The 54944-nt window shown below is 69.8% G+C and carries 60 protein-coding genes (1 of these 60 only partly in view); 27 read left to right on the top strand and 33 right to left on the bottom strand.

From position 1 onward, the window contains the following. The 3 genes from TFC3_RS25415 to TFC3_RS25405 all read left to right on the top strand — a co-directional run. On the top strand, positions 1 to 320 hold the 3' portion of the coding sequence (locus TFC3_RS25415; RefSeq protein WP_067504823.1) for a DUF3710 domain-containing protein. Its footprint begins 412 nt before the window's first position; 320 of the gene's 732 nt are visible here — the last part of the coding sequence; its start codon lies beyond the left edge, outside the window; its stop codon occupies positions 318 to 320. 121 nt (positions 321 to 441) lie between these two features. Next, positions 442 to 822 (top strand): OB-fold nucleic acid binding domain-containing protein, encoded by a 381-nt coding sequence (locus TFC3_RS25410; protein WP_067504819.1) that lies wholly within the window; start codon positions 442 to 444, stop codon positions 820 to 822. Next, on the top strand, positions 819 to 1607 hold the full coding sequence (locus TFC3_RS25405) for a DUF3159 domain-containing protein (RefSeq protein ID WP_067504816.1): 789 nt from the start codon (positions 819 to 821) through the stop codon (positions 1605 to 1607). The genes TFC3_RS25410 and TFC3_RS25405 overlap by 4 nt, the downstream gene beginning before the upstream one ends. 229 nt (positions 1608 to 1836) lie before the next feature. On the opposite strand, the gene TFC3_RS25400 is transcribed toward TFC3_RS25405, so the two are convergent. Next, positions 1837 to 2511 (bottom strand): TrkA family potassium uptake protein, encoded by a 675-nt coding sequence (locus TFC3_RS25400; protein WP_067504813.1) that lies wholly within the window; start codon positions 2509 to 2511, stop codon positions 1837 to 1839. Between the two features lies 1 nt (position 2512). Next, a complete protein-coding gene (locus TFC3_RS25395; protein ID WP_067504810.1) occupies positions 2513 to 3178 on the bottom strand; it encodes a TrkA family potassium uptake protein in 666 nt (221 codons plus the stop codon). Between the two features lie 43 nt (positions 3179 to 3221). On the opposite strand from TFC3_RS25395, the gene TFC3_RS25390 reads away from it, so the two are divergent. The 7 genes from TFC3_RS25390 (at position 3222) to TFC3_RS25360 (ending at position 13474) form a co-directional block, all read left to right on the top strand. Continuing rightward, positions 3222 to 5339, top strand: a complete 2118-nt coding sequence (locus TFC3_RS25390) for an APC family permease (protein WP_067504806.1) — start codon at positions 3222 to 3224, stop codon at positions 5337 to 5339. Further along, on the top strand, positions 5336 to 6583 hold the full coding sequence (locus TFC3_RS25385; RefSeq protein ID WP_067504803.1) for a class I SAM-dependent RNA methyltransferase: 1248 nt from the start codon (positions 5336 to 5338) through the stop codon (positions 6581 to 6583). Before TFC3_RS25390 ends, TFC3_RS25385 begins: the two co-directional genes overlap by 4 nt. 82 nt (positions 6584 to 6665) lie before the next feature. Continuing rightward, a complete protein-coding gene (dxs, locus tag TFC3_RS25380; RefSeq protein WP_067504800.1) occupies positions 6666 to 8588 on the top strand; it encodes a 1-deoxy-D-xylulose-5-phosphate synthase in 1923 nt (640 codons plus the stop codon). 129 nt (positions 8589 to 8717) lie between these two features. Continuing rightward, positions 8718 to 10037 (top strand): PQQ-binding-like beta-propeller repeat protein, encoded by a 1320-nt coding sequence (locus TFC3_RS25375; RefSeq protein ID WP_236718313.1) that lies wholly within the window; start codon positions 8718 to 8720, stop codon positions 10035 to 10037. Between the two features lie 6 nt (positions 10038 to 10043). Next, positions 10044 to 11363, top strand: a complete 1320-nt coding sequence (locus TFC3_RS25370; RefSeq protein WP_067504797.1) for a PQQ-binding-like beta-propeller repeat protein — start codon at positions 10044 to 10046, stop codon at positions 11361 to 11363. A gap of 207 nt (positions 11364 to 11570) precedes the next feature. Next, positions 11571 to 12251: a response regulator transcription factor gene (locus TFC3_RS25365; RefSeq protein ID WP_067504795.1), complete on the top strand. Its 681-nt coding sequence runs from the start codon at positions 11571 to 11573 to the stop codon at positions 12249 to 12251. Continuing rightward, on the top strand, positions 12248 to 13474 hold the full coding sequence (locus tag TFC3_RS25360; protein ID WP_067504792.1) for a cell wall metabolism sensor histidine kinase WalK: 1227 nt from the start codon (positions 12248 to 12250) through the stop codon (positions 13472 to 13474). Before TFC3_RS25365 ends, TFC3_RS25360 begins: the two co-directional genes overlap by 4 nt. A gap of 2 nt (positions 13475 to 13476) precedes the next feature. Here TFC3_RS25360 and TFC3_RS39615 read toward each other — a convergent pair whose 3' ends face one another. From TFC3_RS39615 to TFC3_RS25330, 6 genes are all read right to left on the bottom strand, one after another. Next, a complete protein-coding gene (locus TFC3_RS39615; protein ID WP_236718312.1) occupies positions 13477 to 14274 on the bottom strand; it encodes a DUF2637 domain-containing protein in 798 nt (265 codons plus the stop codon). Positions 14275 to 14432: 158 nt separating this feature from the next. Beyond that, positions 14433 to 15422, bottom strand: coding sequence for a hypothetical protein (locus TFC3_RS25350; RefSeq protein WP_153040385.1), 990 nt, complete (start codon positions 15420 to 15422; stop codon positions 14433 to 14435). 157 nt (positions 15423 to 15579) lie between these two features. Beyond that, positions 15580 to 17643: a 3-hydroxyacyl-CoA dehydrogenase NAD-binding domain-containing protein gene (locus TFC3_RS25345; RefSeq protein WP_067507542.1), complete on the bottom strand. Its 2064-nt coding sequence runs from the start codon at positions 17641 to 17643 to the stop codon at positions 15580 to 15582. A 5-nt stretch (positions 17644 to 17648) separates the two neighbouring features. Further along, positions 17649 to 18845, bottom strand: a complete 1197-nt coding sequence (locus TFC3_RS25340; RefSeq protein ID WP_067504788.1) for a thiolase family protein — start codon at positions 18843 to 18845, stop codon at positions 17649 to 17651. Positions 18846 to 18985: 140 nt separating this feature from the next. After that, positions 18986 to 19927: a DUF1152 domain-containing protein gene (locus TFC3_RS25335; RefSeq protein ID WP_067504785.1), complete on the bottom strand. Its 942-nt coding sequence runs from the start codon at positions 19925 to 19927 to the stop codon at positions 18986 to 18988. Then, a complete protein-coding gene (locus TFC3_RS25330) occupies positions 19924 to 21243 on the bottom strand; it encodes a ribonuclease D (RefSeq protein WP_067507539.1) in 1320 nt (439 codons plus the stop codon). The genes TFC3_RS25335 and TFC3_RS25330 overlap by 4 nt, the downstream gene beginning before the upstream one ends. Before the next feature lie 167 nt (positions 21244 to 21410). Between TFC3_RS25330 and TFC3_RS25325 the strand changes: the two genes are divergently transcribed. Together TFC3_RS25325 and TFC3_RS25320 are read left to right on the top strand one after the other, a co-directional pair. After that, positions 21411 to 22418 carry a S1C family serine protease gene (locus TFC3_RS25325; protein ID WP_067504781.1) on the top strand — a complete coding sequence of 336 codons (1008 nt, stop codon included), beginning with the start codon at positions 21411 to 21413 and terminating at the stop codon, positions 22416 to 22418. Continuing rightward, on the top strand, positions 22399 to 23163 hold the full coding sequence (locus tag TFC3_RS25320) for a YdcF family protein (protein ID WP_067504777.1): 765 nt from the start codon (positions 22399 to 22401) through the stop codon (positions 23161 to 23163). Before TFC3_RS25325 ends, TFC3_RS25320 begins: the two co-directional genes overlap by 20 nt. On the opposite strand, the gene TFC3_RS25315 is transcribed toward TFC3_RS25320, so the two are convergent. Beyond that, positions 23135 to 23704, bottom strand: coding sequence for a DUF3000 domain-containing protein (locus TFC3_RS25315; protein WP_067504774.1), 570 nt, complete (start codon positions 23702 to 23704; stop codon positions 23135 to 23137). The genes TFC3_RS25320 and TFC3_RS25315 overlap by 29 nt on opposite strands. Positions 23705 to 23790: 86 nt before the next feature. Between TFC3_RS25315 and hemE the strand changes: the two genes are divergently transcribed. Then, complete coding sequence (gene hemE / locus TFC3_RS25310) at positions 23791 to 24819, top strand: uroporphyrinogen decarboxylase (RefSeq protein WP_369819651.1); 1029 nt, start codon at positions 23791 to 23793, stop codon at positions 24817 to 24819. Here the strand turns inward: hemE and TFC3_RS25305 are convergent. From TFC3_RS25305 to TFC3_RS25280, 6 genes are all read right to left on the bottom strand, one after another. Next, positions 24785 to 25264: a dihydrofolate reductase gene (locus TFC3_RS25305; RefSeq protein WP_236718310.1), complete on the bottom strand. Its 480-nt coding sequence runs from the start codon at positions 25262 to 25264 to the stop codon at positions 24785 to 24787. The two genes, hemE and TFC3_RS25305, sit on opposite strands and share 35 nt — an antisense overlap. An 85-nt stretch (positions 25265 to 25349) precedes the next feature. Continuing rightward, complete coding sequence (locus tag TFC3_RS25300) at positions 25350 to 26147, bottom strand: thymidylate synthase (protein WP_067507535.1); 798 nt, start codon at positions 26145 to 26147, stop codon at positions 25350 to 25352. Positions 26148 to 26183: 36 nt separating this feature from the next. After that, positions 26184 to 26432, bottom strand: a complete 249-nt coding sequence (locus TFC3_RS25295) for a hypothetical protein (RefSeq protein WP_067504765.1) — start codon at positions 26430 to 26432, stop codon at positions 26184 to 26186. Positions 26433 to 26476: 44 nt separating this feature from the next. After that, positions 26477 to 26683: a DUF397 domain-containing protein gene (locus TFC3_RS25290; RefSeq protein WP_067504761.1), complete on the bottom strand. Its 207-nt coding sequence runs from the start codon at positions 26681 to 26683 to the stop codon at positions 26477 to 26479. A 96-nt stretch (positions 26684 to 26779) separates the two neighbouring features. Further along, positions 26780 to 27385, bottom strand: coding sequence for an NAD(P)H:quinone oxidoreductase (gene wrbA, locus TFC3_RS25285; protein WP_067504759.1), 606 nt, complete (start codon positions 27383 to 27385; stop codon positions 26780 to 26782). A 71-nt stretch (positions 27386 to 27456) separates the two neighbouring features. Then, complete coding sequence (locus TFC3_RS25280; protein ID WP_067504756.1) at positions 27457 to 27732, bottom strand: isoamylase early set domain-containing protein; 276 nt, start codon at positions 27730 to 27732, stop codon at positions 27457 to 27459. 75 nt (positions 27733 to 27807) lie between these two features. On the opposite strand from TFC3_RS25280, the gene TFC3_RS25275 reads away from it, so the two are divergent. Beyond that, a complete protein-coding gene (locus TFC3_RS25275) occupies positions 27808 to 28290 on the top strand; it encodes a GNAT family N-acetyltransferase (RefSeq protein WP_067504752.1) in 483 nt (160 codons plus the stop codon). Here TFC3_RS25275 and hemQ read toward each other — a convergent pair. Together hemQ and hemG are read right to left on the bottom strand one after the other, a co-directional pair. Then, on the bottom strand, positions 28239 to 28943 hold the full coding sequence (hemQ, locus tag TFC3_RS25270; RefSeq protein WP_067504749.1) for a hydrogen peroxide-dependent heme synthase: 705 nt from the start codon (positions 28941 to 28943) through the stop codon (positions 28239 to 28241). The two genes, TFC3_RS25275 and hemQ, sit on opposite strands and share 52 nt — an antisense overlap. Then, positions 28940 to 30337: a protoporphyrinogen oxidase gene (gene hemG / locus TFC3_RS25265; RefSeq protein ID WP_067507532.1), complete on the bottom strand. Its 1398-nt coding sequence runs from the start codon at positions 30335 to 30337 to the stop codon at positions 28940 to 28942. Before hemG ends, hemQ begins: the two co-directional genes overlap by 4 nt. 104 nt (positions 30338 to 30441) lie before the next feature. Here hemG and TFC3_RS25260 point away from each other — a divergent pair, with 104 nt between their 5' ends. Further along, positions 30442 to 30621 (top strand): hypothetical protein, encoded by a 180-nt coding sequence (locus TFC3_RS25260; RefSeq protein ID WP_067504746.1) that lies wholly within the window; start codon positions 30442 to 30444, stop codon positions 30619 to 30621. Here the strand turns inward: TFC3_RS25260 and msrB are convergent. Next, a complete protein-coding gene (gene msrB, locus TFC3_RS25255; protein ID WP_067504743.1) occupies positions 30614 to 31021 on the bottom strand; it encodes a peptide-methionine (R)-S-oxide reductase MsrB in 408 nt (135 codons plus the stop codon). The two genes, TFC3_RS25260 and msrB, sit on opposite strands and share 8 nt — an antisense overlap. A 68-nt stretch (positions 31022 to 31089) precedes the next feature. On the opposite strand from msrB, the gene TFC3_RS25250 reads away from it, so the two are divergent. The 3 genes from TFC3_RS25250 to ligD all read left to right on the top strand — a co-directional run bounded on the left by TFC3_RS25250 (position 31090) and on the right by ligD (position 33259). Further along, the gene (locus TFC3_RS25250; RefSeq protein ID WP_067504739.1) at positions 31090 to 31542 is read left to right on the top strand and encodes a PH domain-containing protein; all 453 of its coding nucleotides are present in this window, start codon (positions 31090 to 31092) and stop codon (positions 31540 to 31542) included. 91 nt (positions 31543 to 31633) lie between these two features. Beyond that, on the top strand, positions 31634 to 32164 hold the full coding sequence (locus TFC3_RS25245; RefSeq protein ID WP_153040384.1) for an LPXTG cell wall anchor domain-containing protein: 531 nt from the start codon (positions 31634 to 31636) through the stop codon (positions 32162 to 32164). A gap of 75 nt (positions 32165 to 32239) precedes the next feature. Then, positions 32240 to 33259, top strand: a complete 1020-nt coding sequence (gene ligD / locus TFC3_RS25240) for a non-homologous end-joining DNA ligase (protein ID WP_067504732.1) — start codon at positions 32240 to 32242, stop codon at positions 33257 to 33259. Here ligD and TFC3_RS25235 read toward each other — a convergent pair. Further along, positions 33249 to 33710, bottom strand: coding sequence for a GNAT family N-acetyltransferase (locus TFC3_RS25235; RefSeq protein ID WP_067504728.1), 462 nt, complete (start codon positions 33708 to 33710; stop codon positions 33249 to 33251). The two genes, ligD and TFC3_RS25235, sit on opposite strands and share 11 nt — an antisense overlap. Before the next feature lie 17 nt (positions 33711 to 33727). On the opposite strand from TFC3_RS25235, the gene TFC3_RS25230 reads away from it, so the two are divergent. Further along, on the top strand, positions 33728 to 34189 hold the full coding sequence (locus TFC3_RS25230) for a potassium channel family protein (protein ID WP_067504725.1): 462 nt from the start codon (positions 33728 to 33730) through the stop codon (positions 34187 to 34189). Here TFC3_RS25230 and TFC3_RS25225 read toward each other — a convergent pair. Both TFC3_RS25225 and TFC3_RS25220 read right to left on the bottom strand, forming a co-directional pair. Then, a complete protein-coding gene (locus tag TFC3_RS25225; protein ID WP_153040491.1) occupies positions 34140 to 35690 on the bottom strand; it encodes an alpha/beta hydrolase in 1551 nt (516 codons plus the stop codon). The two genes, TFC3_RS25230 and TFC3_RS25225, sit on opposite strands and share 50 nt — an antisense overlap. Positions 35691 to 35755: 65 nt before the next feature. Continuing rightward, positions 35756 to 36823 (bottom strand): ATP-dependent DNA ligase, encoded by a 1068-nt coding sequence (locus TFC3_RS25220; protein ID WP_067504721.1) that lies wholly within the window; start codon positions 36821 to 36823, stop codon positions 35756 to 35758. A 60-nt stretch (positions 36824 to 36883) separates the two neighbouring features. Here TFC3_RS25220 and TFC3_RS25215 point away from each other — a divergent pair, with 60 nt between their 5' ends. After that, positions 36884 to 37825 carry an SDR family NAD(P)-dependent oxidoreductase gene (locus TFC3_RS25215; protein WP_067504718.1) on the top strand — a complete coding sequence of 314 codons (942 nt, stop codon included), beginning with the start codon at positions 36884 to 36886 and terminating at the stop codon, positions 37823 to 37825. A gap of 99 nt (positions 37826 to 37924) precedes the next feature. Here the strand turns inward: TFC3_RS25215 and TFC3_RS25210 are convergent, their stop codons facing one another. From TFC3_RS25210 to TFC3_RS25200, 3 genes are read right to left on the bottom strand one after another with little or no spacing between them, the layout of a single operon-like run. Continuing rightward, positions 37925 to 38611, bottom strand: a complete 687-nt coding sequence (locus TFC3_RS25210; RefSeq protein WP_067504715.1) for an ABC transporter permease — start codon at positions 38609 to 38611, stop codon at positions 37925 to 37927. Continuing rightward, positions 38608 to 39414 (bottom strand): ATP-binding cassette domain-containing protein, encoded by an 807-nt coding sequence (locus tag TFC3_RS25205; protein ID WP_067504713.1) that lies wholly within the window; start codon positions 39412 to 39414, stop codon positions 38608 to 38610. Before TFC3_RS25205 ends, TFC3_RS25210 begins: the two co-directional genes overlap by 4 nt. Continuing rightward, entirely contained in the window at positions 39411 to 39734 is a 324-nt protein-coding gene (locus TFC3_RS25200) for a PadR family transcriptional regulator (protein ID WP_067504710.1), read from the bottom strand. The genes TFC3_RS25205 and TFC3_RS25200 overlap by 4 nt, the downstream gene beginning before the upstream one ends. A gap of 120 nt (positions 39735 to 39854) precedes the next feature. Between TFC3_RS25200 and TFC3_RS25195 the strand changes: the two genes are divergently transcribed. Next, on the top strand, positions 39855 to 40694 hold the full coding sequence (locus tag TFC3_RS25195) for a MerR family transcriptional regulator (RefSeq protein WP_067504706.1): 840 nt from the start codon (positions 39855 to 39857) through the stop codon (positions 40692 to 40694). 1 nt (position 40695) lies between these two features. Then, complete coding sequence (locus tag TFC3_RS25190) at positions 40696 to 41562, top strand: transglutaminase-like domain-containing protein (protein ID WP_067504703.1); 867 nt, start codon at positions 40696 to 40698, stop codon at positions 41560 to 41562. Positions 41563 to 41625: 63 nt separating this feature from the next. On the opposite strand, the gene TFC3_RS25185 is transcribed toward TFC3_RS25190, so the two are convergent. Beyond that, the gene (locus TFC3_RS25185) at positions 41626 to 42447 is read right to left on the bottom strand and encodes a helix-turn-helix transcriptional regulator (protein WP_067504700.1); all 822 of its coding nucleotides are present in this window, start codon (positions 42445 to 42447) and stop codon (positions 41626 to 41628) included. A 100-nt stretch (positions 42448 to 42547) separates the two neighbouring features. Here TFC3_RS25185 and TFC3_RS25180 point away from each other — a divergent pair, with 100 nt between their 5' ends. After that, complete coding sequence (locus TFC3_RS25180) at positions 42548 to 43381, top strand: oxidoreductase (RefSeq protein WP_067504697.1); 834 nt, start codon at positions 42548 to 42550, stop codon at positions 43379 to 43381. Here the strand turns inward: TFC3_RS25180 and TFC3_RS25175 are convergent. Then, the gene (locus TFC3_RS25175) at positions 43378 to 43893 is read right to left on the bottom strand and encodes a TetR/AcrR family transcriptional regulator (protein ID WP_236718308.1); all 516 of its coding nucleotides are present in this window, start codon (positions 43891 to 43893) and stop codon (positions 43378 to 43380) included. The two genes, TFC3_RS25180 and TFC3_RS25175, sit on opposite strands and share 4 nt — an antisense overlap. Before the next feature lie 363 nt (positions 43894 to 44256). Between TFC3_RS25175 and TFC3_RS25170 the strand changes: the two genes are divergently transcribed. After that, a complete protein-coding gene (locus TFC3_RS25170; RefSeq protein WP_067504692.1) occupies positions 44257 to 45366 on the top strand; it encodes an NADH:flavin oxidoreductase in 1110 nt (369 codons plus the stop codon). Positions 45367 to 45394: 28 nt separating this feature from the next. Here TFC3_RS25170 and TFC3_RS25165 read toward each other — a convergent pair whose 3' ends face one another. From TFC3_RS25165 to TFC3_RS25140, 6 genes are read right to left on the bottom strand one after another with little or no spacing between them, the layout of a single operon-like run. After that, positions 45395 to 45823, bottom strand: coding sequence for a GNAT family N-acetyltransferase (locus TFC3_RS25165; protein ID WP_067504689.1), 429 nt, complete (start codon positions 45821 to 45823; stop codon positions 45395 to 45397). Between the two features lie 3 nt (positions 45824 to 45826). Continuing rightward, a complete protein-coding gene (locus TFC3_RS25160) occupies positions 45827 to 46234 on the bottom strand; it encodes a DUF3037 domain-containing protein (RefSeq protein ID WP_369819649.1) in 408 nt (135 codons plus the stop codon). Beyond that, the gene (locus tag TFC3_RS25155) at positions 46231 to 46977 is read right to left on the bottom strand and encodes a HipA family kinase (protein WP_067504683.1); all 747 of its coding nucleotides are present in this window, start codon (positions 46975 to 46977) and stop codon (positions 46231 to 46233) included. Before TFC3_RS25155 ends, TFC3_RS25160 begins: the two co-directional genes overlap by 4 nt. Positions 46978 to 46986: 9 nt before the next feature. Beyond that, positions 46987 to 47532 carry a hypothetical protein gene (locus TFC3_RS25150; protein WP_067504680.1) on the bottom strand — a complete coding sequence of 182 codons (546 nt, stop codon included), beginning with the start codon at positions 47530 to 47532 and terminating at the stop codon, positions 46987 to 46989. Positions 47533 to 47565: 33 nt separating this feature from the next. Continuing rightward, positions 47566 to 49050: a deoxyguanosinetriphosphate triphosphohydrolase family protein gene (locus tag TFC3_RS25145; RefSeq protein WP_067504676.1), complete on the bottom strand. Its 1485-nt coding sequence runs from the start codon at positions 49048 to 49050 to the stop codon at positions 47566 to 47568. Positions 49051 to 49073: 23 nt separating this feature from the next. Further along, positions 49074 to 49652: a hypothetical protein gene (locus tag TFC3_RS25140; RefSeq protein WP_067504672.1), complete on the bottom strand. Its 579-nt coding sequence runs from the start codon at positions 49650 to 49652 to the stop codon at positions 49074 to 49076. A 100-nt stretch (positions 49653 to 49752) separates the two neighbouring features. Between TFC3_RS25140 and TFC3_RS25135 the strand changes: the two genes are divergently transcribed. After that, on the top strand, positions 49753 to 50859 hold the full coding sequence (locus tag TFC3_RS25135; protein WP_067504669.1) for an MBL fold metallo-hydrolase: 1107 nt from the start codon (positions 49753 to 49755) through the stop codon (positions 50857 to 50859). 244 nt (positions 50860 to 51103) lie between these two features. Here TFC3_RS25135 and TFC3_RS25130 read toward each other — a convergent pair whose 3' ends face one another. Next, on the bottom strand, positions 51104 to 51682 hold the full coding sequence (locus TFC3_RS25130) for a GAF domain-containing protein (RefSeq protein ID WP_067504666.1): 579 nt from the start codon (positions 51680 to 51682) through the stop codon (positions 51104 to 51106). 114 nt (positions 51683 to 51796) lie between these two features. Between TFC3_RS25130 and TFC3_RS25125 the strand changes: the two genes are divergently transcribed. Beyond that, positions 51797 to 52696 (top strand): PfkB family carbohydrate kinase, encoded by a 900-nt coding sequence (locus TFC3_RS25125; protein ID WP_067504663.1) that lies wholly within the window; start codon positions 51797 to 51799, stop codon positions 52694 to 52696. Further along, on the top strand, positions 52689 to 54944 hold a 2256-nt coding region (locus TFC3_RS25120), incomplete at its 3' end, for a glycoside hydrolase family 65 protein (RefSeq protein WP_067504660.1). The genes TFC3_RS25125 and TFC3_RS25120, both read left to right, overlap by 8 nt.

Genomic DNA, 54944 nt, shown 5'->3' with positions numbered 1-54944 from the left:
CGGACGGCCCGGCCGACGTGCGCTTCGTGGGCGTGGACGGCCCGCGATGGATGCTGCGGGCCCTGTTCCAGGGTGAGGCGGCGGCCGACCCGCGCCGCGAGGGCGTGCTGGGCGAGTGCCTGCGCGGCGTCGTGGTGGTGCGCGACGACGAGGCGCGTCCGGTGCGTGAGGCGCTGCCGCTGCGGCTGCCGCGTGAGATGTCCGAGGCGGCCGAGCAGCACGCTCACGACCACCCGCACGAGCACGTGCACGACGACCCGACCCCGCCGGACGCCGCCAGCAACCAGCAGCCCCCGACGAACGGGCGCCACGCCCGCTGAGGCGCCGGTTGGACCTCGACGCCCGGGTGATGTGGATCACCCGGGCGTGCCCGGCGTACCGTGGGATCTGCACGCACGACCGCCAGCAGCACACCCACCGACCAAGAGGTGTCACGGGGTCATGACGACCGATGAGCGCACCACCGGGTTGCGCCGCTTCTTCGAACGGCTGACCGCGTCCGAGGAACAGCTCGACGCCGAAGAGCTGCAGCGCGACAGCAAGAAGTGCGGCGCGATACCGGCGACCCAGTGCCACCGCGGTCAGGTCGTCTCGGTATCCGGCCGGCTGCGCACCGTGGCGTACACTCCGCGCACCAACCTGCCCACGCTCGAAGCCGACCTGTGGGACGGCAGCGACGTGGTGACCCTGGTCTTCCTGGGCCGCCGCTCGATCGCCGGCATCGAGCCGGGCCGCCAGCTTGTGGCCCGCGGCCGGATCGCCATCCGCGACGAGCGCAAGGTCATCTACAACCCGTACTACGAGCTGGAGGCGCCCCGGTGACACCCGGCAGCGAGCCCAAACACGCCGCCGACGAGTCGGTGGGAGACCGGGTCGCCGAGGAGGTTGTCGAGGAACTCGACCTGCACAAGGCCGGCGAGCCGGAGGACCAGCCGCTGCCCTCGATGAGCGAGCAGATCGCCGAGCAACTGGGCGGCGTGCGCGGCCTCATCGAGTCGAGCATCCCGGTGCTGGCCTTCGTACTGCTCAACGTGCTGCTCGGCGACAACGTCCTGGACCTGCCGAAGAAGACGGCGCTGTACTGGGCGATCGGCGGGAGCGTCGGCTCGGCGCTGGCGATCGGCGCGTACCGGCTGAGCCGCAAACAACCGGTCCGGCACGCGGTGAACGGCATCTTCGGCATCGCGGTCGGCGCGTGGCTCGCGTGGCGCACCGGCGACGCCAAGAACTTCTATCTCCCGGGCATTCTGCTCACCCTGGGCCAGGTGGTCGCCCTGATCATCTCGGTGGCGGTCCGAAGGCCGATCATCGGGTACGTCTGGGGCGTGCTGGCCAACGGCGGCAAGCATGACTGGTTCAGGAATCAGCGGCTGTTCCGTACGTTCCAGTGGCTCACCCTGGTCTGGGCGGTGTCGCTGTTCGTCAGGGCGGGCGTGCAGGGCTGGCTCTGGCTGGCCGACGAAGCCAACGCCATCGGCATCGTGCGCATCCTGATCAGCTGGCCGATCTACGCGGCGACGTTCGCGTACACCGCCTGGGCCGTGCACCGGGTGACGAGCGCCCAAGCCGCCGAGGCCGGCACCACCGCCGAGCCCGAGCGAGCCTGACGCCAGCCGTTCCAACGACGAGGGCGCAAAGTCGCACGCTCTACCGCTATGGCGGTCGTAACGTCGTCATGGTGTGGACGGTGGCCGGTCCCAGGCGCGGTGGTTGACCGAAGTGGAGCCGGTCGCCTGGGAGGTCATCTCGTTTCGGTCCTGAACCGCCAGACCAACGAGATCGCTTGATCCCGGCCCGCGCCGCGGCTACCGAGCTTGCGGCTGGACGATGCGCGGGTCACCCCAGGTCAGCGGCCTTGCCGAGCACGACGGCGCGGACCTCGTCCTCGACTTCGGCCGTGCAGATGAAGATGAGCTCGTCCCCGGCCTCGAGCGGATCATCCGGGGTGGGAACCAGGACGCGCTTCCCGCGCAGGACGGCGACCAGGGCCGAGTCCCGGGGCATGGGCACGGACCGCACCGCCTGGCCGACGTACGGCGCCTGGGCCGGCAGCGTGATCTCGACCAGGTTCGCCTCACCCTGGCGGAACGTCATGATCCGCACCAGGTCGCCGACGGTCACCGCCTCCTCGACGAGCGCGGCCATCAGGCGGGGCTTCGACACGGCGACGTCGACACCCCACTGCTCGGTGAACAGCCATTCGTTCTCGGCCCGGTTCACCCGGGCCACCACCCGGTTGACCGCGAACTCGGTCTTGGCGAGCAGCGAGCACACCAGGTTGACCTTGTCGTCGCCGGTGGCTGCGATGACCACGTCACAGCCGGCCACGTCGGCTTCTTCGAGGCTGGAGACCTCGCAGGCGTCGGCGAGGATCCATTCGGCTTCGGGTACGCGTTCGGGCCTGAGCTGGCGGGGCTGGCGTTCGATCAGCATGACCTGGTGGCCGTTGCCGATCAGTTCCTGGGCGATCGACCGGCCCACGTTGCCGGCGCCCGCGATGGCGATCCGCATGTCAGAGACCCCCCACCCCGGTGCTCGCGGCCGCCGCGAGCACGTCCTCGACGATGTCATCGGTGACCACGACGAACACCTGGTCACCGTCCTGCAGCACGGTTGACGGGGTGGCCAGCGAGCCGATGCCGAAGCGCATCAGGTACGCCACCCGGGCCCCGGTGACCTCTTCGAGGCTCTTGATCGTGCGGCCCACCCAGTCGCGGTGCAGTGGCGCCTCGACGATCGAGACTGCGCTGGTCGGGTCGCGGAAGACCTCGACCGTTCCCTCCGGCACCAGGTGGCGCACCATGCGGTCGGCGGCCCAGCGGATCGTAGCCACCGTGGGGATGCCCAGCCGCTCGTAGACCTGGGCCCGTTTGGCGTCATAGATCCGGGCCACCACCCGGGCCACTCCGTAGTTCTCCCGGGCCAGGCGGGCCGAGATGATGTTGGAGTTGTCGCCGCTGGACACCGCGGCGAAGGCGTCGGCGCGTTCGATGCCGGCTTCGCGCAGCACGTCGCGGTCGAAGCCGATGCCGGTGACCGTGGTGCCGTCGAACTCGGCGCCCAGGCGCCGGAAGGCGTCAGCGTTCTGGTCGATGATCGCGACCGAATGGCCGCGGGCGTCGAGTTTCTGGGCGAGCGTGGAACCGAGCCGCCCACACCCCATGATCACCACGTGCACTGTTCGCGCCTTCCCGACGGATGCGTTCTGAGCAGAGCGTGCCATGCCCTCGCCAAACGCGGTGGCCGGGGCGCCCGGCGGCGTGGCGAGGGCAGCCGTACGCTTGGCGCTTGTGGCGAGTTCGACGTCCTTAGCGAAGCGGCTGCTGCTCGGCCGGCCTTTCCGCTCCGACAAGTTGCAGCACACCCTGTTGCCGAAGCGGATTGCGCTGCCGGTGTTCGCCTCGGACGCGCTGTCGAGCGTGGCTTATGCGCCCGACGAGATCCTGCTGACGCTGTCCATTGCGGGCGCCAGCGCGTTCGCCATCTCGCCGTGGATCACGCTGGCGGTTGCCGTCGTGATGGTGACCGTGGTGGCCAGCTACCGGCAGAACGTGCATGCGTACCCGTCCGGTGGTGGTGACTACGAGGTCGCCACCGTCAACCTGGGGCCGAAGTTCGGGGTCGCGGTGGCCAGCGCGTTGCTGGTCGACTACATCCTCACGGTGGCGGTGTCGGTCAGCTCGGGGGTGAGCAACCTCGGCTCGGTGGTGCCGTTCGTGGCCGAGCACAAGCTGGGGATCGCGCTGGTGGCGGTCACCATCCTCACCGCCCTCAACCTGCGTGGCCTGCGGGAATCGGGCACGGCGTTCGCAATTCCGACGTACGCCTTCATTTTCGTCATCCTGGCCATGATCGTCACGGGTCTGGTGCGGGTGTTCGTGCTCGGCCAGGATCTGCGCGCGCCCAGCGCCGGGCTGCACATCAGCGCCGAGGAACACCATCTGACCAGCTTCGCCTTCGTCTTCCTGCTGTTGCGCACGTTCTCCTCGGGTTGTGCGGCGCTCACCGGGGTCGAGGCCATCTCCAACGGCGTGCCCGCTTTCAAGCCACCGAAGAGCAAAAACGCGGCCACCACACTGCTGCTGCTCGGCGGGATCGCGATCGCCATGCTGGTCGGCATCGTGCTGCTGGCCCGCGTCACCCACCTGCAGTTCGTCGAGGATCCCTCGCAGATCGTCGGCGGGCCGGCGGATTACGTGCAGAAGACCGTGACCGCCCAGCTCGGCGAGACGATCTTCGGGGCCGGTTCGATCATGCTGTACGTGGTCGGCGCGGTCACCGCCCTGATCCTGTTCCTGGCCGCGAACACCGCGTTCAACGGCTTCCCGGTGCTCGGCTCGATCCTGGCCCAGGACCGCTACCTGCCGCGTCAGCTGCACACCCGCGGCGACCGGCTGGCGTTCAGTAACGGCATCATCTTCCTGGCGGTGGCCGCGATGGTGCTCATCGTCGCGTTCGACGCCGAGGTCACGCGGCTGATCCAGCTGTACATCGTGGGCGTCTTCGTGTCGTTCACGCTGTCGCAGGCCGGCATGATCAGGCACTGGAACCGGCTGCTGCGCACCCAGCGGGACCCGCTGCGGCGGCGCCAGATGATCCGCTCCCGGGCGATCAACACGTTCGGCATGGCGCTGACCGGCGCGGTGCTGATCGTCGTGCTGATCACCAAGTTCCTGCTCGGCGCGTGGATCGCCATCGCCGCGATGATCTTCATTTACGCGCTCATGCTGGGCATCCGCAAGCACTACGTGCGGGTCGCCGAGGAGCTGCAGCCCACCGAGGAACGCCCGATCCTGCCGTCGCGCAACCACGCGGTGGTGCTGGTCAGCAAGGTGCACCAGCCGACGTTGCGGGCGGTGGCCTATGCCCAGGCCACCCGGCCGGACTCGTTGACCGCGGTGACGGTGAACGTGGACGACAAGGACACCCGAAAGATTCAGGCCGAGTGGGAGCGCCGGCAGATCCCGGTCCAGCTGACCGTCGTCGACTCGCCGTACCGGGAGATCACCCGGCCGATCATCGACTTCGTGAAGAGCGTGCGACGGGGTTCGCCGCGCGATGTGGTGACCGTGTTCGTACCGGAATATGTGGTTGGTCGGTGGTGGGAGAATTTGCTCCATAATCAGAGTGCATTGCGGATCAAGGGCCGGTTGTTGTTCGAGCCGGGGGTGATGGTGACCAGCGTGCCGTGGCAGTTGCGCTCCAGCCAGGACCGCGACCTCGAGCGTTTCGACCGCGATCTGAGCCGGGGTCCGACACGTGGCCCGCGCACCCGCCTGCCTGCACCCGTGCCGCCGCCGACCGAACCTGTCGCTGCCGAGAACGAGGCTGCCCAGTGACCGGCGAGCTGGTCGAAGGGGATCGTCTAGAGCTGACCGTGGGGGCCCCGGCGCACGGCGGGCACTGCGTCGCACGGATCGGGGGAGAGCACGGCCGGGTGGTCTTCGTGCGGCACGCGCTGCCCGGCGAACGGGTCACGGCCGAGATCACCGAGCTGCACAAGGGCTGGCTGCGGGCCGACGCGGTGATCATCCACGAGGCGTCGGCGGACCGCGTCGAGCCGCCCTGCCCGTGGGCGCGTCCCGATGCCTGCGGCGGCTGCGACCTGCAGCATGTCGCGCCGCCGGCCCAGCTGGATTGGAAGACCCAGGTGGTGCACGACCTGCTCACCCGGATGGCCGGGCTGAGCGACGACAACATCAAAGCTTTGGGGGTACGGACACAGCCCCTGCCCGGTGGCCCGCTCGGCTGGCGTTCCCGGATCCGCTACGCGGTGGACGCCGCCGACCGCCCCGGCCTGCTCAAACACCGTTCGCATGAGGTCGTGCCGATCGACTTCTGCCGGATCGCCCGACCGGCGCTGCAGGAGCTCGACATCACCACCCGCACCTGGCCGGAGACGTCGGCGATCGCTGCGGTGGCGTCCAGCGGTGGCGATGTCGCGGTGCTGCCCCGGGCGTTTGGTGCGGTAGGTGAGTCCTTGCTCGATGAGCTGGATGGCGCCCCGGTGGACGCCTCGCGGGAGGTGCGCGAACAAGCCGCAGGGCGCGAGTGGCACGTACCGGCTGAAGGCTTCTGGCAGATCCACCCGGCCGCGGCGGACACCCTGATCGGGGCGGTGCTCGACCTGCTCGATCCGCAGCCGGGGGAGACCTCCTGGGACCTGTACGGCGGGGCCGGCCTGTTCGCGGCGGCCCTGAGCGCCCACACGGGAGCCCGGACCACCGTGGTCGAGTCGTCGCCGCTGGGCGTGGCGGCCGCCCGGCGCAACCTGGCCGACCTGACCGGCGTCGAGGTCGTCGCGGCAAAGGTGGACGCGGCGCTGGCCCGGCGCCGGATCTCTGGACCGGTGGACCTGGTGGTGCTGGACCCGCCGCGCGCCGGAGCCGGAGCCAAAGTCGTGCGTGCGCTCGCGGCCGCCGAGCCCCGGGCCATCGCCTACGTGGCCTGTGACCCGGCGGCGCTGGCCCGCGACCTCAAGACGTTCACCGGGCTGGGCTGGGAGGTCAAGGCGCTGCGGGCGTACGACTGCTTCCCCATGACCCAGCACGTGGAATGCGTCACACTGCTGGAGCGGGCGTGAGATGTGCAGATCCTGTGGAGGACGCCATCGTGACCGTTCGCGCCAGATGCGCACGAGCCCAGCACCGATAGACTGACACCCCATGAGCGAGCGCAGTGATCAGACGGCCGGCCTTCTCGCCAGCATCGCCGGACCCGGCGACCTCAAGCGTTTGAGCCCTGAACAGCTCACCCTGCTTGCCGCGGAGATCCGGGACTTCCTGGTGGCCAAGGTGTCACGCACCGGCGGGCACCTCGGGCCCAACCTCGGTGTCGTGGAGACCACCCTGGCGCTGCACCGGGTGTTCGACTCCCCGCGCGACCGGATCCTGTTCGACACCGGCCACCAGGCGTACGTGCACAAGATCGTGACCGGGCGCCAGGACGGGTTCGACATGCTGCGCCAGCGCGGCGGGCTGTCGGGCTACCCGAGTCAGGCCGAGAGCGAGCACGACCTGGTCGAGAACTCGCACGCCTCGACTGCGCTGTCGTACGCCGACGGCATCTCCAAGGCGTTCGCGCTGCGCGGCGAGGACCGGCACGTGGTCGCGGTCGTCGGCGACGGTGCGCTGACCGGCGGCATGTGCTGGGAGGCGCTCAACAACATCGCCGCGGCCAAGAACCGGCTGGTCATCGTGGTCAACGACAACGGCCGCTCGTATGCACCGACCATCGGCGGGCTCGCCGATCACCTGTCCACGCTGCGCCTCAACCCGGGCTACGAGCGGGTACTCGACCTGGTCAAGAACGCGCTGGGCTCCACCCCGGTGGTCGGCAAGCCGGCCTTCGAGGTGCTGCACGCGGTCAAGAAGGGCATCAAGGACGCGGTCAGTCCGCAGCCGATGTTCGAGGACCTCGGCATCAAGTACATCGGCCCGATCGACGGGCACGACACCCAGGCCATGGAGTCGGCGCTGCGCCGGGCCAAGGGCTTCAACGCGCCGGTCATCGTGCACGCGGTGACCCGCAAGGGTTTCGGCTACCGGCCCGCCGAGGACGACGAGGCGGACAACTTCCACAGCCCCGGCGCCTTCGACCTGCAGACCGGTGCTCTTACCGCCAAGCCGTCGGTCAAGTGGACCCACGTGTTCGCCGAGGAGCTGGTTGCCATCGCGGGCGAGCGGCCCGACGTGGTGGGCATCACCGCCGCCATGGCCGAGCCGACCGGCATCGCCGCACTGGCCCAGAAATACCCCGAGCGCGTGTACGACGTGGGCATCGCCGAGCAGCACGCCGCCACCTCGGCCGCCGGACTGGCCATGGGCGGGCTCCACCCGGTGGCCGCCATCTACGCCACGTTCCTCAACCGCGCGTTCGACCAGGTGCTGCTTGACGTGGCCATGCACGGGCTGCCGGTGACCTTCGTGCTGGACCGCGCCGGCATCACCGGACCGGATGGGCCCAGCCACTACGGCATCTGGGACATGAGCGTCTTCGGCGTGGTCCCGGGGCTGCGCATCGCCGCTCCCCGCGACGCCGCCACGCTGCGCGAGGAGCTGCGCGAGGCGGTGGCCGTGGACGACGGGCCGACGATCGTGCGGTTCCCGACCGGTTCGGTGGCCGAGGACCTGCCCGCGCTGCGCCGGGCCGGCCCGGTGGACGTGCTGCGCGAGGGCGAGCGCAAGGACGTGCTGCTGGTCGCCGTGGGGGCGTTCGGCAAGCTGGGCATGCAGGTCGCCGAGCGGCTCGCCGGGCACGGCTACGGCGTGACCGTGGTCGATCCGCGCTGGGTGCGCCCGGTGCCGATCGAGCTGGCCGGCCTGGCCGCCGCTCACCGCCTGGTGGTCACGGTGGAGGACGGCGTGCGAGCCGGTGGCGTCGGCGAGGCGGTGGCGAGCATGCTGCGCGATGCGGGCGTGGACGTGCCGCTGCGTGACTTCGGGGTGCCGGTGGGCTGGCACGCGCCGGGCACCCGGGCGGAGATCCTGGCGTCGCTCGGGCTGACCGCGCAGGACATCGCGCGAGCCGTGACCGAGGCGGTCTCCCGGCTCGAAGCCACCGACACCGAGCCGCAGCCGGCCCCGTAAAGAAGGTCCAGCGGTGATACAGCGCCGCAGTCAGCTCCTTGATAAGGCGCCGCGGCCGGCGCGGTAAGAGGGCCCCTCGGGGACAGCGACTGGCGGGCGGTTTCGTTATCCAGCCGTTACCTTTGGGATATGGCGGCGGAGATGGTCGACGGGCCGACGGTGTTCATCGATCTTGGTATGGAGCGTGGCGAGCCGGACGAGTACGTCAGGCCGTCGCACTCCACGCTGCCGCGGTGGGTGCCACCCGCGCTGGTCGCCGCGATCGTGTTGCTGGTCGCCGGGGCGTCCGCCGCCGCGCCACCACCGGCCCTGTCCGAGATGCTGCGGCTGTCGGTCAGCCCGGCCGACCCGTACACGATCACCGGCGACGGCACCCTGCTGGTGCAGACGCTGGGCACGCTGGCCTCGTTCGACCTCGACGACGCCGGGCTGCACTGGCAGACCGGCACCGAGGCGCCCACGTACCGGCTCGCCACCGGGGCCGGGCTGCTCCTGCTGCGCTCGCCCACGGGCAGCCTGAGCGGGGACCCGGTCACCCGGGCGATCTCGCTCGGTGACGGCACGGTCAAGTGGCGGCGCAGCGACAGCGTAATGACCGTGGCGGGTTCGCCCATCCTGCTCGCCTACACCCCGGTGCGCAGCTACTCCGGCACCGGCCGGCGGGTGCAGCGCTCGGTGGACGCGCTCGACCCGGCCACCGGCGCCACGCTGTGGTCGGTGCCCGTGCCCTCCACCGCGGTGCTGCTGGGCGTGCCCGGACCCGGTGACGACGGCGCCCGGATGCTGCTGGTGCACGACAACCGGACGGTGGCCGTGCACGACCTGCTCACCGGCAAGCGGCTGGCCGAGGGCGCGCTGCCTGCGGCGGACTACGGGCCCGACAACCCGGTGGTCTCCGGCGGGCTGATCCTGCTGCGCCACCCCACACCGGCCGGACGGGTCGTGTCCGCCTTCGACCCGCTCACCCTCCAGCAGCGCTGGACGCGCCCGGCCGGGTTCGCGTTCGGGATCACCTCGTGCGGGGTGCTGGCCTGCCTGACCGGCCCCGACGGCGTGCGGGCGATCGACCCGGCCGACGGCAGCCAGCGGTGGTTCCACCCGGAGTGGCGCAGCGTGCAGGAGCGCGACGGTGTGGTGATTGCTTTCGGTACGCCGGCCGGCGAGAACGACCCGGTCGGGATCGCCGACCCCGGCACCGGCGCGCTGCTCAGCGATCTGCGCGGCTGGCGGGTGGTCAGCGGCCGCGCCGGCGATCACCTGCTGGTGACGCGGACGTCCGACGCGGGCCGCCGTACGATGGTCGCCGTCGCCGCCCCCGGTGACGCCCAGCCGCGCCTGCTCGGCGACCTGCCCACCGGCACCGGTGACTGCCAATCGGTGCCCGACCGGCTGGTGTGCCGGGCGACCTCCGGCGATCTGGTGGTGTGGCGGTACCGGCCGAAGGGATGAGCCAGCGTGGCGCTGATCGAGCTGAGCCCCGGCAGCCCGGCTCGGCCCGTCGTGAGCGGCCCGCCCCCGGCGTACGTGTATCGGCGCCTCGGCCTGATCATGAGCGTGATTCTGCTGCTCGCGCTCGGTGGCGCGGCCCCGCAGGCGTCGCTGCTCTGGCAGCACACCGCCCACCTGGGGTTCGGCGATCAGGCTGACTTCGTGGTCGGCGACGCTCGGGTCTACGCCGTGGATTTCGCCACCGTGCCGCCGATGATCTCCGCTTGGTCCGCCGCGGATGGCCGACAGCTATGGCGCCAGCCGGGGCCGCCGGGCGGCACCGAGGGTCTTTATTCACTCAATGCGCGAACTGCCGGGCTGCTTGTCGTGAACGTGCGGCAGTCGGCCACCGTGCTCGACGCCGCCACCGGCTCGGTGCGCTGGAACTCGCCGACCCCGCTGCAGCCCCTCGACACGCACACCGGCCTGGTCACCGACGAGCAGTTCCGCCCCGGCACCGAGTACGACCCGGACTCCGGTGAACCCGGCCGGCTTTACGGCACGACCAGCGAGGTCCTGCACACCGAGCCGGCCCTGAGCACCACGCTGCGCGGCGTCGACCTGGCCACCGGCCGCGAGCTGTGGAGCGCCACTGTGCCCGGCTCGGTGTCCAGCGCCTGGACCGGCTCGGCCGTGGTGACGTTCTCGGCCGACCGGATCACATTGCGCTCGGCCACGACCGGCAAGGTGCTGCACGAGCGTGTGGTCGAGGGCGGCGGCTCCGCGACGACGTGGGGCGAGACCGCGGGTGACACGCTGCTGGTCCACTACGGCGCGTACGGCGAAAGCGGCCGGGTCGTCGCCTACTCCGCCGGCAGCCTGGCCGAGCGCTGGTCGATGGACCAGCCGGACTCCCAGGGCAGCTCGGTCACCTGCACCGGGTTGCCCTGCCGGCAGAGCCGCACCGAGGTGAGCGTGCTGGACCCGGCCACCGGGGCGGTGCTGTGGCGCTCCAAGGACGACTTGGACCTGATGCGCTTCGGCGCCGAGGAGGTCTTCGAGGCGTACTCCGGGGCCGATCCGAAGGCAGTGGTGGACCGGCGCACCGGCACGCCCCTGCTGCGGCTCGACCCGTGGACCACGTTCTCGCCGCTGCCCCGCGACAACGGCTACCTGCTGACCATGCCCGACGGCGACGCCAAGGCGGTGGCGCTGCTCCTGACCGGGTCCCGGACGCTGCAGCCGCTCGGCCGGGTGCCCGCCGGGATGGCGCCCTGCCTGGCCGGCCCGGCGTACGTGGCGTGCCGGGCTGTGACCGGTGTCGAGGTCTACCGCTACCTGAGGTGATCTCGCGGGTCGACACTGGTGGCCTGGGCGCGGCCGACGACGTCACGGGCGACTGTCAGGCCACTCACGAGGTGCTGGTCTGCCGCCGCACGGACGCCGCAGTCGCGATCTGGCCGCTGGCTCAACCCGGCCGGTAGCCTGCATTTACGGCCCCTTTACGCGGTAACGGTAAAGCTGGGCCTCTCACGCTTCGGAAGGACCTCGCGGGTGCGCGTGCTGGTGGTGGAAGACGAGCGGAACATGTGCGACGCGATCGCGCGGGGGCTGCGTCGCAAGGGCATGGCGGTCGACGTCGCGTACGACGGGCTGACCGGCCACGAGATGGCGTACGTGACGCGCTACGACGTCGTGGTGCTCGACCGCGACCTGCCCGGCATGCACGGCGACGAGATCTGCGCGGCCCTGGTCGAGTCGGGCGCACTGACCCGGGTGCTGATGCTCACCGCCAGCGGCACGGTCGCCGACCGCGTCGAGGGTCTGCAGCTGGGCGCCGACGACTACCTGCCCAAGCCGTTCGCCTTTGACGAGCTGGTGGCCCGGGTGCAGGCCCTGGGCCGGCGCGCCACCCCGGCGGCGCCCCCGGTGCTCACGGTCGGCAACCTGGTGCTCGACCAGACCCGGCGCGTGGTGACCCGCGGCGGCGCCCCGATCGACCTGACGAACAAGGAGTTCGGGGTGCTCGAGGAGCTGCTCAAGGCCCGCGGCGGCGTGGTGTCGAGCGAGGAGCTGCTGGAACGGGTGTGGGATGCCAACACCGACCCGTTCACCACCACGGTCCGGGTGACGGTGATGACGCTGCGCAAGAAGATAGGCGACCCACCGCTGATCGAGACGGTCGTGGGGGCCGGCTACCGGGTGCCTGAACCGGTGGTGGTGACCCCCTCATGACCGTGTACGACTCCAAGCGCGAGCGGCTGCAGCTACGGCCCACGTTGCGGCTGCGGCTGACGCTGCTCAACGGCATCCTGCTGGTCGGAGCCGGTGCCATCCTGGTGCTGCTGGCCTGGCTGCTGGTCGGTGACGCGCTGGCCCCCTCGGACCAGTTGCAGAAGGGCACCCAGGTGGTGCTGTCCGACGGCGAACGCCTGGACGCGCTGGTCTGGCAGACCCAACTGGTCGAGCGGGCCTCCGACGAGCTGCTGCTCAAGGGCCTGATCGCGCTCGTGGCCATCGGCATAATCGGCATCGCGGGCGCGTACGCGGTGGCCGGCCGGGCGCTGCGGCCGCTGCACAATGTGACCGCCACGGCGCAGCGCCTCGGCGAGGAAACCCTCGACGAACGCATCCGCTACTCCGGCGCCGACGACGAGGTGGCCGAGCTGGCGCGCACCTTCGACGCCATGCTCGACCGCCTGGCGGGCGCCTTCGAGTCCCAGAAACGCTTCGTCGCCAACGCCTCGCACGAGCTTCGAACACCACTGGCTGTGATGCGTACGGAAATCGACGTGACCCTGAGTGACGACGAGGCCGACGTCGCCGAGTACCGCCGCATGGCCAAGGTTGTCCGCAACGCCTCCGAACGGGCCAACGGCCTGGTCGACGCGCTGCTGGTGCTGGCCCGCAGCGAGGCCCAGTCCGGGCGCCGCCTGGTCCGCAAGGTGCCGGCCGACCTGGCGACCAGCGTGTACAACGCGCTGTCGGCGGTCAAACTGGAGGCCGAACGGCTCAAGCTCGAAGTCACCACTGACTTGCAAGCGGCAAACGTGGTCGGCGACCCCAGCCTGCTGGACCGGCTGGCGGGCAACCTGATCGAGAACGCGATCCGTTACAACCACCTGATGGGCAAGCTCTGGCTGCGCACGTCGAACGTTGACGGACAGGCCCGGCTGGTGGTGGGCAACACCGGCTTCGAGGTCGAGCCGAGGGACGTCCCGGGGCTGTTCGAGCCGTTCCGGCGGGGTGGCTGGGAACGTACAGGATCTCGCGGGTCGGGCTTGGGGCTGTCGATCGTGCGGGCTGTATGCGATGCGCACGGCGGGACGGTGTCGGCGGTGGCGCAGCCCGGGGGCGGGTTGGAAGTGACGGTGAGTTTGCCGGGGGCGGACACTACGCCTGTGGTGGCGGCCTCGGCTTCGGTGCCGCGCGCGAAAGGCTTGGTGGCGCCGAGCTGAGGTCAGGCGGCGAGGGTCATGTCGTCTGTACCGGTTTCGCGGCGGATGGTGCGCCAGCGCGAGACGCTGATACCGAGTTCCGCGGCGAGCTGAGGGTCGGTGACGTCGGGCCGCTTCGCTTTGATGCGGGCCGCCGCGGCGAGGGTCTCCGCGGGGGAGCGGCGCGGCTTGCCCGAGCGCGGCTGCGTCGCCGGCGCCGAGAAAGCGGCTGCTGCGGTCGAGGTCGTCGGCGGTACGCGCTGGGGCAGGGCGACGGCAGCCTCGGCGTAGGCATCCGCAACCGTCCGCTGCCGAGCCGTCGCGACGGGCGTGGGTTGGGCCTCAGCGGGCGTTGGGACGGCTGATCGCGCGGCCGGGACGGGGATCAGGCCGGGAACCGCATCAGGGGTTGTCCCGGCTGAGTGTTCCAGTGCCGAGATCCGCCCACCCAGCTCCACCAGGCAGATGCTCGCCACCACGATCAGCCCGTCCACCGACAACGGCAGCAGGTACGGCGATGCCCCGGTTTCCCCGTAGCGCGCCGCCACCCCGGCCATGTGCCAGTACGACACCCACGCCGCGATGCCCGCGATCGTGGCCGTGGCGGCGAACCGGGCCACCGCGAGCGAGCGGCGGTGCACCGGTACGCGGGAGATCAGCTCGACGGTCAGCAGCAGGGCGAGCGGGGGCCAGGCGGCGATGGCCTGGCTGATCGGGTTGTCCAGGGCGTGCAGGATGTTGGCGACCACGGAGGCCGCTACGCCCAGGACGAGGGTGGCTCGCACAGCCCAGCGGACGCGGCGCAAACGCGGCAAAATCACCGTACGCTCCTTCATACCAGTCAGGGGAAAATCAAAGAGCATCCTGGCTGGCTGAGGTTTCAGTACGGCATCGAACCGTAAGACGCGAAGGGCCGCGTCGTGTTCGTGTCGCAGTCGAGACGAACGAGTGACGCGGCCCTACGGTGTGCCGGTTTGACTCAGGACTTCTTTTCGAGCTGGGCGCGCAGCTTGGGGAACTCCGCCTTGGCCGAGCTCATCGACTTGAAGTACCAGATCACCCAGCCGATGCTGCCCTCGTCGGCCCAGCCGCACATGATCAGGTCGGCGCCGCCGGCTTCGCTCTTGCCGCACTTGGCCGCGCCGCCCAGGTCGCCCGGGGACGCCTCGGTGATGCCGGTGAGTTTGAGACCGCCGATGCCCGCGCCCAGGAACGTGTTGTCGAGTTCCTTCTCCGGGTCGCTGACCTTGGCCGCCGCCGCGGCGACGATCACGATGTCCTGCTTCGACGGGGTGCCGTAGAGCGCGCCTACCGTGTCGGTGGCGTCGGGTACCTGCTTGAGGCCCTGCTCCAGTTCCTCCGCGGCGCCAGCGAACTGGGGGTCGGTCAGCTTGGGGCGCCCGCCCAGCGTCTTGGGCTCGACCACTGTGATCTTCGAGGAGTTGTCCTCGGCCGGCTCGGTGGTCGTGGTGCCGCCGTCCGGGGTCGTCACGGGGCCGGTCGGGGCGGCCGATGCGATGGCGTCCGCCACGTCGTCGACGGTGTTCTTGCCGACCAGGTAGATCGCCGTGCCGCCGCCCACGCAGAGGACCAGCAGGACCGCCAGCGAGATCAGGACGATCGGCAGCACCTTGGACTTCTTCTTCGGCGGCTGCTGCTGGAAAGGCGCACCGGGCTGGCCGTAGGCACCCTGCTGCGCGTACTCCGGCTGCGGCGGGTAGCCGGGCGGCACGGAGGAGGGCACGTCGGGGTTGGGCTGGCCCTGGTAACCGCCGGGAGTGCCATAAGGCCCTGGCGCACCGTAGGGGCCACCCGAGGACGGCGGCTGCGCGCCATAAGGCTGTCCGGAAGGGGGCGGAGCACCGTAAGGGCCGCCCGAGGACGGCGGCGGGGCGCCGTAGGGCTGACCCGGGCCGGGCTGGTTGTAGGGCTCGCCCGGGTAGGGCGGCTGATTCGGCGGCTGGGACATCAACGCTCCATACGGTCGATCGGGGCCTTCGGGAGCTTAGCCTCACCGCGCGGTCCCTGGGTTCCCCTGGTCAGCGATCATGGCAGACCGAAAGGACCGCATTGCACCGGCACCCCCGGGCCTGAGCGGCGCGGGGGTGCCCGATAACGGCGGTATGTCAGGCGGGCAGACTTGCCACACCCTGTGGGAGGAAACGCTTACCGGTCACCCGTTCGGAGGTGCCGCTGCGGTCCAGGTACGGCGTCACCCCGCCGAGGTGGAACGGCCAGCCGGCGCCGAGCAGCATGCACAGGTCGATGTCCTGGGCCTCGGCGACGACACCCTCGTCCAGCATGAGCCGGGCTTCCCCAGCCAGCGCTTCGAGGGCTTTTGTCCGTACCTCTTCGGCGGTCAACGGCTTGTCACCGGCTTCGATGAGCTTGACCACCTCGGGGTTGATCTCGTCATCGGCCACCAGCGGCAGGCCGGCCTCGACGATCTTGGCGAGGTTGGGCGACGAGGCGAAGCGGTCCGGGTACGCCCGGTGCAGCGTCTCGCCCACGTGATGAGCCACCGCGGGGCCCACGAGCTGCAGCAACGCGATCGGGCGCATCGGCAGGCCGAGCGGGTCGAGGGCGCTGTCCACCGTCTCCAGCGGCGTGCCGGCGTCGATGGCGGTGAACACCTCGCTGGTGAAACGGGTCAGCAGGCGGTTGACCACGAACGCCGGGGCGTCCTTGACCAGCACGCACGACTTGCGCAGCTCCTTGCCGACCGCGAACGCCGTGGCCAGGGTCGCGTCGTCGGTGCGCTCGCCCCTGATGATCTCCAGCAGCGGCAGCACGGCCACCGGGTTGAAGAAGTGGAAGCCGACCACCCGCTCGGGGTGCTCGAGATCGGCGGCCATCTCGGTCACCGGCAGCGACGAGGTGTTGGTGGCGAGCACCGCTTCCGGGCTGACGATCTTCTCCAGCTCGGCCCAGATCTGCTTCTTCAGGTCGAGGTTCTCGAACACCGCCTCGATCACGAACTCGGCGTCTGCGAAAACCGACTTGTCCACCGATCCGGTGACCAGCCCGCGCAGCTTGGCCGCCGTACCCTCGTCCATCCGGCGCTTCTCGACGAGCTTGGCGATCTGGCCGTGCACATATTCCACACCCTTGTCGACCCGGCTCTGGTCCAGATCGGTGAGCACGACGGGCACCTGCAGCCGGCGCACGAAAAGCAACGCGAGCTGGGAAGCCATCAGGCCGGCGCCGATGATGCCGACCTTGGTGACCTTGCGGGCCAGACCCTTGTCCGGTACGCCCACAGGTCGCTTGGCCCGCCGCTGCACCAGGTCGAAGGCGTACAGGCTGGCCCGGGACTCGTCGCCCATGATGAGATCGGCCAGCGCCTGCGTTTCTGCGGCCGTACCGTCCTCGAATGTCGCCTCTTTGGCCAGCGCAAGCAATTCCAGAGCCTTGTTGGCCGACGGCACCGCACCGTGCAACCGCTCGTCGAGCTGTTGCTTGGCGAAGAAGAGCACGCCCTCCCACATGTCCTTGTCGACCTCGGGACGCTCGACAGTGACCTCGCCCTTGACCACCCCGGCGGCCCACGCGAGCGAGTCCTCCAGGAAGTCGGCCGGCTCGAACAGCGCGTCGGCGATGCCCAGCTCGCGGGCCTGCTTGGGCTTGAGCGTCTTCTGGGTCAACGGGTTCTGCAGGATGACCTGCGCCGCCCCCGGCACCCCGATCAGGTTGGGCAGCAACTGGCTGCCACCCCAGCCGGGGATCAGGCCGATCGCGACCTCGGGCAGGCCCAGCGCCGCCGCGCCGCCCGAAACCGTGCGGTAGTGGCAGTGCAGCGAGACTTCGAGGCCGCCGCCGAGCGCCGCGCCGTTGATGAACGCGAACGTCGGGATGGTGCTGTTCTTGAGCCGGGCGAAAACCCGGTGACCCAGTTCGCCCAACGCCACGGCCTGGTCCCGCTGGGTGATGAACGGCATGCCGGTGATGTCCGCGCCGACGCAGAAGATGTACGGCTTGCCGGTCAGCGCGATGAAAGCCGGCTCCGCCTCGGTGGCCTGGGTGATCGCCTCGTCCAGCGACGCCAGCCCGGCCGGTCCGAAGCTGTTCGGCTTCTTGTGGTCGAAGCCGTTGTCCAGCGTGATCAGCGCGGCCGGCTTGTCCAGCCCGGGAACCCTCACCAAGCGCAGCAGCGCCTTGGTCACGACCTCGTTGGGGTAGTCGGGAAGCACGTTGCTCACTTGTCGGCCCCTTCGAAGTGCGGGTTCTCCCAGATGACAGTGCCGCCCATGCCGATGCCGATGCACATGGCGGTGAGGCCGTAGCGGACCTCGGGGTGCTCCTCGAAGTGGCGGGCCAACTGGGTCATCAGCCGCACGCCGGAGGAGGCGAGCGGGTGTCCCATGGCGATTGCGCCGCCCCAGGGGTTCACCCGCGGGTCGTCGTCGGCGATGCCGAAGTGGTCGAGGAACGCCAGCACCTGCACCGCGAAGGCCTCGTTGAGCTCGAACAGCCCGATGTCGCCGATGGAAAGCCCGGCCAGGCGCAGCGCCTTCTCGGTGGAGGGGATCGGGCCGTAGCCCATGATCTCCGGTTCCACCCCGACAAAGCCGTACGAGACCAGCCGCATCGCCACCGGCAGCCCCAGCTCACGCGCGGTTTCCTCATCGGCCAGCAGCGCCGCGGTGGCCCCGTCGTTCAGCCCGGCCGCGTTACCCGCGGTCACCTTGCCGTGCGGGCGGAACGGGGTCTTGAGCGTGGTCAGCTTCTCCATCGAGGTTTCGCGGGGCGCCTCGTCGACGGTGGCCAGCCCCCAGCCCTGCTCGGCGCTGCGCAGCGCCACCGGCACCAGGTCCGGCTGGAACTTGCCGTTCGCGTACGCCTTCGCGGTTTTCTCCTGCGAGGCGAGCCCGAACGCGTCGGTGCGCTCCTTGGTGATGGTGGGCAGCCGGTCGTGCAGGTTCTCCGCCGTGGCCCCCATGACCAGCGCGGACGGGTCGACCAGCTTCTCGGCCAGGATGCGCGGGTTGGGGTCGACGCCCTCGCCCATCGGGTGGTGGCCCATGTGCTCGACCCCACCGGCGATGGCCACGTCGTACGCGCCCATCGCGATGCCACCGGCAACGTTGGTCACAGCGGTCATCGCCCCGGCGCACATGCGGTCGATGGCGTACCCGGGCACGGACTTGGGCAGGCCGGCCAGCAGGGCGGCGGTGCGCCCGATGGTCAGGCCCTGGTCACCGGTCTGCGTGGTGGCCGCGATGGCAACCTCGTCCACCTTCTCGGGGGGCAGCTGCGGGTTGCGGCGCATCAGCTCCCGGATGCACCGGATCACCAGATCGTCGGCGCGGGTCTCGGCGTACATGCCGCCGGCCTTGCCGAACGGTGTGCGGACGCCGTCGACAAAGACGACCTCGCGACTTACTCGGGGCACAACAAGCCTCCTCGCAGGCGTGAACCCAATGGAGATCGTTCACGACGGTGGAGACCGTCTGCACAGTGCACGGTGACCTCCGCTTCAGGTAGGTCGTGAGCAACCCCCACTCAATTCCGGCAATGTTACTCGCCGGTAAGTCAGTGTGGGTAGCTGCGTGGCGATCGAGGTGTCACTTCCGCCCGGAAGGCCTCGATGCGGCTGCTCACCTCCGCGAGGTCGTGCGTGCCGTAGAGGCGGTTCAAGTAGAGGTTACGGCTGGCCAGCGCGTCGAGGCGCACGGTGAAGTAGATCGCCATGAGCGGGTTGACGAACAGCTCACTTGCGGCCGTACGAGTGGTGAATTGCACGTTCCCGAACGCACCGGAAGTGGCCGCAGCGATCTGCCCGTGCACGATGCTCGGCCGCAGCGGGGTGGCGGCCTGGGCGTCGGCAACCGCGTCGCGATAAAGCTCAGCCTCACGTCCCTGAACCGAAAGAGCCCCGAGATAGCCTCCCGCACGGTCCAAGGCGGCGAGGTTCTCCAGCACCTGCACATGGTTGACCCCATGGAACGCATCGATGCCAAAGCCAAGGCACGTCACAAGCTTGATGGGTACGTCCAGAGCAGCCGTCGCCGCCAAGCTCGCCATGTCCTCCTCGGGCGTGCCCAATCCGCTCTCATCGCCGCGCAGGAGGATGTCGGTACCGCCGTCCACCAGCACCACCGCGTCGATGCCGAGCCGGGCGATCAGACTGCGATACGCGTCCCGCAGGGGCTCAACACCGACGCGAGGAAATGCGTAGACGGCCGAGGGCAAGTTGTTCGCAGCCAGCCAGTGGGCCAAGGTGCGCTCGGGGAAGTACTCGGCGGGACCTCGGGTGGCCGGGCCGACCTTGGCCAAGCCCGGTTCCACCCAGTCATCCAGGTCCACGGCGCTCAGGTCGGTGAACGAGTAGTTCGCCAAGTGGACCTGCACGCCGGTCTCCCGCAGAGCGAAGAACAGCGGCAGGCCCGCGTACACGTCGAAACCGCCTCCGGCGCCGGCCAGCAGCACGTTCTGCGCGCCCTCAAGTGCGGCGAACAGGGGCGGTTTGATCACTCCGCTGCTGGTGGGGCGTCCGGCAGGGCCGCGGCGACCTGGTCGGCGATCAGGCCCACCTGCCAGTTGCGGGCACCGAAGCCGCGCAGCGTGTCCGCCACGGCCTCCGGGGTGACCTCGTCCGGCGGCGACCAGGCCAGCCTGCGGATGAAGTCCGGGCTGATCAGGTTTTCCGGCGGCAGCGTGTGGGCTTCCGCGACAGCGACCACGACCGCGCGGCAGCGTTGCAGCCGGGCCGCAGCGACCGGGTCGCGCTCGGCCCAGCGATGCGGCGGGGGCGGGCCCTCGACCGGCTGGTTGACCGGCAATTCGTCATCGCCGAGCGCGCGAGCGGCGTCCAGCGCGTCGAGCCAGACGCGAGCCAGGCGGCGTACCGAGCGGCCGCCGAAGCCGGGCAGGGCGAGCAGCGAGCGCTCATCCTTGGGGTCCAGCTCGGCTGCGGCGATGATCGCAGAGTCGGGCAGCACCCGGCCGGGCGCCGAGTCGCGCCGGGCCGCCACACCGTCGCGGGCGTACCAGAGGGCGCGCACCCGCGACTGGGCCCGGGCGCCGCGGACACGGTGTATTCCGGAGGTGCGCCGCCACGGGTCCGGGCGGGTGCGCGGCGGGCGGTCGGCGCTGGCCACCAGGGCGGCGAACTCCTCGGCCGCCCAGCCGGCCTTGCCCTGGCGTTCCAGCTCGGTGGCGAGCAGGTCGCGCAGGTCGGTGAGCAGCTCCACGTCGAGGGCGGCGTAGGTCAGCCACGACTCCGGCAGCGGGCGGGTGGACCAGTCGGCGGCCGAGTGGTGCTTCTCCAGCGAGTAGCCGAGCAGTTGTTCGGTCAGGGCGGCCAGCCCTACCCGCTCGAAGCCGGCGAGCCGGGCGGCCAGCTCGGTGTCGAACAGCCGCCGGGGCTTCATGCCGATCTCGGCCAGGCAAGCCAGGTCCTGGCTGGCGGCGTGCAGCACCCATTCGGTGTCGGCGAGTGCGGCGTCGAGCGTGCCCAGATCGCTCAGCGGCATCGGGTCGATCAGCACCGTGCCCGCGCCCTGGCGGCGCAACTGCACCAGATACGCACGCTGGGTGTAGCGGTAGCCGGAGGCTCGCTCGGCGTCCACGGCAACCGGTCCGGTGCCGGTGGCCATGCGGGCCACGACGTCGGCTAGCTCGCCGGTGGACTCCACTGGGCGTGGGGTGCCTTCGCGGGGCGCGGTCAGCGGAACGGAGGTGCGGGCAGGTTCGGGACCGCCAGACGTCGGCTCGGGCGGCACATCGTGCGGTCCGTCTTGTACATGGTCCGGCGTGTCCCGACGGCGCAGGGGTGCTTCGTCGGTCACTCCGTAACCGTACGTGGACAGCCACTGATGCGTGTGCAGCCGGGTCCGGCGCGCCGAATGCTCGATCAATTTCCTCTACAGAAAAACCCTGCAACCGGCACATCCGCAGCTGGTTCGCGTCCGTACTACCCCTCGGACGCGTCCAAAAACCGGAGGGCTTGCGACGGATGACCACTGCGTACGATCCCTTCGGGGGCCCGGGTCAGCGCCGGCAACCGCAGGATCCGCTGCTGAGCCTGCCCGATCACCCGTCCGGCGAATGGGCCACCGCGGCCCGTCCCCCGGCGCCGCCGCCGCGCATCGGCCATCCCCGCCCGGCGCGCCGCGAGGGCGGTCCCTACCTCGTGTCCTCCACAGGCGGCCCGGCGTACCCGGTGGTCTCGGAACCGCTGGACCCACCACGCCGCAGTCTTCTCCTGCCGATCCTCCTGGCCCTGCTGTTGCTGGCGGGCGGCGGCTTCATGGCTTGGCGGCTGGACCGGGCGGACAGCCGGCTGAACGGCCAGCTCGCGGCGTCGCAGCAGCGGCAGACCGAGCTTGCCGACCGGGCGCAGAAGCTGGAGAAGCAGCTCGCCGGCGTGTTCGACCCCGAGGCGATCTCGTCGTCGGTGCTGCCCAGCGTGTTCCGGGTGCGGGCGGGCAACTTCACCGGTACGGCCTTCGCGGTGGGCGATTCTTCCGGCGGCGACTCTTCGTCTGGCGGCACCAAGGACAAGCAGTCCACGTTGCTGACGAACTATCACGTGGTGGAGTCGGTGTGGGAGTCCGGCAGCAAGAAGGTGTTCCTGGAACGCGGCAAGGACGAGGTCAGCGCAACTATCGTCAAGGTCAGCAAGAGCAAGGACATCGCCCAGCTGCGCGCCGACAAGGACATCGCGGGGCTGGCCGTCGCGAAGGAGACCGTGAAGCCGGGACAGCAGGTCGTGGTCGTGGGCAGCCCGCTGGGGCTGGAGGACACGGTGACCACGGGCGTGGTGAGCGCGTACCGCCCGGGCGACTCCGACGAGCCCTCGATCCAGTTCGACGCGCCGATCAACCCGGGCAACTCGGGTGGGCCGGTGGTCAACGGCGACGACCAGGTGATCGGGCTGGCCACGGCGAAGGCCCGCGACGCCGAGGGGATCGGGCTGGCGATTCCGATCAAGACCGCGTGTGATGCCTTCGACGTCTGCTGACCTCAACACGCTGGCCGCCTTTCTGGGGCGGCGCGACGAGGTGAAGCCGAGTGACGTACTGATCCTGTTCGGCGGGTGCCCGCCTGCCGGATGGGACCTGGCGGCCGGGTTCATACGGGACGGGTTGGCTGAACGGCTGCTGCTGGTGGGTGGCGAGGGGCACACGACGCCGATGCTGCGGGAGCGGGTCCCGGGGTATCGCGGCGAGACCGAGGCCGACTTGATGGCGGCTTACCTCGCTGGGGAGCACGGGATCACCGAGGTCCTGCTGGAGCGCGAGTCGACCAACTGCGGCAACAATGTGACGCTCGCGGAAGCGGTGCTGCGCGAAGCGGGCATGACGCCGGCACGGGTGATCCTGGTGCAGGATGCATCCATGCAATTGCGGATGGATGCGGTTTTCCGGCAGGTGTGGACGCTGAGTCCGGCGCCGGAGGGCGAAAGCGGGAGGCCGGGCGGCGGAGGCGCGGCGGTTGCCGCTCCCGAAGTTATCAACTATGCGGGGACGAGGCCGCGAGTGACCGAGCGCGCCGGTGAGCTGGTGTTCGTCGACGAGGCGCCGTGGGACATGGACCACTGGATCAGCCTGCTCATGGGCGAGATTCCCCGGCTTGCCCCGGACGGCTACGGCCCGCTCGGCAAGGGCTTCCTGGCGCACGTCGACATCCCGGACGACGTCGTGGCCACATACACCCGGCTGCGGCGCGAATTTGCGATCAGGGAGCCGAAGCACGCTGCCGGTTGAACGAGGTCACCCCGGGCGGTGGCAGGCCCGCGGTGGACGACAGCATCGCGCACCAGCCCTGCAGGTGAGCGCCCAGGTCGTCCGAGGTGGGCGTCCAGGAGGCGCGGATCTCGAGGTCGGCGGTGGGCGGGGGACCGGCGAGCTCGCCGAAGCGGGTCGACGCGGTCTGGGTGATGGTTCCCCCGATCGCCGTGTAGGCCGCGCTTTGCTGGTCCAGGCCGTCGGTCAGCCAGGTCCAGGCGACGGCGGGCAGCAGCGGGTCGCCGGCCAGGTCGGATTCCAGTTCGGCGGTGATCAGCGTCACCAGTCGCAGGTTGCCCTGCCAGGCGTCGTGGCCGGCCGGGTCGTGCAGCAGGATCAGCCGGCCGCTGGCGACTTCCTCGCCGTCGCGCAGCACGGTGGCGCTCAGCGCGAAGCCGTACGGGGCGAGCCGCTGCGGCGCGGCGATCTCCTCCAGGAGGATCTCCTCGCGCGGGGCGGCTGCCCGCAATCCAGCCACGGCGCGGGTGAACGCCTCGGGGGCAGCGGACGTAGGCGCCATGCAACGAAGGGTATGCCGATCACTGCCTCGTGTCGCGGCGCGGCGCGCCGCGTGGTCGCGTTCACTCACGTGGCACGATGTCGCGGGTGAGTAACTTGCCCGCAGATTCCGCTCTCGTCCGCGCGTGTCGCGGGCTGGACGTGCCCCGCACCCCGGTCTGGTTCATGCGGCAGGCCGGCCGGTCGCTGCCGGAATACCGCAAGATCCGGCAGGGCGCCGGGATGCTGGAGTCCTGCCGCCGGCCCGATCTGGTTACCGAGATCACGCTGCAGCCGGTACGCCGGCACGACGTCGATGCGGCGATCCTGTTCAGCGACATCGTGGTGCCGCTGGCAGCCGCCGGGGTGGACCTGGACATCGTGGCCGGGACCGGGCCGGTGGTGGCCGAGCCGATCCGCACGGCCGATGACGTGGCAGGGTTGCCGGTGCTGGAGCCGGAAGCTGTGGACTTCGTCGCCGAGTCGGTGCGGCTGCTGCTGCCGGAGCTGGGTGCGACGCCGCTGATCGGCTTCGCCGGGGCGCCGTTCACGCTGGCCAGCTATCTCATCGAGGGCGGGCCGTCGCGGACGTACCTGAAGACCAAGGCCATGATGTACGGCGACCCGCAGCTGTGGCACGCGCTGTGTGACCGCTTGGCCGGCATCACGGTGACGTTCCTGCAGGTGCAGATCGAGGCCGGGGTCAGCGCGGTGCAGCTGTTCGACTCGTGGGCCGGGGCGCTGTCCGAGGCCGACTACCGGCAGTACGTCCTGCCGCACTCCTCGCGGGTGCTGGGCGGGCTAGCCGAAGCAGGGGTGCCGCGCATCCACTTCGGCGTGGGCACCGGGCTGCTGCTGGAGGCCATGGGCGAGGCCGGCGCGGACGTCGTGGGCGTGGACTGGCGGACCCCGCTGGACCGGGCCGCGCAGATTGTCGGGCCGGACCATTCGGTGCAGGGCAACCTCGACCCGGCGGTGCTGTTCGCGCCCTGGGAGGTTGTCGAGCGTGAGGCCCGCCGCGTGCTGGAGCAGGGCAAGGCGGCCCGGGGTCACGTGTTCAACCTGGGTCACGGCGTCATGCCCGAGACCGACCCGGACGTGCTCACCCGGCTGGTGGAGCTGATCCACTCCGTCTGAGGTCCTCGACCACGAACTGCGGATGCTGCTGCGCGCTCTGCACAACCCAGCCGGGGTCCAACTGCGGCGCGTAGGTGTCACCCACAACATCAAGATCGATACGGGTACGAACAATGTGCCCGGCATGCGGGAGCAGGGCGGTGTAGATCTCGGCACCGCCCATCACCCAGAAGTCGTCGAGCCCGGCCAGCAGCTCGTCAACCGAACCCAGCACCTCGGCACCCTCGGCGGACCAGCCGGGCCGCCGGCTCAGCACCACGTTGCGGCGCCCGGGCAGCGGCCGGAACCGCTCGGGCAGCGAGTCCCAGGTGGCCCGGCCCATGACCACGGTGCCGCCCATCGTGCGGTCCTTGAAGATCTTCTGCTCACCCGGCACCCGCCACGGGATCCCGCCGTCGTTCCCGATCACCCGGTTACGGGCCTCAGCCCAAATGAGCCGGATCACTCTGTGCCCCCTGGGCATGCCCTCACGGCCCTCACCCCTTGCTCTCCGCGGGCCGCAACGCGCGGCGCAGTTCCGGTGCGACCGGTCATACCGCGACGGGGGCGCGCAGGGCCGCGTGGTGAAGGTAGTTCACCAGCGAGAAGTCCTCGAACTTGTAGTCGAACAGCGAAGGCGCCGGGGCGACTTCCAGCTTCGGGAACTCGTGGGCGTTGCGGGTGAGCTGTTCGCGTACCTGGTCGAAGTGGTTGTTGTAGATGTGGCAGTCACCGCCGACCCAGATGAAGTCGCCGGGGATCAGGCCGGTCTGCGCCGCGATCAGGTGGGTGAGCAGGGCGTAACTGGCGATGTTGAACGGCACGCCGAGGAACATGTCGGCGCTGCGCTGATAGAGCTGGCAGGACAGGCGGCCGTCGGCGACGTAGAACTGGAACATCGCGTGACAGGGGGCCAGGGCCATCTCGGGCAACTGCGACACGTTCCACGCCGACACGATCATGCGCCGCGAGTCCGGGTCATGTTTGAGGGTGGCGAGCAGGTCGGTGATCTGGTCCGCATGGCCGCCGTCCGGGGTGGGCCAGGAGCGCCACTGCTTGCCGTAGACCGGGCCCAGCTCGCCGTTGGCGTCGGCCCACTCGTCCCAGATGGTCACGCCCTGCTCGCGCAGCCACTGCACGTTGCTGTCGCCGCGCAGGAACCAGAGCAACTCGACGGCTACCGACTTGAAGTGCACCCGCTTGGTGGTGACCAGCGGGAAGCCCTGGGACAGGTCGTAGCGCAGCCGTTCCCCGAAGAGACTGACCGTGCCGGTGCCGGTGCGGTCAGCCTTGGGGATGCCGGTTTCCAGAACGCGGCGCAGCAGCTGTTCGTACTGGGTGTCGACCATGGCCGACACGCTACTACCGCGCCGGGCCGGCCTGCGTCAGCGGGACCAGGCGTCGCTCATTGCCGAGATCTGCTGGTTGAGCTGGGCAAGGTCGCGGTTCGGCTCCTCCTTGCGGGGCGCCTCGGCCTGGAAGCCGAGCTGCTCGCCGAGCGTCTGCCAGCGGTCGAACAGGATGGCCTCGATCAGAACGCCCTTGACGTCCTCATGAGCGGCCTGCAGCTCCTTGACGGCAGCCTCGTACCGCTCCACTTTCTTCAGCAGCTCAGAACCCTCGTATGCGCTCATGCCCCAAAGGTAACGGGAAATGAGCCTTGTTCGGGTTCAATTCGCTAAAGGTCGAATTCTCCGTCTTTGGCGCCTCCGACGAAGGCGTCCCACTCGGCGGGGGTGAAGAACAGGACGTCACCTTCGGGGGTGCGGGAGTCGCGTACCGCCACGCCGTTGTCCAGCAGTGCCACCTCGACAGCCGCGCCGTCGGACACCGCGCTGCGACGCCAGACCGCGCCGCTCAAGTTTGCTTCGAACTTCTTGACCACGGCGCACAGTGTGCCATCCAGTCGGGGGCACGAGACGACGGCGGGAGACTCGAATCGCCCGCCGTCGCCTGTTTGAGTAAGACCCGTGAGTAGCGCTCAGTCCTTGATCTTGCCGGCGATGGTCACGATGCGGGTGGCCATGTGGTCCAGCGCCGCGTACTCGGCGTCGGTCAAGGGGGCGTCGTTTGCCGCGCCGGTGACATGCGAGACGCCGTACGGGTTGCCGTCGGCGAACTTGAGCGGGTCGGTGTAGCCGGGGGCCACCACGATGCCGCCGAAGTGATGGATCGTGTTGTACAGGGCGAGCAGCGTCGACTCCTGGCCACCGTGCGCGGTCTGGCTGGCGGTGAAGCCGGCGTACGCCTTGTTGGCCAGCTGGCCCTGCGCCCACTGCGGGCCGAGCGTGTCGAGGAACTGCTTGAGCTGGCTGGCGATGTTGCCGTACCGGGTCGGGCTGCCGAACAGCACCGCGTCGGCCCACACCACGTCATCCGCGGTGGCCTTGGGCTCGTCCTTGGTCCGGTCGAAGTGCTGGCTCCAGGCCGCGTTCGAGGCGATCGCCTCCCGCGGTGCCAGCTCGGCAACCTGACGCAGGCGAACCTCCGCGCCGGCCTTCTCCCCGGCCTGCTGGAGCCGCTCGGCCATGCCGTGGATCGTGCCGGTGGACGAGTAGTAAATGATCGCCAGTTTCACGTTCGCCACGTGAGCACCTTCCGTAGTTGTTTGTAACGTCAACTAACCCGGTGCGTTCCCGTGGCGGTGCTGGTGAAACGTCAGAGAACGAGTTCGCTGCCCTGCGGGCCGATCCGGTCGGCGTGCTCGTCGTCGAGCCAGACGCCGCCCGCGGCCAGGTAGCGGAACTGGTGATGTCCGGGCGCCAGGTTCAGCGTGACCGTCCGGGTGCCGTCCTTGCGGACCTTGAGCTCGTGCGTGCCCGGCACCCAGTCGTTGAACGTGCCGACCACGCTGACCGACCCGGCCGGACTGTCCTGGGGCAGGCAGAACGTGACCCGGGTCTTGTTGCCGAACAACTTGCTCCGCTTGATCATTTGCGCTCCCAGGGAACAGGGCTCCTGTCGAGCCAACGCCTGAGGGTACGAAAAGTGACGCCGTAAAATCTTCTGATGCACCCCGAGGAGTTCCGGGTCACCTCTTTCCGTGACCTCAGCAGCACCACCCTGTACGCGATCCTGAAGCTGCGCGTCGACGTCTTCGTGGTGGAGCAGCAGTGCCCCTATCCCGAACTGGACGGCCGGGACGCCGAGCCCGGCACCCGGCACGTGTGGCTGAGCCGCGACGACAAGATCCTGGCGTATCTACGAATTCTCGACGATGGCGACACCGAGCGCATCGGGCGTGTCGTCACGGCTCGGGCGGCGCGTAAGGGTGGTTACGGCAGCCGGCTGATGGAGCACGCGCTGACCATCATCGGCAACCGCCCGAGCGTGCTGGACGCCCAGGCGCACCTGACCGGCTTCTACGCCAAGTTCGGCTTCACCGAGTCCGGGCCGCGGTACGTGGAGGACGGCATCCCCCACGTACCGATGGCTCGTCCTCAAGGGAGGTTGGCCACGAGTTCGGTGAGCGAGCGGCGGCGACCGGTGTAGAACGGCACTTCCTCGCGCACATGCCGGCGGGCCGTGGAGGCGCGCAGGTCACGCATGAGGTCGACGATGCGGTGCAGCTCGTCGGCCTCGAACGCGAGGATCCACTCGAAGTCGCCGAGCGCGAACGAGGCCACCGTGTTGGCCCGCACGTCGGGGTAGCCGCGCGCCATCTTGCCGTGCTCGGCCAGCATGGCCCGGCGCTCCTCGTCCGGCAGCAGGTACCACTCGTAGGAGCGCACGAACGGATAGACGCAGATGTACGGCCGCGGCTGCTCGTCGGCCAGGAACGCGGGCAGGTGGCTCTTGTTGAACTCGGCCGGGCGGTGCAGCGCCATCTGCGACCAGACCGGGCTCAGGTGCCGGCCCAGGGCGGTGCGGCGGAACAGCCCGTAGGCGTCCTGCAGCGCGTCGGACGAGCTGGAGTGCCACCACACCATCACGTCGGCGTCGGCGCGCAGCCCGGAGACGTCGTACGTGCCCCGGATCGTGACGTCCTTGCCGGCAAGCTGCTCGAACAGGGTGTCGACCTCGCCGCTGAGCTCGTCGCGCAGGGCCGGTAACGGCGTGGTGGCCTTGAAGACCGACCACATGGTGTAGCGGATCGTGGCGTTCAGCTCGTTGATCCGGGCAGCGTTTGACTGCTGTTCGCTCATCGCTCCTCCAGGTGTTTCAGGACGTCGTCGGCGGCCTTCTCGCCGCTGGCCACGCACGCCGGCACGCCGACGCCGTCGTACGCGGCACCGGCCAGGGCCAGCCCGGGATGCTCACCGAGGGCCGCGCGGGCCAGCGCCACCCGGTCGAGGTGGCCGGGCGCGTATTGCGGCAGCCCGCCACCCCAGCGCTGCAGCCAGGTGCCGACCGGCGCGGGCAGCTCGCGGCCCAGCAGCCGGCCCAGCTCGGCGTGTGCGGTGGCGGTCAGCACGGCGTCGTCATGCTGCAGCCGCTCCTCCTCGCCGGCCCGGCCCAGCGACACGCGTACGACCACCGGCCCCTCCGAGCCGGCCACGGCCGGCCATTTGCGGGTGAAGAAGGTGGCCGCCTTGACCAGTGTGCCCTCGCTCGGGGGCACCAGGAACCCGGACAGCTCGGGCAACTCGGTGCCCGGGGCGAACGCGAACGCGGCCAGCGCAACCGACGCGTAACTCAACACCTCGATGCCGGCTGCCGCGTTCAGGTCGACGCCGGACAGCAGGCGGGCGGCCGGGGCGGCGGGCACGGCGAGCACCACCGCGTCCACGTCATCGGTCTGCGGGGCGGGCACCGGACCGAGCAGCAGCCGCCAGCCGTGCCTGGTCCTGGTGATCTCGCGGACCGGCAGGCCGAGGCTGATCCGGGCTCCACTGGCGGCCGCCGCCGCGCCGATTAGGCTGCTCATGCCGCCGGTGAGCGCGGCGAAAACCGGCCGGCCGGGCACGCGTACGGAGGCGGCTTGCGCGGCACGGACGGCACCGGCGAGCGTGTGCTCGACCCGGGCGGTGCGAGCCAGGGCCGGCATCGTGGTGGCCAGCGACAGCCGGTCGGCGCGTCCGGCGTAGACACCGCCGAGCATCGGGTCCACCAGGCGATCGGCCACCTCGTCGCCGTAGCGCGCGCGGACCAGCTCACCCACGGCGATGTCCTCGCCCTCGGCGAGCAGCGGGCGGCCCTGGTCGCGGTCGGCGCCCGGGGCGGGGCGGGCCACGGTGCCGAGCATGCTGAGATCGCCGGGCACGCCGACGAGCGTGCCGCCCGGGATGCGCTCGAGACCGCCGGCGATGGCCAGCGCGGCCGGGATCGGGGCCGGGTGCATGATTCTGCGGTCCAGACCGAGGCGCCGCACGAAGTGGATCGCCGCGGACTCACCGCCGTCGGGGGCGCTCATCAGCATGGACTCGGCGCCCCGCTCGACCCGGGCGCCGGCCAGCTCGCCGGTGTGCAGCTTGCCGCCGAGACGGCCGCTTTGCTCGTACACGATGATCTCGGTGTTGTCCGGCGCTCGGTCCCGGATCCGGACCGCCGCGGCCAGCCCGGCAATTCCGCCGCCGATGACCGCTACCCGCTTTCGCACGCTCTCCACACTGTCAGGTCGCGCCCTTGACCCACTAGCGGGGTCCTTCTCTGTGACCGGCGAGGCAGGGTCGACGTCCGCGCGGAAACTACTACGCTGGGCGCATGGACTATCAGGTCTCCGTCACCATCGAGCAGCTCGCCGAGTGGTACGTGCGTCTTCAGGGTCTGGCGGATGCCCACCACGGGCATGCGACCGGCGATCACCTCAAGGACCTCGCCCAGGAGGTCTACGAAATGATCCCGTCCGAGTGGTGGGCCACCCAGCCCAAGCCGGTCAGCTAGCGGGATCCAGCCGGATCGACAGGCTGTTGACGCAGTGCCGCGTGTTCTTGGGCGTCATCATCTCGCCCCGGAACACGTGGCCCAGGTGGCTGTCGCAGCGTGCGCAGCGGATCTCGGTGCGCACCATGCCCAGGCTGACGTCGTCGATCTCCTTGACGGCGCCCGGGATGGCGTCGTCGAACGACGGCCACCCGCAGTGCGAATCGAACTTGGTGTCACTCGGGTAGAGCTCGGCCCCGCAGGCCCGGCACTGGTACATGCCGGCGGTCTTGGTGTCCACATACTCACCGGACCAGGGCCGCTCGGTGCCCGCCTGGCGCAGCACGCGGAACTCGTCGGGGGTGAGGCGGACCCGCCACTCGTCCTCGGTGGTGGGCAGGGTGGTCTCATCAGCAGCCATGCCCCCACGGTACGTCGCGGCGCACCCCCGGTGCGGCGTGCTCCGGGTCACTCGCCGTTGAGCACCGCATGGAAGCCGCACACTTCCGGCCCACCTGGCACCAGGCGCTCGGCCGGGCTCTGATTCTCGGCGCGCTCGGCGCTGTCGTCCTGCTGGCGACGGCGCTGGTCGTCGGGGTCGCCTGGCTGTGGCCGCTGCTCGTGTTCGGCCCGCCGGTAACCGCCGTGTTCGCCGCTGAGCTGCTGCGCCGCCGGGTCGGCACCGAGATCACCGCGGCCGGCATCCGGACCGTGACGCCGTTCGGAGCCGGTACCCAGCCGTGGAGCCAGGTCGTGGATCTGCGCGCCGAGCGCCGAGGGGCCCGCACGGTGGTCTCCGTGTACCTCAACTCCGGAACAAGTGTGCAACTGCGGGCGCCGTACAGCGGTGAATTCTTCGCCGCCGACCCGCGCTTCGAGCAGAAGGTTTCCGCCCTCGCCCATCTCTGGCGGAGTCACAGATTCGGCGGAGTTCCAACGTAAGAGACCCTGGGGCGCTTCGCGCAAAAGGGACGCAAGGCGCTAAACTCCTCCGGACCAATGGCACCAAAAGGCTACAGAACGGATTCTCCTCATGAGTTTGACGCGCCGTTTGGCTGCGGGCCTGCCCGTTGCCGGCGTCACCGCTTTCGCTGCCCTGGCTCTCACCGGAGCGCCCGCCGCGGCCACCGGTAACGACGCTGCGGCCCGCGCCATCAACCCCGCCGTCATGACGACTCCGTGCGCCAACGGCGAGCGTGACGAGGACTGCGGCGGCTACGGCAGCGAAGCGCCGAACGACAACGCCACCAGCCCGACCCGGGGCAACCCCGGCTACGGCGGCGAGAGCCCGTCCACCTCGCCGACCCCGTCGCCGAGTTCACCGAGCTCGTCGACGCCGACGCCGAGCGCCAGCGTCGACACCGTCCCGCCGGGCGGCGAGAGCCCGGAGACCTCCCCGCCGGCCTCGCCGACCCCGAGCAAGAGCACCCCGGGTGGCGGCGTGAGCGCGGGCGGCACCCTGCCGCTGACCGGCGCGCCGATGGGCACGACTCTGGCCATCGGTGCGGTCCTGCTCGCCGGTGGGGCGGGCGCGGTTGTCGCGTCGCGTCGCCGTCGCGCCTGACGCTTTTTTCCGACACGGCCGTTCACCCGGTTTCCGGGCGGGCGGCCGTGGCCGTTGCCGGATTATGGTCTTGGCATGGCCAAGCCCGCCGAAGAGATCGAGGTCGCGGGGCATCCCGTGCGCCTGACCAGCCCCGACAAGGTGTGCTTCCCCGCGAAGGGCTACACCAAGCGGGACGTTTTCGACTACTACCTGGCGGTCGGCGACGGCATCATGCGCGCCCTGCACAACCGGCCGACCACGCTGCAGCGGTTCCCCGACGGCATCGACGGCGAGATGTTCTTCCAGAAGCGCATCTCCACCCGCGGGGTGCCGGCCTGGGTGCAGAAGGCGGAGATCACTTTTCCCAGCGGGCGCACGGCCGAGGAGCTCTGCCCGGCCGACCTCGCGCACGTGGCCTGGGCCGCGCAGATGGGCACTGTCGTGTTCCACGCCTGGCCGGTGCGCGCCGCCGCCCCCGACAACCCGGATGAGCTGCGCATTGACCTCGACCCGCAGCCGGGCACCGACTTCGGCGACGTGATCAGCACCGCCCAGGTGGTCCGCGAGGTGCTGGCCGACCTCGGCTGGACCGGCTACCCGAAGACCTCCGGCGGTCGCGGGGTGCACGTCTACGCCCGGATCCGGCCCGAGTGGTCCTTCATCCAGGTGCGCCGGGCGGCGATCGCGCTGGCCCGCGAGGTGGAACGCCGCCGCCCGGACAAGATCACCACGTCCTGGTGGAAGGAGGAACGCGGCGAGCGGGTGTTCCTCGACTACAACCAGATGGCCCGCGACCGCACGATCGCCTGCGCCTACTCGCTGCGCGCCAACGAGCGGGCCACCGTGTCCACCCCGGTGACCTGGGACGAGCTGCCCGACGTGGAACCGGATGACTTCGACCTGCGAACGGTGCCCGCCCGCCTGGCCAAGATCGAGGACCCGCACCAGGGCATCGACGACATCTCGTACGACCTCGGCCCGCTCCTGGAATGGGTGGAGCGCGACGAGCAGGCCGGTCTCGGCGACATGCCCTATCCGCCCGACCACCCCAAGATGCCGGGTGAGCCCAAGCGCGTCCAGCCCTCCAAGGACCGCGACCGGCCTAAAGCTTGATCTTGAAGCCCTCGTGCGACTGCTCGAACCCGAGCGCCGCGTAGAACCGGTGCGCGTCGCCGCGGCGCTTGTCGGTGGTCAGCTGGGCCATGGCGCAACCACGTTCGCGCGCCCGATCCAGCGCCCACCGGATCAGCTTCCCGCCGAGCCCCCGGCCGCGCAGGTCGCTGCGGGTGCGCACGGCCTCGATGGTCATGCGTTCCGCGCCGCCGCGGCTCAGACCCGGGATGAAGGTCAGCTGGCAGGTGCCGGCGATCTCGCCGTCGAACTCCATGACGATCAGCTCGTTGCGCGGGTCGGCGTCGATCGCCTCGAAGGCGGCCCAGCAGGCGGCGTCGGTGGACTCGGTGGCCCGCAAACCCCGGCTGCGGGTGATGTCGTCGTCGGCCAGCAGGTCGAGAAGGATCGGTACGTCGGGCCGTTTTGCGATCCGGAAGGTGGGTTCACTCACCCCGCCAGATTGCCACGATGGATCACATGGTTCTCGCGCCGTTCCGTGCCGTGTACCGGGGGCTGGTGTGGCTCGCCAACTCGCCGAAGACGTTGATTCTGTCGTACCTGATGCTCATTGCGGTGTGCAGTGTGCTCTACCACGGCTTCGAGGACAACGCGTCCTACGGCGATGCGGTGTGGTGGGCCGTGGTGACCGCCTCGACCGTCGGGTACGGCGACATCTCACCCGAGACGTGGCAGGGCCGGCTGATGGCGGCGGTGCTCATCTCGGTCATGGTGCTGGTCGTGGTGCCGCTGATCACGGCTCACTTCGCCAGCAAGCTGATCGTCGACCACGACGCGTTCCAGCACGAGGAGCAGGAGGAGCTCAAGCACAACCTGCGCCGCGTCCGCCAGCTCCTGGAGGAACTGGCCGAACGCGAGGGCATCAGCGCGCGGGACACCTCAGGCCCTGCTGGGGCACCTGGAGATCGATGAGGTAGCGGTCCACGGCGGTCACGATGCAGCTCGTACTCGGGTACGCGGTGTGGCCCTCGCCCTCCCAGGTGAGCACGTGCCCGGTGCCGAGCATGCCGGCCAGGTGCGCGGTGTTCTCGTACGGCGTTGCGGGGTCCCCGGTGGTGCCCACGACCACGATCGGCGGCGCGCCGTTGGCCGTGCCGGTGGGGTACGGATCGCGCTTGGCCGGCCAGAAGACGCACGGCATCATGCCCACCGCCATGGACGCGCCGAACAGCGGGTACTTCTTACGCCAGTCGCTCTGCAACTGGCGGATCCGGTCGATGGTCAGCGTCTCGGCGGAGTCCGCACAGTTCACCGTGTAGTTGGCGTCGAACAGGTTGGAGTAGCTACCGTCCGGCTTGCGGTCGGCGTATTCGTCGGCAAGGTCGAAGACACCCTCCGGGTTGCCGCCTTGCAGGTCATCGATTGCACGGGCCAGGCGCACCCAGCCGGTCTCGGTGTACAACGACGAGATCACCGACAGGAACACCCAGCCCGAGGTGGCCTCGCGCCCGTCGGTGCCCTTCAACGGCGACGCCTGCGCCTTGGCCAGTGCGTCGGTCACCGCCTTGCGCGGGTCGGCGGAGATCGGGCAGCGGGTCGCGTTGGCCTTGCACCAGGTGGTGAAGTTGGTGAACGCCCGCTCGAAGCCCTTGGCCTGGGTCTCCGAGGAGGCGATGGTGTCCAGCTTCGGGTCCACCGCGCCGTCGAGCACCAGCGCGCGGACCTTGTCCGGGAACAGTTGCGCGTAGGTGGCACCGAGCAGGGTGCCGTACGAGAAACCGAGGTAGGTGGTCTTCTGATCCCCGACGGCGGTGCGGATCGCGTCCATGTCGTGCGCGGCCTGCTCGGTGCTGAAGTTGGTGAGCTGATCGCCGTACTTGCGGCCGCACTCGTTGCCGATCCGCTGGTTCAGCGCGACGGCCTGCTGGAATGCCTCCTCCGAGGCCGGGTCGGGCTCCATCGCGAACGAGGCGTCCTGGTCGGCGTTGCTGATGCACTTGACCGGGCTGGAGCGGCCCACCCCGCGCGGGTCGAAGCCGATGATGTCGAACTTGTTGGTGATCTCGGTGGGCAGCCCGCCGAGCGTCTGACCATACGAGAGGTAGATGGCCAACTCGATGCCCGAACCGCCCGGACCGCCGGGGTTGATCAGCAGCGAGCCGACCCGGTCGGTCTGGTCCTCCGAGCGGACGCGGATCATGGCGACGGTGTACGTCTTGCCGCCCTGCGGGGCGTTCCAATCCTGCGGCACCGCGACCGAGGCGCAGTCATAGGCCATGCCGGAAGCGCCCTGACCGACAAGTTTCTGCGGCACCTCCGGGCACGGCGTCCACTGGGCCTGGGTGCCGGGCACGGCCGGGGGCGCGCTGCCTGCGCTGGTGCCGGGCGCGGCGCTGTCATCCTCGGGCGCGAACGCCGGCAGCGTGCAACCAGCGGTCGCGATGACCGTCACGGCCATCGCGGCCAGAACCATGCGGGGGGTACGCGACAAGGTGCGACTCACGCCACGAGGCTACGCGCCGCCCGCTGCCCTCGTGGTCAGCGGCTCGTCAGGACATCCGCCAGCTGGAAGCGGACCGGGCGTTCGAGCTGCTCGTACGTGCACGTGCGGGGCTCGCGGTCGGGGCGCCAGCGCTCGAACTGCGCGGTGTGGCGGAAGCGTTCGCCTTCCATGTAGTCGTAACGCACCTCGACCACGCGTTCCGGGCGCAACGGGATGAACGAGAGGTCCTTGCCGGCGTTCCAGCGGCTCACCTCGTTCTTGCGCGGGGTGCGCTCACCCGACTCGTGCGCGGCCCAGTTCCACGGGTGCTGGTCGAACGTGGTGACCAGGTGCTGCATCTCGACGAACAACTCCTCGCGCACCTTCATCGGGAACGAGCCGATCACGCCGACAGAAACCAGCACGTCGCGCTCGTCGTAAAGCCCGAGGAGCAGCGAACCAATCCGGTTCTCGGCCGATTTGTGCACGCGATAACCGGCCACGACGCAGTCCGCCGTACGTTTGTGCTTGATCTTGGTCATGACCCGCTTGTCCGGCTCATAGCCCAGATCCTTGCCCTTGGCGATCAGCCCGTCGAGCCCGGCGCCCTCGAACTCGGCGAACCAGCGCCGCGCGGTGTCCAGGTCATCGGTGGCCGGGGTGACGTAGACCGGAGGCTTGGCGCCGGCCAGCGCCTCGACCAGCCGGGCCCGGCGCTCGGCGAACGGCCGCTCGCTCAGATCCTCGTCACCCAGCGCCAGCAAGTCGAAGGCGACGAACGCGGCCGGGGTGGTCTCGGAGAGCAGCTTGACCCGGCTCGCGGCGGGATGGATGCGCTGCTGCAGGGCCTCGAAGTCCAGGGTGTTGCGCTCGGTGTCGGCGACGATCACTTCGCCGTCGATGACCGCGCGTTCCGGGAAGTTGGCCAGCACAGCCTCCACGACCTCGGGGAAGTAGCGGGTCATCGGTTTCTCGTTGCGGCTGCCGATCTCCACCTCGGCCCCGTCGCGGAAGATGATCGAGCGGAAACCGTCCCACTTGGGCTCGTAGAGCTGCCCCGATGGGATGTCGGCGACCGGCTTGGCGAGCATCGGCTTGACAGGCGGATTGATCGGCAGGTCCATGCCGACAGTCTCCCTGCTCACGCCGTGTTCACGCCATCGGATCGCGGGTAGAAGGGGGCCATGAAAACGCGTGTGGTGGTGTTGACCGGGGCTTCAAGCGGAATCGGCCGGGCTGCCGCGCTCGCTTTTGCCAGGCGAGGGGACAAGGTTGTGCTCGCCGTGCGGGGGCTGGCCGGGCTCGAACGGGTTGCGGCGCAGTGCGGGGGAGCGGCGGTTGTCGTACCCACCGACATCGGCGTGCGCAGCGAAGTCGAAGAACTCGCCGAGGTGGCGGTCGAACAGTTCGGCCGCATCGACGTCTGGGCCGACTCGGCGGCGGTGATGGCGTACGGCCGTTTCGAAGACGTCCCGCCCCAGGTTTTCGACAAGGTGGTCAGCACGGACCTGTTGGGCACCGCAAACGTAGCCCGAGCCGCGCTGCGCGTGTTCCGAGCCCAGGGCCACGGAACGCTCATCCTGTCCAGTTCCCTGCTCGCACACATCACCGCGCCCTACATGTCCTCGTATGCGACCGCCAAGTGGGGTGCCCGCGGGTTGGTTCGCACGCTGCGCCAGGAAACTCGCGACAACAAGAACATCCACATCTGCCAGCTCGTGCCGGGCAGCGTGGACACGCCCATCTACACCAGTGCCGCGAACTACGCCGGCTTCGTGGGTCGCCCGCCGCCCCCGGTCGACACTGCCGAACGCATGGGCGCCGCCGTGGTGCGCCTTGCCGACAAGCCGCGTGGCGAGCTGTCGGTGGGCCTGGCCAACCGCTTCACCGAGTTCGGCTTCACGGTCCTGCCGCCGGTGTACGACGTGCTGGTCGGCCCGATGATGAGCCGGCTCGGCCTGTCCCAGAAGCGCACGCCGCCCGGTACCGGAAACGTGTACCAGCCTCAGCCGCGCGTTGAAGGGGGCCCGCTGCGGTTGGGGCGGGGCGGGTTCGCTGCCGCGGGGGCGGTTGCGGTTAGCGGTGTGGCGGCGCTGGCGTTGCGCCGGTTCGGGTTACGCCGTTGAGGTGTCTGCGCTGGGCTGAGCCGGGTTACGCCGTTGAAATGTCTGCGCTGGGCTGAACCGGGTTACGCCGTTGAGGTGTCTGCGCTGGGCTGGGCCGGGTTACGCCGTTGACAGGTGGGCCCGCCTGCGTAGGCGGATCGACGACAGCCCTCCGACCAGGATCAGGAGGACGGCGAAGGTGATCGCGGCGTGCAGGCATCCCCGGGTTACGTAGCCGGTGCCCGCGTCGTGCTCGATCGCGTACGTGCCGATCTCGCGCGAGAACCAGAACGGCAACACGTGTGCCACCGTCTTGTCCGGGTTGAGCAGTATCTGCAGGCACACCACGGACAGCAGCACGAGCATGCCCTCCAACTCGCGCGGCAGCAGCGCACTGACCGCGAGCCCGAGCGGCGCCGACACCGCCACCGTCAGCGCCATGAGCAGGACGACAGCCTCGTACCGCACGTGGTCGATGTCCAATCGGATCAGTAGGAAGAACGGCACGCACACCGTGCACCCCACCGCCCACAACGCCACCAGCCGACCGAGGTAAAGCTGTGAAGCCGAGTAGCCGGACAACCGCAAGCGCGGATCCATCGTCCGCGCACCCATGCCGGCGAACAGCGCTGCGGTGCTCAGCGTGAACCCGATGCCGAGCGTCACCATGCGCACCGACTGCCAATAGGCCTCATCGCGGCGGCTGTAGTAGAAGAGCAGCGGCAGCAGGACCAGCAGCAGGAGCACCCCGCGCCGGCGGACGATCTCGCGCAGCGCCATCTCGGCGACGACCAGAATGCGGTTCATCGTTGGTTCCTCGGGGACAGATCGAGCACGGTGTCGGCACGGTCCAATTCGGCCAACCGGTGAGTTACCACGACGATCGCCTTGCCGGCGTCGCGCCACTGCCACACCTGCTGCCAGAAGTCCAGGTAGCTGCCGTTGTCGAAGCCCTGATACGGCTCGTCGAGCAGCAGTACATCGGGATCGCCCAGCCCGGCCAGCACCAGGTTGAGCTTCTGCCGCGTGCCGCCGGACAGGTGCCGGGCTGGCTTGGCTGCGTGCCCCCGCGGCCAGTCGAGGGCTGCGGCCGCCGTCCGGCCCTGCGCTATCGAGGCTGTGCGGCGAATGCCCCGCCCCGCGCCCACCAGCACGAAGTGCTCGTCCGGGGTGAGAAAGCCGGCGGTGCCTCCGTCCTGCGGGCAGTACCCGATCGTGCCGCGGAGGCGGACCTGACCCTCGTCGGGGGAGTCCAGCCCGGCGCAGATGCGCAGGAAGGTGCTTTTGCCCGAACCGTTACCGCCGATGACGGCCACTGCCTCGCCCGCGTGGACGCTCAGGTTCACGCCGGTGAGGACGGTTGTGCGGCCGTACCGTTTGCTGATGTTGCTGGCCTGTAAGCGGGGCGCACCGCGATCGCGCGGCGGCGCAGTGCCCCGGATGCTGTCCACGACCGTGACGGCATAGGCGGTTGGCGGCCCGAAGACCTCCATCGGAGGGCGTCCGCTGTCGCGCAGGTGGGCGGCCGCCTCGGCGACCACCTCGGCCGGGTCGATCCGGCGGCGGTGCAATTCGGCCGCGAGCGCGGCGAGCCAGTCCTCGACTGTCATGGAACCTCCATGATTGCGGTGACGTTGCTGACGAACACGGCCCAGTCGGCCGACGCCTGCCGCAGCGTCGCCGTGCCCTCATTGCTGAGCCGGTAATACTTGCGCGCCGGGCCGCTCGTGCCGGCCCGCCAGTCGGAGAGCACCAACCCGAGTCGCTCCAGGCGGAGCAGCGCGGGGTAGAGAGTGCCGCCGGCGATCGGGCCGAGGCCGCTCTTCTCGAGGCGCTGACCGATCTCATAGCCATAGGACTCCCCGTGCGCGAGCGCGCCGAGCACGCACAGGTCGAGCACGCCCCTGAGCCATTGCTGCCGTCGCTCCACGCCGCACAAGGTAGCACCACTACCTAGTCACCTCGTTCCGGCCATTGCCCGCGGCCATCGATGGTGTTGTTGGTTGCTTCATGTTGAGTCCGCCCTTGGGGCAGGGTGCAAACTCACGCCATGACTCGCAGCGACCTCGGGTTGTCCATCGCGCAGTTCGGCCGCCAGGCCGGGCTCTCCATAAAGGCTCTTCGCCTCTACGACATATCCGGCCTGCTGACGCCTGCTTCCGTGCATCCCGTCAGCGGTTACCGGCGCTATGCGTCGAGCCAGCTCGAACGCGCCCGGCGCATCAGTCTGATGCGGCAGTTGAACATGCCGTTACCGATTGTCGCCGAGGTGCTGGCCGGTTCGGCGCAGGAAGCCATCGACCGCCTCGACCAGTGGTGGGCCGGGCAGGAGCAACTGGTCTCGGTGCGCCGCCAGAGCATGGGCTGGCTGCGCACGCAACTGCTGACGAGCGGCTCTGACGCACCCTCATATCCGGTACGCCGGCGGTGGGTGCCCGCCACAAACATCGCTTCGATTCGGTTCGAGACCGATCAGCAGAACCTGCTCGACGTGATCCAGCGCGGACAGTGGGAGATCCGCAACCTGCTGGAGGCAGCGGCCGCCATCACCACTCGCGAGCACTGGGTCATCTTTCACGGCTTCGTCACGCCGGAAAGCGTCGCGCCGATCGAGGTGTGCGTGCCGTTCACCGGGCCGGTCGAGCCTGCCTGGGACATGGTCATCCGCGTCGAGCAGGCCCACGACGAGGCTTACGCGACAGTCTCCCGCGACGACTGTTTCTATCCCCGCATCATGACCGCGTATGCGGCAGTGGAGTCATACATGTCCGCGGCCGCCCTGCCGGTGATCGGGCCGCCACGCGAGATCTACCTCGACAGCTGGATCAATGTGGCCGGCTCGGATCCCTTTGTGCACGTCGCCATGCCGTTTGTCTCACCGGAGGAATGAAATGGACTACACCCGCCAGACCGCCTACTCGGATCCACGCTCATACGCCCCGTTACTCACCGGGTTGCCGTCCGATCCAGCGCGGCTGGGCGCTGCAATCCGGAACCTTGTCGTCCATTATCGCGGCGCCGGCATCGAGTTTCCTGACGACCGTCTCGCTGAGATAGACAACCGCTGGGTGGATCGCATCATCGCCTGCGATCAGCAACGCTTCCCCGGCTCCCTGCTGGGACCACGGCCTGTCGAGGACCGCGTCGTGGGTTGTTGCCGCGATTTCGCCTTGCTCAGCGTCGCGGCACTCCGGCACCACGGCATACCGGCCCGCAGCCGGGTGGGCTTCGCGGATTACTTCACCCCCGATTTCCACGTCGACCACGTCATCACGCAATGGTGGGACGGCGCTGGCTGGCATGCGATGGACGTGGAGGTCGACCCGTCGTGGGCTCTGCCGGTCGACGGGCTCGATGTGCCGCTACGCGCCGGTGGCTTGGTTCCGGCGTCGCAGGTCTGGCTTGCCTATCGGCGTGGTGAGATCGACGTGGAGACGTATGGGGTTGCCACCAATCTGCCGTCCCTGCGCGGCGCCTGGTTCGTCCGCAACTATGTCTTCAACGAGATGGCCCACCGCTATGGCGACGAGCTGCTGCTGTGGGATCTCTTCGGCTTGCAGTCGACAGAGCTGGATGGCGATCTGGGCCTGATCGACGAGTTGGCGGTTCTCCTGTCGGCCGCCGACGAGGGGGACGACACCGCTGACCGCATGCTTGAGGACCGATACCGCACAGACCCTCGCTTGCATCCCGGCCGCACGGTGCAAAGTCTGTCGCCTCGTCTTTCCAAGGCTCAGGAAGTGACTCTGGCGCGATGACGGGCTCGCCGGATCTCGCAAAGCTGGATCTAGCAAAGAAAGCGTTCGCCGTAGCGGTGATGATCAGTTCATCACCTGGGTGCCGATGGCGGTCAGCAGGTCGAGCTTGCTGCGGGCATCGGTGCCGGGGCGCGGCGTGTAAACCACCAGCCGCAGGTCGGAGGCACTGATGGAAAGCACGTTGGACTCCAACGCGATGAGCCCCACCTCGGGGTGCTGGACTGTCTTCGCCGCGCTTTCGTGCACGGCCACCGTTTGGTTCGTCCAGAGCCCGTGGAAACGGGGGATCCGTTTCAGCATCGTGATCAGCGCCGCGACGTCCGGGTCGTTCGGATACCGGCCGGTCGTGGCGCGTAGGTCGGACACGAGGGAGTCCTCGAACGCGGCGCGCTCGGCCGGAGTCTGGCGGACCCGGGACGGCTCGCCGGGGAACTGCCGGATCAGCACGTTGCGATCGCCGGCCTGGGTTGTCGGGTCGCCGAAGGTTGCGGCGTGCAGGGCATTCCAGTGCAGCATCCGCCAGGTGGCGTCGTACACCGCGAGCGGGCTGCCGGTGAGCTGGTCCATGATCCGGTGCAGGCTTTCCGGGATCAGCCGCGGGACCCGCCCCGGATCGGCGGCATGGCCGGCGAGGCGTAGCAGGTGGGCGTGCTCGTCGTCCGACAACCGCAGCGCGCGGGCGAGGGCCGAGCAGACCTGCGCCGACGGTGTCGCGGCGCGGCCTTGTTCGAGCTGCACGACGTACTCGACCGAGATGCCGGCCAGCATGGCGAGTTCCCCGCGGCGCAGGCCGGGCACCTGGCGCGGCGAGTTGTGTGCCAGGCCGACCAGGGCGGGGTCAAGCCGGCCGCGCCAAGCTCGGATGGCGGCACCGAGTTCGCTCATTCCCCCATGCTGCCGCAGTCAGGGAGCTGCTGAGTGGTACCGGCTTTACCACCATGGCCTTTGGCTCCCGCTACGAGCCGCGACGACCCAGGATCGAGCCATGACAACGACACTTGCCCTCGCCGATGACCTGGTGCTGAGCCGGATGGGCTACGGCGCCATGCAACTTGCCGGGCCGAACGCCTGGGGTCCTCCCCGGAATCGCGCCGAAGCGGTTCGCGTGCTGCGTGCCGCCGTGGAGCTGGGGGTCACGCATCTGGATACCAGCGACTACTACGGCCCGGCGGTTACGAACGAGATCATTCGAGAGGCGCTGCATCCGTACCCGGATGATCTGCGCATTGTGACCAAGCTGGGCTTCCGCCGGGGAGCGGGCGGCACCTGGGAGCCCTCCCCGCACGATCTTCGCGAGCAGGTGCACGGGAACCTGAAGAATCTCGGGCTTGACGTACTCGACGCGGCCAACCTGCGCGCGGCAGGACCCGGCTCGATCGCCGAGCCTTTTGCGGAGCTGGTTGCACTGCAGGCCGAAGGTTTGATCCGGCACCTCGGCCTGTCCAACGTGACCGTCGAGCAGGTCGCTGAGGCTCGCGCCATCGCGCCCATCGTGTTCGTGCAGAACCAGTACAACCTGATCAAGCGCGATGACGACGACCTGATCGACGCGCTCGCGGCCGACGGGATCGCCTTCGTGCCGTTCTTCCCGCTGGGCGGCTGGAGCCCGCTGCAATCCGCGGTGCTCGACGAGGTGGCGGCCGAGGCCGGAGCGACGGCGCAACAGACCGCCCTGGCCTGGCTGCTGCAGCGCTCACCCACAATGCTGGTGATTCCGGGTACGTCCTCGGTGGCGCACCTGCGCGAGAACGTTGCCGCGGCTGCGCTGGAGCTACCCGCCGAAGCGGTCACCCGGCTCAACGGCTTGGCCGCGAGCTAGGGCAAGGGGGTGGGGTGGTGAGCACGCAGGCCGTCGAGGGAGATGGTGACCAGCCGGGTCCAGGATTTGTCGTCCGGTGTCACTTTGACCGTGAAGCTGAGCGATTGCAGCATCAGCAGCAGGTCCTCGCGAGTGACGCCGGGTCGCAGCAGGTTCGCGGCGCGGGCACGGGCGAGCAGTTCGTCGATGATGTCGCCGAGCACGGCGATTTCGTCGGACGGGCGCGACCAGCCGGCGACCACGCAATCCATGACGGCATGCTGGCGGGCACACCCCCGCAGCGCCTGATCGAAGAAGGCGGTGAGCCCGGTCCACGGGTCGGCGGCCGTGGCGGCGGTGCGGACCCGGGCCACCCAGGCGCTGAACTGCTCGTGGAGCACCTCGGCGAGCAGGTCCTCCTTGCAAGGGAAATGCCGGTAGAGCGTGCCCATCCCGACGCCGGCCCGCTGCGCGATGTCGCGGACGTCGGCGGCCCCGCCATGCTCGTCGCAGGCAGCGCGAGCGGCCCGCACAATCGCCGTCCGGTTTCGCGCAGCATCAGCCCGCAACGGCCGCGGGTCGGCCTCCCGGCCGGAACGCGGCGGCTTGTCGGCCTCCCGGCCGGAACGCGGCGACCTGTCGGCCTCTCGGCCGGACTGCGGCGACCTGTCGGCCTCTCGGCCGGACTGCGGCGACCTGTCGGCCTCCCGACTGGGAAGCAGTCCGCCGGCATCCTTCCGGCTGACCTGCGGCGGCCCAGCAATGCCTCCTTCGGAAGCCGGCTCAAGCCCAGCGGAGGCGGTCACGCAACGAGTTTATCGTCACTGCTGGCAAACCGGAGCGCATGTTACGTTTTTGCGGAGCAGGCGCTCCGCTTGCCCGGCCTTTTCCGGAGGATGATCGTGAACCCGTTGTTCCGCCCGTTCGACCTGGCCGGGCTTTCCCTGCCCAACCGCATCGTGATGGCGCCGATGACGCGGTCCTTCTCGCTGGGCGGGGTGCCGGGGCCGGACGTTGCGGCCTACTACGCACGCCGGGCGGCCGGCGGCACCGGGCTGATCGTCACCGAGGGCACCTACGTCGGGCACCCCACCGCAGGGACCAGCCACCGGGTGCCGCGCTTCTACGGCGAGGATGCCCTGACCGGGTGGCGGCACGTGGTCGATGCCGTGCACGCCGCCGGGGGCAGGATTGCTCCGCAGCTCTGGCACGTTGGCGCCGTGCGGCGACCGGGTGCCGGACCGGTGCCGGATGCGCCGCCGGTGGGGCCTTCGGGTCTTGACCTTGAGGGCGCGCCGCTGGCTGTTGCGGGTGCCGAGCTGACGGTGTCCGACGTGGACGCCATCGTTGCGGCCTTCGCCGAGGCCGCCAGGGCCGCCAAGGAGATTGGGTTCGACGCGGTCGAGCTGCACGGCGCGCACGGGTATCTGATTGACCAGTTCTTCTGGGAGCGCACCAACCGGCGCACGGATGCCTATGGCGGCGATCCGGTGGCTCGGGCCAAGTTCGCGGCCGAGATCGTGGCGGCCGTGCGCTCCGCGGTGGGGCCGGACTTCCCGGTGATCTTCCGGATGTCGCAGTGGAAGAGCAGCGCGTACGACGCCAAGCTCGCCGATGACCCGGAGACCCTGGAGCGCATCCTCAACCCGCTCGTGGTGGCCGGTGCCGACGCCATCCATGCGTCGACCCGGCGCTACTGGCAGGCCGAGTTCGAGGGCTCGGACCTCAACCTCGCCGGCTGGGTGAAGAAGCTGACCGGTCGCCCGGTGATCACGGTGGGCTCGGTCGGGCTGGATGTCGTGTTCACCGACTCGCTTTCCGGGCAGGGCCAGCCGTCGCGCACCGAGATCGGGCCGCTGCTCGAACGCCTGGAGCGCGACGAGTTCGACCTGGTGGCCGTGGGGCGCTCGCTGCTGGCCGATCCGGAGTGGCCGAACAAGGTGCGCGAGGGGCGCTTCGACGACGTGGTGGCGTACGAGAACAGCGTCTTGAAGCAGTTGATCTGACGCCCCCCGGGGTAGTGAACATCCCGAACTACCAGGTGATGGGCAACCCGAACGCGGTCATGTCCTGCTCGTGGTGGGGGATGAGGCCGAGTGAGCGGTAGAACGGGTGGGACGTCAGCGCCCCCGAGGTGCCGGGAGCGTCGGTCGAGAGGATGAAGAAGCGGCAGTGCTCGTACCGCTTCTTCAGTTCCTCCATGAGCAGGCGCCCCACCCCGCGCCGCTGGAAGTCCGGGTGAACCAGCAGGTCCTGCACGTAGCAGACCGTGACGCCGTCGGAGATCGTGCGAGCCAGCCCGGCCAGGCGCCCCCGCTCATCCCGCGCGGTCAGCAGCAGGTGCGAGCCGGTCAGCGCACGCACCAGCAGCTCGGGGTCCTTGGTGTAACCCTGCCAGCCCACGGCGTTGTACAACGCGCAGGCCTCATCCGCCGGCAGGCCCGGGACGGCCGTGATCTGCATGGCTCAGCGCACCAGCAAAGCCAGCAGCCGGTCCAGCTCGGCGCCGGGATCCTCGGTCAGGCCCATGTGCACCGGCCCTGCGCGCAGGATGGTGCTGCGCGGGGCCACCATCCAGCGGAACCGCTCACCCTGCTTCAGGTCGCGGGCCGCGCCTCCATCCGCGCCTCCCGCGCAGGTGATCTCCCACGACTGCAGCGACGCGCGGATGGCGTCCAGGTCGGCGTTGGCGTCCAGCGCCAGCAGCCGCCCCTCGTGCAGGTGGGTTCGCGCCGCCAGGAAATCCCGGCGCTGGCTGTACAGCACGACGCCGACGTTGATCAGTTCGCCGCGTTCGACGCGGGGCATGGCCTGGATGACGGCGTACTCGTAGGGCGCCATCATGCCGGCACCCCGCTCGTGGCGCGCCATCATGCCGGCACCCAGGCGGACGGCTCGGCCGCGCGGGCCAGCAGGTGATTGCGGTACGCCGACCGGGCCGCGTCCGCCGTTTCGAAGTCGAACGCGGCGAGCCATTCGTCGGGGGCCAGCGCGAGCACCTCGTCGAGCAGGTCACCGGTCAGCTGCGGCACCAGCTCGGCCGCGGCCGCCGGGAGGGTCGTCGCGTACGGCTTGAGCACGTGGTCGTCCCACTTGTACCGCCGGTGCACCATGGCTTCGGCGCGCGGCCAGTTGTGGTGGAAGTACAGCGTTGCCCCGTGATCGATGAGCCACAGGTCGCCGTGCCAGACAAGCAGGTTGGGGTTGCGCCAGCTACGGTCCACGTTCTCCACGAACGCGTCGAACACGAGCACCCGCGAGGCCAGCTCAGCTTCCACCGGGTGGGCCACCGGGTCGTACCCGAGCGCACCGGGCAGGTAGTCCATCCCGAGGTTGGCGCCGGCGCTGGCCTTGATCAGCTCCTGCACCTCCTCGTCGGGCTCGGCCCGGGCCACCACCGGGTCGAGCTGCACGACGACGAGTTCGGGCACCGGCAGGCCCAGCCGGCGGGCCAGCTCACCCGAGATCACCTCGGCGACCAGCGCCTTGGGTCCCTGGCCGGCGCCGCGGAACTTCACGACGTACGTGCCGAGGTTTTCCGCCTCGACGATTCCCGGCAGCGAGCCGCCTTCGCGTAACGGCGTGACGTAGCGGACGGCAGTGAGCTCAGGCAGCACCGGACCAGCTTAGAGAGGCCCCTGCCGCCGCAGATCCTCGACCTTGGTCAGCGCGTCGCGCAGGCCGGTGAGCCATTCGTCGGTGTGCTCGCCGACCAGGCGAACGCACCAGGCCAGCGCCTCCGAGCGGCTGCGGGCCACCCCGGCGTCGACAAGCGTGTCGAGCACCTGCCGTTCGGGTTGGCGCAGCCGGGTCATGACCGGCGCGGACAGGTGGGTGAACAGTTCGTTGGTGTCGCCGCAGCGCACGCCCCAGGCGACTTTGCGCTGGTAGCGGTGCTCGATCTGGCGGGCCACCCGGATCCGGTCGTCGCGGGTGTCCTCGCGGAACTGGTTGATCCGGCCTGCCTGGGCGGCGGCCTTGTCGGCGTCGGTGGCTTCGGCGCTGAGCTCGGGTGCGTTCACCCGGCCCCAGATGATGATCTCGTCGCGGTCGATGACGACCTGCGGCGGCTCGGTGAACCAGCCGTCGGACACGGCGCCGGTGATCCAGGCGGCTGCGTCGTCGGCGGGTGGGGGCTCGGTCCGGTTCCCGGACGGTTGACGGAAGCGCATGATTACATGCTTACACCGCTACAGGCACAACAGCTAGAGGACAAAAGCATCGGTCCACAACTGACGGGTACGACCGGACAGCGCATCCATCAACGCCACGGCCTGCCCATCCGTCAGCGCGGCAACAAAGTCGATCACCGCTCGACCGCGCGCCCGCGCCACGTGGTCCGGGGTGCCATCGGCCAGTTCGAGCTCCGCCAGCTCCACCAGGTCGACCAGCCGCCGGGGCAGCCGCTGCGCCTCGTCCGGGTCGGCCAGCCAGTCCAGCAGCGCGCCGACCAGCGACTCCAGCAACCGGGCCTGCCCGCGCTGATGCAGCGCGAGATCGGGGCGGGCGAGCACGAACCGGTTCTGCACGAACTTGAGGATCTGCACCTCGTGCCACTGCGCCGGGGCGAGCAGCACGTGCCCCGAGCGCACCGCCGGGGTCCGGGTGACCTCGATCGACTCGACCAGCCGCCTGGTCCAGGTCGCCGAGAACGCCGCGACCTGCGATTCAGCCTCCAACGAGCCGTCGAACGGGACGCTCAGCAGGCCATCGACGAGTTCGGCGCGTACCTGCTCGACCGCGGCGGCGAAGGCGTCGTCATCGGCCACCCAGCCGTCCTTGCGGTGCAGTTGGCGGCGCAGCGCCTCGATCGAGCTGCCCGGGCGGCGCTGATCCAGGTCCTCGTCGGCGACCGTGGCGAACGCCGTGCGCTGCCAGGCCATCAGCTCGGCGGCCACCGAGCCCTGCTGCAGTACCCCGACGCGGTGCACGTCCTCCAGATCGTGGATGGCGTACGCGATGTCGTCGGCGGTGTCCATCACCGAGGCCTCGGGGGTCTGCTGCCAGCCGGCCACCACCCCGGCGAACGGCTCCCGCGCGTCGATCATGTCGCCGATCTCGGTGGAGTAGGCACCGAACTTCAGCGAACCGCCGTCCGGGTCGTCGGCCGGCGCCGCGGCACCACGCGGCGGCGGATCCATGAACCGCGGGTGCGGGCCGGGGTGGCTGCGCCGGGTCCACGGGTACTTGAGGATGGCGGCCCGCGTCGCTGCGGTCAGGTTCAACCCGATGGTGGCCTGGCCACGGATCTCGGTGCTGGTGACGATGCGGTACGACTGGGCGTTGCCCTCGAAGCCGTCGCGCAACCGCAGCCGCTGACGGGCCAGGTTGTCCAGGACCCGTTCGCCGAGGTGGCCGAAGGGTGGGTGACCCAGATCATGGGCCAGCGCGGCTGCCTCCACCACGTCCGGGTCGCAGCCGCCGAGTTTCGCAAGCTGATCGGCGTACCGGATGAGCAGTTTCTCGGCAATCGCCCGGGCCACCGAGGCAACCTTGAGACTATGGGTGAGCCGGTTGTGCACCAGCAGCCCGGCCCCGCCCGGCGAGATCACCTGGGTGACCCCGGCCAGGCGGGCGAAGAACGGCGAGCTGACGATCCGGTCCCGGTCGACTCGGAACGGGCTGGTGGCAAGGTCGCCGGGGGCGACGAGGCCGTCTCCGAAGAGGCGCCGGGCGCGGGGATCGTCCATGCGTCCGACGGTATTACATGAGGTCAGCGCGCCTGGAGGGCGTCCAGGGCAACCGCCATCGCGGCGATCAGGCGCCGGTCGAGCTGCGGGTCGTGGATGGTCACGACGTAGCGGTCGCGCAGGCCCCACTTCTTGATCACGCTGAACGCCGGGCGGTCGCCCAGGAGGAATTCGAAGTGGTACGGCAGCCACGACAGCGAGTCGACGAAGCGGCGCAGGACCGCCACCACCATGTTGGTCTCGCGGCCGATCATCTCGCCGTAGCCGGGCTGCTCAAGGTGCCACGTCGAGCGCAGCAGCGATTCCTTCCAGTTCTTGCGGAACAGGCCGATAGGGCTCCCGGCCGCGTCCGTCACGTCGTAGGTCGCGCCCAGGTCGATGACCTGACGGGCCTTGAAGCCGAGAACGGGAGTGGTCTTGGTGTCGTCGGTGTAGAGCGTCACCTGCTCCTTGAACGCCATCCGCTTCTGCTGGGCGAAGGCGAGGATGCCGGCTTCGGAGCCATCGGGGGCGACGGCGTGGATCTCATATTGGTTGACCATCAGCCGAACGCGCTGGCGCACGTGCAACTGCTGCTGGTTCTGCAAGGTGTCGACAGTCACGGCGGGCAGTGTGACATACCTCGCGTGGTGGCGATGTACCCGATCGGCCAGACAAACTTGGGTGGACGTCTCAGATACACCGACTCGGAGGAACCGCGCTATGGCGATACGAAAAGGGGCCTGGGTGGCCCTCGCGCTGGGAGCGGCGGCGGTCTGGGCCGCCCACGACGTCCCGCTGCAGATGGGCTCCCGGCGCATCGGCAAGCGCGCCGTTGGTGACCGCGGTGAGCGCTACCGGCGGTCCCCGCAGTTCTCCGGTGGCAAGTTCCGCAACACCGAGCCCGCCTCCGACGAGATCACTGCCGCGTCCATGCCGCGCCTGCTTGCCGCCACGCTGACCGGCCGCGAGCGGCGCCATCCGGGCTCGCCGATCCCGCTGGTCAAGCCGGAAACCGGCGGCGACGGGCTCTATGTGACCTGGTACGGCCACTCGTCAGCGCTGATTGAGATCGAGGGCCGCCGGGTCCTGCTCGACCCGGTGTGGAGCGAGCGCTGCTCACCCTCGCGGTTGCAGGGCCCCAAGCGGCTGCACGAGCCCCCGGTGGCGCTGCGCGAGCTGCCGCCCATCGACGCCGTGGTGATCTCACACGACCACTACGACCACCTCGACATGGACAGTATCCGCAACCTGGTCGACCTGCAGGCCGCGCCGTTCCTGGTGCCGCTGGGCATCGGCGCGCACCTCGAGCGCTGGGGCGTGCCGGCCACCCGGATCATCGAACTCGACTGGGACGAGAAGGCCACTGTCGCCGGCCTGGAGTTCGTGGCCACCGCGGCCCGCCACTTCTCCGGCCGCGGCTTCTCCCGCGACGAGACGCTCTGGGCCTCCTGGGTGATCAACGGCCCGACCCGCAAGGCCTTCTACTCCGGGGACACGGGTTACTTCCCCGGGTTCAAGGAGATCGGCGAGCAGTACGGTCCGTTCGACGTCTCGCTGGTGCAGATCGGCGCGTACGGCGACGCGTGGCCGGACATCCACATGATCCCCGAGGACGGCGTGGCCACCCACGTGGACGTGCAGGGCGGCTTGATGATCCCGGTGCACTGGGCCACGTTCAACCTGGCCCTGCACGACTGGCCCGAGCCGGCCGACCGCGCCTGGGCCGAGGCCAAGGCGCGCAACGTCAACCTGGCGGTCCCCCGTCCTGGCGAGCGGGTTGATGTCGACAACCCGCCCGCCGTGGACGGCTGGTGGCAGCAGCTCTGAGCCGGGTTACGGGGCGGCGTTCAGCAGGTCGAGCGCCGAGTGCCGGCATGCGTGGGCCGTACGCGTCGGTGCTGTTGCAGTTGCCGGCGTACGCCGTGTCTGCCTGGAGTTTCAGGTAACCGGCGTACGCCGGCGTTCGTCGCGGCGTTGAGCACCCCGAGCCCGCGCAGGATGCCGTGGGCTGGTCCTTTGCGCGCGCAGTGAGGGGGTCCGCCCGCTGCCGAGGCGCGCAGATCCGTACCGATCAGGACACCGTCTGGCGCATTCGCTGCTCGGCGGCGGCGCTGCGGATCACCATCAGGCGCAGTTCGAGCTCGTCGGACACCATCGACGCCAGGTGTTCGAGGGCCTTGAGCTGGCGCGGGGTCGCTTCGCGGGGGCGGTTGTCGATCACGTTGACGGTGCCCAGGCGGTAGCCGTCGTGGGTGCGGATCGGCGCCGCCGCGTAGAAGCGCAGGCCCAGCTCGCCGCGGACCAGCGGGTGTTCCAGGGTGCGGGGGTCGACAGCGGCGTTGTTGATCACGTAGACGTCGTCCTGGGCGATCACCGACGCGCACAGGCCGGGTTCGCGGCCCACCGAGCGCACCCCGGTCAGGCCCTGGCACGCCGCCAGCCACACCAGGTCCTGCTCGACCAGGGAAACCGTGGCGATCGGGGTCTCAAAGATGGCGCCCGCCACGAAAGCGATCCGGTCATAGGCGTCCTCGACCGGCTGATCAACCAGCCGGTAGCGGCGGACGGCGTCGAGCCGGCGCTGCTCGTCGAGGCTGATGTTGTCCAGATATTCGTATGCACCGCCCGACACGGGACTGTTGTTGGTCATGCGTCGAGCTTAGGGAAACTTTCGGGGGGCACCGCAACCGCTGAGCCGTTAAAAATCGGCTGTGGGGTTCCTGAAAGTGCGAATGTCGCACAACCTGTCGGGTAGTAGCCATCCGTGACACCACCGATAGCCGCCGTAGTCGGACAACTCGCCCGGGACCTCGTTCTCACCGTGGAGGCCGTTCCCGAGGGCGGCGCTGCCGCAGACGCGGGCGAGCGCCGGGAACAGCTCGGTGGTAAGGGCGCCAACCAAGCGGTCGCGCTGGCGCAATTCGGGGTACGTCCCAAGCTCATCGCCGTCGCCGGGGACGACACGATCGGCGACGTCTTGCTCGGGCAGGCCCGTGCCGATGGCATCGACACCACCGGGGTGGTCCGGCGGCGCGGCTCGCTGACCGGGCTGATCGTCGAGGTGCTCGAAGCCGATGGCACCTGGCGTTACCTGCAGCATCTCCCCGAACCGGTGCTGCTGACCCGGCGGGACGTCGAAGCTGCTCGGGCGCTCATCGAGGGGGCCGGCGCTGTGGTCGTACAGCTGCAACAGCCTGCCGAAGCGACCCTGGCCGCCGCCGGGATGGGCCGTCAGGCCGGGGCTTTGATCGTGCTGGACGGGGTGCCGGAGGAGTCGCACCTGGCCACGGCCGATGTGATCCGCGCGGATGAGCAGGAAGCGGGCCTGCTGCTGGGCGGCGCTGCGACGGTCGACAAGGCCCGCGCGCTGCTGGACAAGGGGCCGAAGCTGCTCGCACTCGGCGTTGACGATGGCAACCTGTTCGTGTGGGCCGACGGGCACCTGCACCTGCCGTTGACCACCGAGAAAGTGGTCGACACGACCGGTGGTGGCGACGCTTTCACCGCGGCGCTGACTGCAGCTTTGCTGCGCGGCGAGGACTATCCGGCGGCTGCGCGGTGGGCGGTGGCCGCGTCGGGAGCCACCGTGGGACATCCGAGCGGGCGCCCGAGCCTGCGCACCGAGGAACTGGAGAAGCGCGTGCGGGAGCTGGCCGGTGAGTGAGATCGGACCGGCCGAGCAGTGGGCCGTACGGGAGACCAGCCTGGCCGGCAAGGCGCTGGGCACCGGGTCGCTGCGCCAGGCGGAATCGGTGTTCGCCCTGGCCAATGGGCATATCGGTCTGCGCGGGAACCTGGATGAGGGCTCGCCGGTGGGGATGCCGGGGACGTACCTCAATTCCCTCTATGAGGAGCGTGACCTCACCTACCCCGAGGCCGGGTACGGGTTCCCCGAGCGCACCGAGACGATCATCGACGCCCCCAACGGCAAGCTCATCCGGCTGGTCGTGGACGACGAGCCGTTCGACCTCCGGACCGGGGTGCTGCACCGCCACGAACGCTGCCTCGACCTGCGCGCCGGAACCCTGCAGCGCGACGTCGACTGGGAATCGCCGACCGGCACCCGGGTACGCATCCGCAGCACCCGGCTGGTCTCGTTCCCGCACCCCTCGGTCGCAGCCATCCGCTACGAGGTCGAAGCCGCCGACCGGGACGTTCGCGTGCGCATCGAGTCCGACCTGCTCGCCAACGAGGAGCAGACCGACCAGCGCGACGACCCGCGCGCCTCGGCCGCCGTGCAGTCCCCGCTGCGCTCGCTGGAGCACTCCGACGACGTGTTGCACCACCGCACCCGGCGCAGCGGCATCGAAGTCGCGTCGGCGGTCGCCCACACCAGCAGCATCGGCAAGCCGGACATGTCTTCGGAGGAGGACCTGATCCGGGCCGTGCTCGAGGTGAGCGTGCCCGCCGGGGAGACGCTGCGGGTGGAGAAGTTCCTGGCCTACTCGTGGGCCGAGGACGATGTCGTGGACCGGGCTCTTGAGGCCCGCGACAAGGCGGCCGAGCTGGGCTTCGACGAGCTGCTGCGATTGCAGCGCGAGTATCTCGACGACTTCTGGGCCGGCGCCGACGTGGAGCTCGACGGCGATCCGCAGGTGCAGCAGGGCGTCCGGTTCGGGCTGTTCCACGTGCTGCAGGCGGGGGCCCAGGCCGGTCCGCACCCGATCGCGGCGAAGGGGCTGACCGGCAACGGCTACGACGGCCACGTGCTGTGGGACACCGAGACGTTCGTGTTGCCGCTGTTGACGTACACCCATCCCGGTTGTGTGGGTCTGGCTCTTCGCTGGCGGCATCAGGGACTCGAGAAGGCCCGGGACCGTGCCCGTGAGCTGCGGCTTTCCGGCGCGTCCTACCCGTGGCGCACGATTTCGGGCGGGGAGAACTCCGGGTATTGGCCGGCCGGGACCGCCGCGCTGCACGTCAACGCCGACATCGCGGCCGCGGTTCTGCGTTATGTGCACGCCACCGGCGACGAGGAGTTCCTGCGCGAGGCCGGTCTGGACATCCTGGTCGAGACCGCCCGGCTCTGGCACGGCTACATCCACGTGGACGACGACGGGGTCGCGCACATCGACGGCGTCACGGGTCCGGACGAATACACGGCGCTGGCCGACGACAACGCCTTCACCAACCTCATGGCGCAGCACAATCTGCTCGGTGCCGCGACGTTCGAAGAGCAATTGCGCGAGCGCGGGATCAGTGCCGACGAGATCAGCGGGTGGCGCTCGGTGGCGCAGAAACTGACTGTTCCGTACGCCCAGAACCGCGCCGTGCACGAACAGCACCACAACTTCACCCGTCGTCAGGAGTGGGACTTCGACGCCACCAGCGACGACGACTACCCGCTCATGCTGCACTTCCCCTACCTCGACCTGTACCGCCGCCAAGTGGTCAAACAGGCCGACCTGGTGCTCGCGATGATGCTGCGCCCCGACGCGTTCACCCGTGCGGAGAAGGAACGCAACTTCGCCTACTACGAAGCCCGTACGGTCCGCGACTCATCGTTGTCGGCTCCCGCGCAGGCCGTGCTGGCCGCCGAGACCGGGCACTTGGAGCTGGCGCACGACTACGTCGCCGAGGCGGCGCTGCTCGACCTGCGCTCGGGCGGCGAGGCCAGCGGCGACGGCCTGCACATCGCCGCGTGCGCCGGGGCCTGGATCGCGCTGGTGATGGGCTTCGGTGGCATGCGCGACCACGACGGCAAGCTGTCGTTCAACCCGCGGCTGCCCGGTCACCTGCCCCGGCTGCGCTTCTGCCTGCGCTGGCGGGAGAGCCGCATCGAGGTCGTGATCACCCCGTCGCAGGTCACCTACGCGGTCACCGAAGCCGACATGACCTTCGAGCACGACGGCGCCCCCATCTCGGTACGGGCCGGCGAAACGGTCACCAAGCACCTCGACCCCGTGCCCACC

The organism is Actinoplanes sp. TFC3 (genome assembly GCF_001553785.1).
In the GTDB taxonomy this organism is placed as follows: Bacteria; Actinomycetota; Actinomycetes; order Mycobacteriales; family Micromonosporaceae; genus Actinoplanes.
This window is presented reverse-complemented; position numbering and strand designations above follow the sequence as displayed.

Bases quoted from the DNA above. Each gene is read 5' to 3' on its own strand.
- TFC3_RS25245 (WP_153040384.1), top strand. From the start codon at position 31,634: ATGAGTTTGACGCGCCGTTTGGCTGCGGGCCTGCCCGTTGCCGGCGTC.
- TFC3_RS25170 (WP_067504692.1), top strand. From the start codon at position 44,257: ATGATCGTGAACCCGTTGTTCCGCCCGTTCGACCTGGCCGGGCTTTCC.
- TFC3_RS25275 (WP_067504752.1), top strand. From the start codon at position 27,808: ATGCACCCCGAGGAGTTCCGGGTCACCTCTTTCCGTGACCTCAGCAGC.
- TFC3_RS25315 (WP_067504774.1), bottom strand. From the start codon at position 23,704: ATGGCGCCTACGTCCGCTGCCCCCGAGGCGTTCACCCGCGCCGTGGCT.
- msrB (WP_067504743.1), bottom strand. From the start codon at position 31,021: ATGGCTGCTGATGAGACCACCCTGCCCACCACCGAGGACGAGTGGCGG.
- dxs (WP_067504800.1), top strand. From the start codon at position 6,666: ATGAGCGAGCGCAGTGATCAGACGGCCGGCCTTCTCGCCAGCATCGCC.
- TFC3_RS25325 (WP_067504781.1), top strand. From the start codon at position 21,411: ATGACCACTGCGTACGATCCCTTCGGGGGCCCGGGTCAGCGCCGGCAA.
- TFC3_RS25185 (WP_067504700.1), bottom strand. From the start codon at position 42,447: ATGAGCGAACTCGGTGCCGCCATCCGAGCTTGGCGCGGCCGGCTTGAC.
- TFC3_RS25160 (WP_369819649.1), bottom strand. From the start codon at position 46,234: ATGATGGCGCGCCACGAGCGGGGTGCCGGCATGATGGCGCCCTACGAG.
- TFC3_RS25165 (WP_067504689.1), bottom strand. From the start codon at position 45,823: ATGCAGATCACGGCCGTCCCGGGCCTGCCGGCGGATGAGGCCTGCGCG.
- TFC3_RS25280 (WP_067504756.1), bottom strand. From the start codon at position 27,732: ATGATCAAGCGGAGCAAGTTGTTCGGCAACAAGACCCGGGTCACGTTC.
- TFC3_RS25130 (WP_067504666.1), bottom strand. From the start codon at position 51,682: ATGACCAACAACAGTCCCGTGTCGGGCGGTGCATACGAATATCTGGAC.
- TFC3_RS25215 (WP_067504718.1), top strand. From the start codon at position 36,884: ATGAAAACGCGTGTGGTGGTGTTGACCGGGGCTTCAAGCGGAATCGGC.
- TFC3_RS25225 (WP_153040491.1), bottom strand. From the start codon at position 35,690: ATGGTTCTGGCCGCGATGGCCGTGACGGTCATCGCGACCGCTGGTTGC.
- TFC3_RS25195 (WP_067504706.1), top strand. From the start codon at position 39,855: ATGACTCGCAGCGACCTCGGGTTGTCCATCGCGCAGTTCGGCCGCCAG.
- TFC3_RS25230 (WP_067504725.1), top strand. From the start codon at position 33,728: ATGGATCACATGGTTCTCGCGCCGTTCCGTGCCGTGTACCGGGGGCTG.
- TFC3_RS25300 (WP_067507535.1), bottom strand. From the start codon at position 26,147: ATGGTCGACACCCAGTACGAACAGCTGCTGCGCCGCGTTCTGGAAACC.
- TFC3_RS25295 (WP_067504765.1), bottom strand. From the start codon at position 26,432: ATGAGCGCATACGAGGGTTCTGAGCTGCTGAAGAAAGTGGAGCGGTAC.
- TFC3_RS25260 (WP_067504746.1), top strand. From the start codon at position 30,442: ATGGACTATCAGGTCTCCGTCACCATCGAGCAGCTCGCCGAGTGGTAC.
- TFC3_RS25210 (WP_067504715.1), bottom strand. From the start codon at position 38,611: ATGAACCGCATTCTGGTCGTCGCCGAGATGGCGCTGCGCGAGATCGTC.
- TFC3_RS25360 (WP_067504792.1), top strand. From the start codon at position 12,248: ATGACCGTGTACGACTCCAAGCGCGAGCGGCTGCAGCTACGGCCCACG.
- TFC3_RS25350 (WP_153040385.1), bottom strand. From the start codon at position 15,422: ATGTCCCAGCCGCCGAATCAGCCGCCCTACCCGGGCGAGCCCTACAAC.
- TFC3_RS25145 (WP_067504676.1), bottom strand. From the start codon at position 49,050: ATGGACGATCCCCGCGCCCGGCGCCTCTTCGGAGACGGCCTCGTCGCC.
- TFC3_RS25135 (WP_067504669.1), top strand. From the start codon at position 49,753: ATGGCGATACGAAAAGGGGCCTGGGTGGCCCTCGCGCTGGGAGCGGCG.
- TFC3_RS25180 (WP_067504697.1), top strand. From the start codon at position 42,548: ATGACAACGACACTTGCCCTCGCCGATGACCTGGTGCTGAGCCGGATG.
- TFC3_RS25220 (WP_067504721.1), bottom strand. From the start codon at position 36,823: ATGGACCTGCCGATCAATCCGCCTGTCAAGCCGATGCTCGCCAAGCCG.
- TFC3_RS25250 (WP_067504739.1), top strand. From the start codon at position 31,090: ATGGAAGCCGCACACTTCCGGCCCACCTGGCACCAGGCGCTCGGCCGG.
- TFC3_RS25390 (WP_067504806.1), top strand. From the start codon at position 3,222: ATGCCCTCGCCAAACGCGGTGGCCGGGGCGCCCGGCGGCGTGGCGAGG.
- TFC3_RS25205 (WP_067504713.1), bottom strand. From the start codon at position 39,414: ATGACAGTCGAGGACTGGCTCGCCGCGCTCGCGGCCGAATTGCACCGC.
- hemQ (WP_067504749.1), bottom strand. From the start codon at position 28,943: ATGAGCGAACAGCAGTCAAACGCTGCCCGGATCAACGAGCTGAACGCC.
- TFC3_RS25410 (WP_067504819.1), top strand. From the start codon at position 442: ATGACGACCGATGAGCGCACCACCGGGTTGCGCCGCTTCTTCGAACGG.
- TFC3_RS25400 (WP_067504813.1), bottom strand. From the start codon at position 2,511: ATGCGGATCGCCATCGCGGGCGCCGGCAACGTGGGCCGGTCGATCGCC.
- TFC3_RS25320 (WP_067504777.1), top strand. From the start codon at position 22,399: ATGCCTTCGACGTCTGCTGACCTCAACACGCTGGCCGCCTTTCTGGGG.
- TFC3_RS25190 (WP_067504703.1), top strand. From the start codon at position 40,696: ATGGACTACACCCGCCAGACCGCCTACTCGGATCCACGCTCATACGCC.
- TFC3_RS25375 (WP_236718313.1), top strand. From the start codon at position 8,718: ATGGCGGCGGAGATGGTCGACGGGCCGACGGTGTTCATCGATCTTGGT.
- TFC3_RS25150 (WP_067504680.1), bottom strand. From the start codon at position 47,532: ATGCGCTTCCGTCAACCGTCCGGGAACCGGACCGAGCCCCCACCCGCC.
- ligD (WP_067504732.1), top strand. From the start codon at position 32,240: ATGGCCAAGCCCGCCGAAGAGATCGAGGTCGCGGGGCATCCCGTGCGC.